Raw genomic sequence first — 57,040 nt, forward strand, 5'->3', positions numbered from 1 at the left:
GTCATGGCGCCAACGTACTGGCAGGCCCGGCGCTGAGCCGCGGCGCAAAGACAAGACTGTTTCTCGGCTGGTCCTGTAGCTACCTTTCCGAGCGTGACCAGCGAAGTGACCATCCTGACCGGCCCACCCGGAGCCGGAAAGACAACCGTGGCCGAGCTACTCGCCACCGACGCCGAAGTCCCCACCGTCCATCTGGTGACCGACATGTTCTACCGCTCGATCCGCACCGGCTTCGTCCTGCCGTTCCTGCCCGCCGCGCAGCGACAGAACGAGGTGGTCATCGAAGCGATCGTCGGCACCGTGGCGACGTTCGCGCGCGGCGGCTACGACGTCGTGGTGGACGGGATCCTCGGGCCATGGTTCCTGCCGCCGTTCCGCGCGCTCACCGGACACGAGCAGCAGACATTGTCCTATGTGGTGCTGAGACCCGACCTGACTACGACCTTGGCCCGCGCCACCGCCCGCGCGGGCCATGAGCTCAAGGACACCGACGCCATCACCGGCCTGCACGCCGCCTTCGCACAGCTCGGCAACCTCGAGGGTCACGCGATCGACACGGGCGGCCTCGACGCCACACAAACGGCCGCAGCAGTCCGGCGTGCCGTCGCCTCCGGCGAGTACAGACTTCGCGCGGATCAGGAGAGCTGACCGGCCAGCGCCCGGCCGAGGATGCGCGCCCCCTCGGCGAAAGCGGCGGGGTTGGGACCCGCATAGTTCAGCCGCACGAACGGGCCGGTCGGTTCCGCCGGGAACCATTCGGTCCCAGGAGCGATGATCAGCCCGGCGGCCTCGCAGTCGGTCGCCAGCCGCCCAAGGTCAGTGCCGTCAGGCAGGCGTAGCCACAGGTTCAGCCCGCCGGCCGGCACGTGCTCGAGATCGGCCTGCGGCACGTGCTCGCGGACGGCCGTGACCAGCAGATCGCGGCGGGCGCCGAGCTGGTGGCGCAACCCGCGCAGGTGGGTCTGCCAGGCCGGCTGCGTCACGATGTCGAGCGCCGCCGCTTGGAGCAGACTGCTGACGTACATCGACTCGGCGCCGCGATCAGCCAGGATGCGGTCGCGGGCCGGGCCGCGCGCGATGACGGCGGCGACACGCACGGCCGGCGACACACTCTTGGTCAGCGACCGCAAATAGACGACGTGGCCGCCGTCGTCGCGGGCGGCCACCGGGGCCGCGGTGCCGGTGATGGCGAGGTCGTGCGCCCAGTCGTCCTCGACCAGGAACGCGCGGTGCTCCCGGACCACCTCCAGCACCCGATCGTGCAACGCCGCCGGCCACTGCCCGCCGGTCGGGTTGGCGTAGTTCGGCTGCGCGTAGAACAGCCGGGCGGAGGTCTCCGCGAAGGCCCGCGCGAGATCGTCCGGGTCCGGTCCGGCCGGACCGCTGGGCACGGGTACGACCCGTACGCCGGCCTGTTGCGCGGCGATGATCGCACCCCAGTAGGTCGGCGACTCCAGCAGCACCGCCTGCCCGGGCCCCACCAGCGCGCGGAACACCGAGCTGAGGCCACTCTGGCTGCCCGGGAGCACAATGACGTCGCTCGGCACCGGCGTTGTGACGCCGGCCGGGGTCGCCGCACCGAGCTCCCGGGCGAACCAGGACTGCAGCTCCGGAAGGCCCGCGACCGGCGGCCGGGAGACGGCGGCGTCCGATCGTGCTGCCCGGGTCAGCGCCGCCCGCACCAGGCGTTCCGGCAGCAGCTCGCGGTCGGGGTAGCCGGCGTGCAGGGCGATGACGTCGTGCGGGGTGCTGCGCAGCGCGCTGGAGATCGCCGGGATCCGCGCCCGCGGTGAACCCAGGGCGGCGGTCTGCCAGCCGTAGTCGGCCGGCCGGGCCGTCCGTACCGCGCGGACGAACGTGCCGGCGCCGGGCCGGCTCTCGATGAGCCCCTGGTCGAGCAGGGTACGCAGCGCGCGCTGCACCGTCACCGGGCCGGCCTGGTGACGGGCCACCAGCGTCCGGGTCGACGGCAGCCGGGAACCCGGCGCCGCCGTGGCGATCCAGTTCCGCAGATCGTCGACGATGCGCGAACTGCTACTGTCATTCATGAGGCAGCATAGTAGCGCTATCGTCCTTGTCCGCTCACCGCTATCGGGACTGTGGTGGGGACTGCTCGGCGTGGTGGCCTTCTCGTTCACCGTCCCGTTCACCCGGGTGGCGGTGGGTGGGCTCTCGCCTCTGTTCATCGGCTCGGGGCGGGCGGTGGTCGCGGCCGCCCTGGCGGCGGTCGCTTTGATCGTCACCCGCCAGCGGCTGCCCCGCGGCGCGCAGTGGTGGCGGCTGGCGGTGGTCGGCGGCGGCGTCGTGGTGGGCTTCCCCCTGCTGACCTCGTACGCCCTCACCACCGCCCCGGCCGGCCACAGCGCTGTGGTCATCGCCGTCCTGCCGGCCGCGACCGCGGCCCTGGCCGTGATCCGCGGCCACGAACGCCCACCGCCCGCCTTCTGGGCCGCCGCCGGCCTCGGCGCGGCCGCCGCGCTCGGCTTCGCCTCCGCGCAGAGCGGACTGGGCCGGCTGCACTGGAGCGACCTGCTCCTGTTCGGCGCGGTGCTGTCCGCTGCCATCGGGTACGCCGAAGGTGGCCTCCTGGCCCGCGACCTGGGCGCCTGGCAGACCGTCTCGTGGGCGCTCGTGGTCTGCGCACCGCTGATGCTCGCGCTGGCCGGGCTCTCCGCCGTACGGCAAACCCCGCACGCGACGCCGGCGCAGTGGGCGGCCTTCGCGTACCTGGCGGTGGTCAGCATGTTCCTCGGCTTCTTCGCCTGGTACCACGGGCTGGCCGTCGGACCGATGGCCCAGGTCAGCCAGGTCCAGCTCATCCAGCCCGTGCTGACCATCGCCTGGGCCGGCCTGCTGCTGCGCGAACACCTCTCCGCGGCCACGCTCGTCGGCGGCCTCGTCGTGGTGCTGTGCGCGGCGAGCGCGGTCCGCGTACGCCTCAGTGGCCCATGACGGGCGGCGCTCTCACGCAACCATGCCTACGCTGGGCGGATGCGGATCAGCTCGCTGCACACGTACCCCGTCAAGGGTTGTCACCGCCTCGACCACGACGCGGCGCGAGTGGAACCGTGGGGTCTCGCCGGCGACCGCCGCTGGATGATCATCGACCCCGACGGGGTCGGCATCACCCAGCGCCAGGCCCCCGCCCTCACCGGCCTGCACGCCGTCCCGCGCCCCGGCGGCCTGCTGCTCAACGGCTTCGACGTCGCCGAACCCGAGGACGGCCCCAAGGAGACCCTGCGCGTCTTCAGCTCCAAACCGCCGCTGACCGCCCGGCTCGCCCCCGCCGCCACCGACTTCATCTCCGACTTCCTCGGCCGCCCGGCCCGCCTCGCCTGGCTCGCCGACACCAGCGTGCGGCCGATCCAGACCCACGCCCAGCCCGGCGACCGGGTCAGCTTCGCCGACGGCTACCCGCTGCTGCTCACCAGCACCGCCTCCCTCGACGCCGTCAACGACTGGCTGCTCGAAGCCGGCGACGAACCCGTGCCGATGACCCGCTTCCGGCCCAACGTCGTCATCACCGGCGCCCGCCCCTGGGCCGAGGACAACTGGCTCGGCCACCGCGTCCAGCTCGGCGGCACCACCTTCCGCGCCGCCAAGTCCTGCAGCCGCTGCGTAGTCACCACCGTCGACCAGGAGACCGGCGAAGTGGGCCGGCAACCGCTGCGCGCCCTCGGCCGGCACCGCCGCTACGACGACGGCCTGCTCTTCGGCATCAACCTCATCCCCGACATCAGCCCAGGTGAGACCGAAGTCATCCGGGTGGGGGAGTCTTCCTTAGCTCTGTCTTAGGAGAGTTGCCCGCGGGTGCCGCACCCGCGAAGGATGCGTCAACGTGACTGCTCACCGTCTCCTCGCCCCCCGCTGGCTCGCCACCGGCGGCGCCGTGCTGCTCGCCGGCGTCCTCGGCGTCGCCCTGCTGCTGCAGCACAGCGACCCCGCGTGCGCGGCGCCACCGAGCAGCGCCAAACACACCGGCAAGGCGACGTTCTACGACCTCGCCGGCACCCAGGGCAACTGCTCGACCAAAACCCCGGCCGACGACCTGTACGTAGCCCTGGGCAAAGGCGAATACTCCGGCGCGGCGGCGTGCGGCAGCTACATCGACGTCACCGGCCCCAAGGGCAAGGTACGGGTCAAGGTCTTCGACTCGTGCCCCGAATGCCCGGTCGGCCACCTCGACCTGAGCCGCACGGCGTTCAAGAAGATCGGCAAGGAGATCGACGGCATCATCCCGATCACCTACAAGACCGTGCCGAACGCCCCCGCTCCCGGCCCGCTGAGCATCACCTTCGTCGAAGGCACGTCGCAGTACTACTGGGCGATCAGCATCGACAACCACTCCAACGCCATCAGGTCGGTGTCGGCCAAGGGGCCGGGCGGCAGCTTCAAAACCGCGGCGCAGGAGGACTACAACGTCTGGATCATCGACGGCCAGATGGGCAACGGCCCGTTCCAGGTCAAGATGACCGACATCTACGGCAAGACCATCACGGCGAAGAACATCAAACTGCTCCCGCAGAAGAAGCAGACCACATCGGTAAGCTTCGCCAACGGCACCAGCACCAACGTCGAAGCAGCGCCGAAGCCGGCCAAGAAGAAGGCAACGCCGTCCCCGAAGCCGAAGAAGCCGTCCCCGTCCCCGAGCGTCACATCCTCGTCGGCGGCGCCGGCCCCGGTGCTCGAAGCAACCGAAGCCGCACCCGATCAGGCCGGCGACGTGGCGCTGGCCGCAGCGGAACCGGCCGTGAAAGCGGCATCCTGCGGCTGACGCAGCTCCAGCCACATGACCAGCTCGTCCCGATCATCACCGGGACCGACCCGCAGCGCGCCCGGAATACGGCCGACCTCCCGGTAGCCGAGACGCCGGTAGAACCCGTCCAGCCCGTGCCCGTCCCGGACGGTCACCTGCAAGGCAGCGAGTTGTAGCTCTGCGGCGACGGCGGCGGCCTCCCGCATGAGGGCGGCGCCGTAGCCACGGCCCTGACTGCCGGGCAGGACCATGACACGCTTGAGGACGCGCCAGTGCGCCTTGAGCGGGAACCGGTTGTCGGCGATGAAGAGCAGGGCGACCAGGCGGCCGTCGTCGACGCCGATCAGCAGCCGGTCGACCCCTTGGGCGACGCCGGCGAGGGTGCTCTCGGCTAGCGGGCGCACCTGATCTTCGGTGACGGGAGCGACGAAGCCGACTGCGCCGCCGGCATTGGTGACATCGGTCCAGAGCGCGACGATGTCGGCCCGCAGGGCGTCGGTCAACGGCGGATCAAGCACGAACGACAGCGGCATGGGGCCATCCTTGCGCCCGCCGATCCGAACGGACCGACGGGCGACCAGGATGGTGCGCGGCACCACACGGTGCGGAAGGCGGGATTCGAACCCGCACGCTCTCTCGAGCACTGGGACCTAAACCCAGCGCGGCTGCCCGGTTACGCCACTTCCGCCCGATTTGCGCCCAAGCGCATTGTCGTGGTGAGTCTAGACGGTGAGGTGCTGTCCGCCATTCCGGGCTGCGGCTGCTCTTGTCTCTCTGTTGCTCAGTCCGGCGCGAGTGAGAACGTTGCCGATTGCCCCCACTGTGACGGCGATGGGATCGGGTCGCCTGTTGCTCAGCTCCGCGGCGATCTGTCGCGGTCCCCAGGTGGGTTGCGCGAGCGCGGTGCGGATAATCGCCTCGCGGGCGGTCGAAGGGATCGGCGGCCGCCGTCTTGAGGTGACGGACCCGCGTTCGATCAGGCGGCGTTGCATCCGGTACACCGTGCCCCTGGTGCATCCGATCAACCGCGCTGCCTGGCCGCCGGAGATTTCCTTCCGGGTGACCAAAGAAAGTACTTCGAGGACCTCATCCTCGCTCAGCGGGTCGCGGGGTGGCTCGTCCTCGATGATGTTGCCCTCGTCGTCCACCGACACGAGAGCGCGCGGGTGTTGCCCACTCTTGCGGCCCGCAAAGGTGGGTGTCTGGCTGTGGCAATTAGGGCACAGAAATCGCACGTTGTGCGGTCTGCAATCCCACAGCCGGCCGTCGACGTGATCGACGTGCAGCACCAAGGGGCTGCCGTTGTAGTTGTCGCCGACGCCGCATGCCGCGCAGAGGTAGGGCCGTCCCATCTCTTGCAGCGCTCGTCGCAACCGCGCCGGCTTTTCTCGATTCTGGCTCGGTGCGCGGAGAACCAGTACCTCGTCGGGTCGTTGCCGCTTCGGATTGGAGACGCCGCGGAAGTGCCCTTGTCCCAGGAAGTGCGATGTGTCGACGTCGAACTTGTCGATCCGTCGGCGGAGGTGCGCATGTGCGCCGCCGTTCTGGGGCAGGCCGAGATGGCGCAGAACCCCGGCCATGGAGGTCGAGGCGACGACCGCCTCGCTCAGCATCTCCCGGGTGTACTTGACGTAAGCCATGTGGAGTTGTCCCTACCTGTTCGTGACGTGCTCACTGATAACAAAGGCAGGTGGTCGACGTCTTGCACTGACCGGTGGGGGCGCGGCATGGTTCTCGGGGTGACACCCGACCACTAGTCACCCGTAAAGATTACTCAGGCTTTCCCTGCGGTGTCCATCCCGCACGCGCACGGCACGGCGGCCGCCTCGCGGATCGAGCCGCATGACGGCCGCCGTGGGATGGCGGTCCCCGCAGGGATCAGTAGCGGAACATCGCCAGGCTCTGCTGGAGGTCGTGGGCCACCCGGGCGAGTTCGTCCGCCGCCGCGGCCGTGTTGGCCGCCGCGCTCGTCGTTTCCGCCGCTGCTTCGGCCACCTCGGCCACGTTCGAGGAGATCTCGGTGGAGCCCGCGGCCACCTCGCCCACGTTGCGGCCCATCTCGTTGGTGGTCGCGGTCTGTTCCTCGACCGCGGCCGCGATCGCTGTCTGGGTCGCGTTGATCTGGTCGATGACCGCGCCGATCTCGGCGATCGCGGCGACGGCCGCGGTCGAGTCGGTCTGGATGGCGTCGACCCGGGTGCGGATGTCCTCTGTGGCCCGGGCGGTTTCCTGGGCCAGTTCCTTGACCTCGCCGGCCACGACGGCGAAGCCCTTGCCCATCTCGCCGGCGCGGGCCGCCTCGATGGTCGCGTTCAGGGCCAGCAGGTTGGTCTGGGCCGCGATGCCGGTGATGATTTTGATGACCGAGACGATCTCGGCCGAGGATTCGCCGAGTTTGCGCAGGATCGCGTCGGCCTCGCCGGAGATCCGGACCGCCTGACCGGCCACGTCGGCCGCGTTGGAGGTGCTGCGGGCGATCTCGGTGATCGAGCTGCCGATCTCGTCGGCGCCGGCGGAGACCGTCGCGATGTTGGCGCTGATCTCCTCGGAGGCGGTGGACACCGCGTGGGCGCGGCCGGCCGAGCGGGCCGCGGACGCGTTCATCCGGCCGGCCACGCCGGTGAGGTCCTCCGAGGAGGAGGCCAGCGTGGTGACGTTGGTGCCGATGTCGCGCAAGGCTGCGGTGAGGCGGTCGAGGGCGGTGTTGAGCGCCTCGCCCATCCGGCCGACCTCGTCGCGGCCCTTGACCTCGAGGCGCTGGTCCAGGCGGCCTTCGGCGAGTGCTTCGAGGACCTTGACCGTCTGGCCGAGCGGACGGGCGATGGCGCGGCTGACCACGACGGCGATGACGGCGGCGAAGGCCATGGCGCCGGCGATCAGCGCCAGGATGAGGATGCGGGCCATGGTGGCGTTGCTGCGGGCGTCCGCCATCTGCTGCTGGGCGGCTTTGTCCTCGATGCCCGCCAGGTTGTTCAGCGCCACGGTGATCTTGCTGGTGAGCGGGTCGATGTAGTTGTTCTGCACGCCCAGGTAGGTGCCGAGGCTGTTGGCCGTGGCCGCCGGGACGAGCTGCTGGTCGCGGATCTTGCGGTATTCGGCCAGGCCGGCCGCGAAGGCGCCGCGGTCGGTGTCGGTGCCGGCGGCCGGGTTGGCCGCGTACGCCGCCCAGGTGGTGTCGATGTCGCTGTCGAGTCGTTCGATCGCCATCCGCACGTTGCTGACGTCGGCCAGCGGGGAACGCAGGATCAGCTTGGCGGACAGCGAGGTGGCCTGCTGGACGTCGGCCCGGACCTCGCCGAGCCGGGCGATGGCCTGCACGTTCTCCTGGTACATGGTTTCGAGCCGGTTGTTGGAGCCGCGCAGCTGGGCCAGGCCGGTCAGCCCGACCGCGATGACGAGCAGGCTGAGCACGCCGAAGGAGGCGAACAGCTTCTGCGACACCCGCAGGTTCCGCAGCGGGCCGCCGCCCTGGCCCTTCTCGCCGGAGGAGGGCCGGGTGCGGGGGCGGCGGGGCTTGGCGAGCGGCATCGGCGGTCTCCGGAGGGGATGGTCAACAGGTGCCGCTCTAATCGGCACCGGCCCTCAGCATCCGCGAAGTTTGCCGCAGAAGTCAGTCGATACCGAGATCCCGGCGCAGCTTGGCGACGTGCCCGGTGGCCTTGACGTTGTAGAAGGCGTGCTCGATGGCGCCGTCCTCGTTGATGACGAAGGTGGAGCGGATGACACCGGTCACCGTCTTGCCGTACATCTGCTTCTCGCCGAAGGCGCCGTACGCGGTCAGCACGCTCTTGTCCTGGTCGCTGACCAGCGGGAAGGTGATCGCGTCGCGCTCGCGGAACTTGGCCAGTTTGGCCGGGACGTCCGGTGAGATGCCGACGACCTCGTAGCCGGCCGCCTGCAGCGAGCCCAGCGAGTCGCGGAAGTCGCAGGCCTGGGTGGTGCAGCCGGGGGTCATCGCCGCCGGGTACACGTACAGGATGACCTTGCGGCCGCGGAGGTCCTTCAGTGTCAGGGTGTCGCCGTTGTCGGTGGGCAGGGTGAACTCGGGGGCCGGGTCTCCCGGGGTGAGGCGCTCAGTCATGGTCCGAAGATAGCGGGGCGGCCCGCAGCCGGAGCACGCCCGTCGCCGCCATCGCCACGCCGGCCCCGATCGCGACCAGCACGGCGGCCCGGGCGGTCCAGGACGGGCCGGGGAACGCGACGACTGCCTGGCGGAAGACTCCCGCGTCGGCGAAGCCGCCGAAGACGGTCAGCAGCGCGCCGGCCAGGGCCAGCAGGAACGGCGTACGGCCGCGCAGGGTCAGCACGCCCGCGGCCACCGTGACCAGCGCCGCCACGATCGCCGGGGTCTGGCCGCCCGCGCCGAGGCTCATGCGCGTCACGGCGTACCCCAGGGTGATCGTGCCCGCGATCAGCGCGACCGGTCCCGGCAGCCAAGCGTGGCGCCGGCCCAGGGCCGTCAGGCCGGCGGCCAGGGCGAGCGCGCCGACCCACCACAGCCAGGCCGGGGGCGGCGGCTCCCAGGTCAGAGTGCCGCGGACCTCGATCGTGCGCACGCCGTCGCGCAGCGGCACCACCCAGTCGTTGATCCTGTGGCTGCGGGACGGGTCGGCCTGCGCCTGCGGCGGCAGTTCGTCGTCGAGCCAGCGGGTGCGCTGGTCGTGCCAGCGCACGGTGGTGCCGGTGGAGACGCGGCGCCACTGCGGGGCCGCGGTGGGGGAGGCGCCGGCGGGCACCGGGGTGTCGCCGTCGAGGGTCCGGTTCGTGTACGTGGCCGGCGAGTTCACGTTCTCGTACGTGCCGTCGGGCCGCACCTCCAGGTAGGGCTCCTCCTGGTAACCGAGCACCTCGACCGTACGCCCGGTGCCGTTGACCAGCTCCAGCCGCGCGCCGGCCTCCACGACCCGGACGCTCAGTCCCGGCTCGGCCGGGCTGAGCCCGGTCACCTCCGTGCGGTACGCGGTCGCGTCCGGGCCCTCACCGCCGTGGGCGGAGGCCGGGCCGGCCGGCACGAGCAACGCACCGGCCAGCACGGCGACGAACAGGGTGGTACGCCTCACGCGCCGGCCGCCCCCACCGCGGCGATCAGGGCCTGTGCCGTGGGCGACTCGAGGGCCTTGCCGCCGACCATGACGGTCGGTGTGCTGTTGACCCCGCGGGCGGCCGCGGTGTCGGTCACCTTGGTGGCCCACGCCTTGTACGTGCCCTTGTCGATGGCGTCGGCGAACGCGGCGTCGGTGAGGCCGACGGACTTGCCCAGCTCGATCAGCTTGGCGTCGTCGAGGCCGGCGCTGCCCTCCGCGGGCTGGTTGGCGAACAGCACCTTGTGGTACTCGGCGAACTTGCCGCCCTGCGCCGCGGCGGCCGAGGCGGCGGCGGCACGGGTCGAATACTCGGTGCTGGAGGCGCGGTCCAGGATCGCGATCGGGTGGTACTGCACGGTCACCTTGTTCGCGGCGACGAGCTGGTCGATCGTGCTCGCCGCGCCGGCCTCGAACTGGCCGCAGGCGGGACAGATGAAGTCCTCGTAGATGTCGATCTTCACCGGGCCGGTGCCGACCGCGAAGGCCGTACCCTCGTCGACCGCCACGCTCGGCGTGGTCAGGCCGGCCGTCTTGTCGCTCTCCTGGTTCGCCGCCACGCCCCAGCCGATCAGGCCGACGACGACCAGCAGGACCACGACGCCGAGGCTGGTCCAGAGGGTGACCCGGCGCCGGCGTTCCTTGGCCAGCTGCTCCTGGACGACCCGCTTGGCCTTGGCCTTGTCTCGGTTGCCGCTCACTGTTCCCCCATCAGGACACCATCGATCGAGTAGCGGGTCCGCGGTCGCCACAGCAGGATCCCGGCGAGCAGCAGGAAACCGGCGTCCCGGACGAGATCCCACGTGTACTGCGGGGTCTGCCCCGCGCCCAGCTCCCCGCCCGTGCTGAAGCAGCCGCAGTCGATCTGCAGGCCGCGCGCCCAGGCGGAGATGATGCCGGCGATGAAGATCACCAGCAGGCCGGCGGAGATGCCGGCGCTGAGCCGCACCGCGAGCCCGGCCAGCAGCAGCAGGCCGAGGGCGATCTCCAGGAACGGCTGGGCCGCCCCGATGACCTTCGCCACCTCGTACGGGAAGAGGTCGTAGGCGTTCACCGCCCGGCCCGACGCGGCCAGGTCACCGACCTTGAGCCCGCCGGCGACCAGCCACACCGCGGCCAGGCCCAGACGGGCGGCCGTGGAGATCCACAGCCAGCCGTTCGTCGTACGGGCGGACTGCCCGATCTCCATGCTCACGCCCCCTTAGTCGGCGCTCGCCGCCGCCTGGTTCCGTCCTACCGCCTGGGGGTTTGCTGGGTGATGGGCCGAAAGTCCCTGATGATCAGCTGGCCTGGGCGGCGGTGACCGCGGCGACCAACTCCTCGCGGGCCCGGGCGACCCGGGAGCGGATGGTGCCCACCGGGACCTCCTCGACCTCCGCGGCCTCGGCGTAGGACATGCCGAGCACCTGGGTGAGCACGAACGCGGTGCGACGTTCCTCACCGAGCCGGCTCAGCAGGTCGGCGGCGCCGAGCCGGTGCGCGGGATCCGGCTGCCGCGGCACGTCGGCCCAGGCCTGCGCGGCCAGCCGGGCGTCGAGCCGGCGCCGGCGCACCACGGCCCGCAGGTGGTCGGCGCAGGTGCGCCGGGCGATGCCGAGCAGCCAGGTGCGGACCATGGCCCGGCCCTCGAAGCCGGGCAGCGCCTTGAAGGCGCGCAGGTAGGTCTCCTGGGTGAGATCGTCGGCGGCGCCGGGATCCACCAGCGCGGCGGTGAACCGCCACACCTCCGCCTGGGTGCCGCGCACGAGCGCGGCCTGCGCGTCCGCGTCGCCGCTCCGGGCGGCGAGGGCGAGGGCGGTGAGGGGGTCGGCCGCTGTCACAACCGGAGATGGTACGCCGGAGGAAAATGTCAGAGGTTCCGGGAACTATCGACCCCGTGCCGACGACAACCTCCTGTCCTCACGTTTCCGCCCGCCGCGGGCCTGTGCCGCGACCTTGGTGCGGGGGCCGCCGAGCCATCGGGGAGCATTGCCCGCATGACCGTTGATCGACCCGGCGCAATCGAACGACTCCGGCGACCCCCGGCAGGGCTCGCGTTGGCGCGTTTCCGGCGAATGCTCGCCGCGGCGGCCGGGCTGCTGATCGGGTTGTTCTGTGTGCTCCTCGGGCCCACAGCGCCGGCCAGCGCGCACGCCGCGCTGGTGGGCAGCGACCCGGCGAACGGCACGATCGTGCCCGACGCGCCCAACAAGGTCACGCTCAGCTTCAGTGAGTCCGTGCAGCTGGTCTCCGGCAAGATCCAGGTGCTGTCCCCGGACGGCAGCCGCGCCGACCAGGGCGAACCGCAGGCCGCGGGCGGCACGGTCACCGTCCCGCTGCGCGCGGGCGGCGGCCGGGGCACCTACCTGGTGAGCTACCGGGTCGTCTCGGCGGACAGCCACCCCGTCGCGGGCAGTCTGACCTTCTCGGTCGGCGCCGCCTCCACCCCGCCGACGGAGTCCGCGGCCGCCGAGTCGGTCGACCCGGTGGTGCGGGCCCTGATCCCGGTGGGCAAATACCTGGGGTACGCCGGCCTGGTGCTGCTCGTCGGCCCGGTGCTGGTGCTGGCCCTGCTGTGGCCGCACCGGCTGTCCCGGCAGGGCGCGTCCCGGCTGGTCTGGACCGGTGTCGGCCTGGTCCTCGGCAGCACGGTGCTGGCCCTGTGGCTGCAAGCGCCGTACACGACGGGCAGCGGGTTGTTCGGGGTCTCCGGTGACGACCTGCAGGACGTGCTGGGCAGCACGTTCGGCGCGGTCATGCTGGTCCGGCTCGGGGTGATCGTGGCGGCCGGCTTCCTGCTGCGCCCGCTGCTGCGCGGTGAGGGCGGCGAGTCGAAGGCCGACCTGGCCCTGCTCGGCGTCCTGGGCGTGGCGGCGCTGGCCACCTGGCCGCTGACCGGGCACCCGACGGCGTCCCCGGTGGCCGGGGTGTCCGTGGTCGTCGACGCGATCCACCTGGCCGCGATGTCGGTCTGGCTGGGCGGGCTGGTCATGCTGGTCGGCTTCCTGCTGCGCCGGGCCAACGAGCGTGAGCTGGGCGCGATCCTGCCGATCTGGTCCCGCTGGGCGGCGACCGCGGTGGCCGCGCTGATCATCGCGGGCTCGGTGCAGGCGCTGATCGAGGTCGCCTCGTTCAAGGGGCTCTTCGGCAGCACGTACGGGCGGCTGATCCTGGTCAAGATCGGGCTGGCCGTGGTGGTGATCGGCATGGCGGCGGTCTCGCGGCGGCTGGTCCGCAGCCGGACTGCCGAGACCGGGCCGGGGCGCCTGCGCAAGATCGTGATGGCCGAGCTGGCGGTCACCGCGGTGGTGCTGGGAGTCACCGCGGCGCTGGTTCAGATCCCGCCGCCGCGGACGGCCAGCGCGGCGGAGAGCGCCTCCACGTCGACGACCATCTCGCAGACGATCACCGACAAATCGGTGTCGTTGCAGGTGGACGTGTTCCCGGCGACCGTGGGCAACAATTCGCTGCACCTGTACGCGTACACGCCGGACAACAAGCCGCTGCCGGTGGTCGAGTGGACCGCCACGGCGGCGCTGCCGGCCAAGGGGATCGAGCCGATCGAGGTGCCGCTGCTGCGGATCACCGACTTCCACGCGATCGGGGACATCGCGCTGCCGGCCGCGGGGGACTGGACGTTGAAGTTCACCGTACGCACGAGCGACATCGACCAGTCCACCCTGACGATGACCGCCAAGATCTCCTGACGCCCGCTCTTCCCGATGGCCCGGTCCGCACCCGCGGACCGGGCCATTGTCATACCTCTCGGGGCCTAAGTAACTGTTTATCCAATTTGGTGTTATTTCGGTCTGTATGGTCTGCGCAGTACCACCGAGAAGGGGGAGATCGAGATGCGGGTGTTCCGCACGATCCTCGGCATGCTGTTGCTGACAGCCGGACTACCGACGCTGCTGGTGGGGTCCGCATTCTGGGCCGCCATGCAGCACCGCGACCCGGGCGGCGCCTTCACCGGCGACCTGCAGCGCGTGGCCACATCCGGGTACGCCCTGGTCGTCGACGACTTCGACGGGCTGCTCCGCAAGGACGCCCCGTTCGTCCGGCTCGGCGACACCCGCCTGCGCCTGACGGCCGAGTCCAGCGGCGCACCGGCGTTCCTGGGCATCGCCCCGGCCGCGGCGGTCGACCGCTACCTGGCCGACGTCCCGCACATCGCGGTCTCCTCGATCGACCTGGGCACCGGCGCGCTGCCGGTGACCGGCAAACTGCGCCCGGGCACCATCGCCCCGGAACAGCTGCCGGGCCGGCAGGGCTTCTGGCTGAAAGCGGGCACGGGCACCCTCGACTGGAACCCCAGCGAGCTGCGCGACACCCGCTACAGCCTGGTGGTGATGAACCCGGCAGCCCAGCCCGGCGTACGCCTGGAGAGCTCGGCGAGCATCCTGCCCGGCTGGCTGAACCAGGCCACGTGGGCCCTGCTGATCCTGGGCAGCCTCCTGGTGATGATCGGCATGATCGTCCTGGGCTGGCCGTCCCGCCGCCGCGAAGTTGTCTACGTGGTCGAACCGAGCCAGGTCCCGGACCTGATGCAGGCGATCGGCGCGCCCCTGCCCCTGAGCCGTACGGGCGGCGGCCGGCACGCGGGCACCCACCGCCCCCGCACCCTGGCAGACTCGCAGCCGCGATCCCGCCCACCGATGACCTGGCCGCCGTCCTCGTCCTCGCGGCCGTCCTCCGGTCGCGGCGCGGCGATCCCGATGCCGGCCGCCGCGACGATGACGTCGCCGGCTCCCGCCCAGGTCGGCGCGTCGGTCTCCGGCGGTTCTCCGGCAGCCCGTCCCGCCGCCGAAATGGTCGAGACCGCCGCGTCCGTCGAGTCGACACCGGCTCCCGGCGAGCCGCTCGACCTCATCGCGAACCGTCCGGCACCGGGCTCGGCGGCGGACCCGTCGCCGCTGAACGACCCGCTGTTCGGCCGCGGAACCGACCGCCAGGGCCGGCGCCGCACAACGACCCCGCAGCCGACCAACCTCCCGATCTTCGAGGCGTCGGCGGTGGGTGCGTGGGTGGCGGAGACGGCGGCGGCCCGGGCTCGGGAGACCGAGGTACGGGCGGCGGCGGCGATCAACGCGGCCCGTAAGCCGACGGCTACGTCGGAGAGCTTGAACACCCCGCAGGGGGTTGTGAAGCCGACCGAGACGTCGCCTTCGGTCGAGCAGGCGGCTGCTGCCTCGCCGGAATCGGCCGGTGCTGCGGTGTCCCAAGCGGCTGTGGCCAGCAGCGCTGCGCTGCGGGCTACTGCTGCGGGTGCTGCGGCTGTTCGGGCTGCTGCTGCGACTTCGGAGGAATCCCCGGCGAAGGCGGCGGTCGGCTCGTCCGAAGCTGCCGCGTCTCCGGCAGCTGGCGGATCCTCCTCGGCTACAGGGTCTCGGGCAGCTGGTGGGTCTTCCCCGGCTGCCGTTTCCCCGGCTGCCGGCGGTCCTTCGTCGGACGCTGCGTCTCGGGCTGCCGGCGGTCCCTCCGCGGGCACTGCCTCTCTGGCGGCTAGTGATTCTCGCGCCGCTGCCGGCCCTCAGGCTGCTGGTGGATCTTCCTCGGCTGCCGCTTCTCCGGCGGCTGGCGCCTCGTCCGCGGCTGCCGCGCCTAAGCCGGCTGGCACCCCTTCGGAGGCTGCCGCTTCCAAGGCGGCTACCGGTTCGTCCGGGTCGTCTCGGAAGGCTGTTGGTTCTTCCCCGGCTGCCGGATCCCAGGTGGCCGGTGCTTCGCCCGCAGCTGCCGCTTCTCGGGCGGCTGGTGGCTCGCCCGCAGCTGCCGCGTCTCAGGCGGCTGGTGGCTCGCCCGCAGCCGCGGCGTCCCAGACGGCGGCTGGGGTGTCCTCGACCACCGGGCCTCGGGTGGCTGGCTCTTCATCTGAAGCTCCGGCGGCCAAGGCGGCTGAGGGTTCGCCCCAGGCTGCTGATTCCGCTGCAGCGGCCGCGTCCAAGGGCGTTGCCGACACGGCGGGCCCGCGTGCTGCTTCGCGCGAGCCCGAGATCGCGGCGACGGACGTCGGCGCCGATGCGGTACCGCCGGCCAAGGCTGCGCGGCCGGCGGATGCCACGCCGCGGAACGCCCTGTTCGGCGGCTCTTCGTCGCCGGGATGGGCGGCCACGGGCCTGACCCGCGCGGACTCCGGACGGGTCGGCCTGACCCGGAACCAGCCCAAGAGCGCTGACCAGGCAGCGACCGCTTCGCGCCGCCCCGAGGACAAGCCCGCCGCCGACCGGCCGGCCGCCTCGGGTGACGGCTCGGCCGCGGCAACGGCTCCGGGCGCCACCAGCCCGGTCGCCAAGGCATCAGCTCCGGACAAGAGCAGCCCGGCGGCGAACGCCCGGACCGCGCCGACGACACCGCGCCCTGCTGTCCCGGCATCGCCGGCGAAGCCGGCAGGACCCGTTTCCACGCCGGCCAAGCCCGGTCGACCGGCGGCCGAGCAAGTCCAGCCCGGGGGCGCGGCGAAGGCCGCCCAGCCCGAGCCGGCAACGGCGGCAGGCAAGTCGATCCGGCCCGAAGCCCCGGCTACCCGGCCCGGCACTCAGGCTCCGGCCCAGCCCGCGGCATCGGGTGCGAACCCGGTCGCGCCGGGCGGAACGACGACCCCGACCCAGCCGACCGGCTCGGCCCGGACGTCGTCGGCCACTACGCCGCAGCCGCACCACGTCGCGCCCACGGCATCCGGCGGAGCTTCGGGGCAGACGAGTCCGGGATCTCAGCCGGTCGCAGCGCAGGCTCAGGCGCAGCCGGGGCCGGGGGGCACCGCGCCGACCCCGACCAGGCCGGTACCGACTCCGGTCCCGCCGACTACTCCCACGAGCCCGCGCCCGTCGGTGCCTGGCCCGTCCCGGCCGGCCGATCCGGACCGCGAGCCGGTGCCGTCCAGCTCGGGCAGCACCACCACTACGGTTCGACCCTCGGCCTCCTCCGCGACCACGGACCAGGCGTCCGCCGGCCGCACGCCGCCGACCTGGCCCGCCACGAGGCAGAACACGCCGAGCAGCCCGGCCCCGCGAACCGAGCCGACTGTGGCTCAGACTGCGCGGACCGAGGCGACGAAACCAGCGACGGCGCGGTCGGAGCCGATGCAGGCGGAGCGGAGCCGGGCCGAGGCGACCCAAGCGGAGACGACTGCGGTGGAGACGGTCAAGGCGGGGAAGTCCGATCCGCACATCACCGAGCAGCGCACTCGCCCGACCGGCGCACAGGCGCAGCCGAACACCGTCACCCGCCCGGCTGACGCCCGCCCGACGGATGCTCGTCCGGCTGACGCACGCCCGGCCGACAGCCGCCCAGCGGATGCCAGCCTGGCTGACACCCGCCCGACCGACAGTCGTCCGGCGGATGCTCGCCTGGCTGACACCCGCCCGGCTGACGCCCGCCCGGCGGATGCTCGTCCGGCTGACGCACGTCCGGCTGACGCACGCCCTGCCGATGGCACGGAAGCGACCGATAAGGCCAAGTCGACCGGGGTTGACGCTGACAAGGCCGGAGCGCACCAGGCCGACGCGGACAAGGCCGAGCGGGACAAGGCTGAGCGGGAAAAGGTCGACCGGGACAAGGTTGACCGGGACAAGGCTGAGGCGGGCAAGGCTGAGGCGGGCAAGGCTGAGGTCGGCCAGGGCGAGGCGGACAAGGGCGACAAGGGCAAGCGCAAGCCGGACGGTTCGCTTTCGCGGCTGGCGGCGTACAAGGCCGAGGTTGCGGAGTTGCTCGGGGGTGACTCGGCCGCTCGGCGGCGGCGGAAGAATGTCACTGCTTCCGGGCTTCCCGCGCCTGATCCGGCCACCCAGGAGCCGCCGATCAAGGTCACCCGGCCGCCGCGTAAGGGTGGCTCGCGTTCGAAGGACTGACCGGGCGTAAGCCGGGGCGGCCGTGACCCTTGAAGGGTTGCGGCCGCCCAGTGGGTCGGTGCACAACTTCAGATATCCGAAAAGGGCCCTCCGCGCTGCCGACGCGGAGGGCCCTTTTACCGGGGGAACGGAGTAACCGAAGGGGGGCTTCGTCCGTTAAGCACACTTTAACCCCTGGACGGCAGAACTGGGTAGTCCTGGGGCTAATACGGACAATCCAGGGTGAACGTGCCCGGTGCGGGTGTGGTGTCCCCGGCGGGTGGGTACGGCGGACGCGGCGACACGGTTTCCGCCCGGCGCGTAGGCTGAGCGGGTGGCGGATCTTCTGGTGTGGATCGACTGTGAGATGACGGGTCTCGACCTGGGCAAAGATGCCCTGATCGAGGTGGCCGCGTTGGTGACCGGTCCCGATCTCGACGTTCTCGGCGACGGCATCGACCTCGTCATCCATGCCGACGACGCGGCCCTGGACGCGATGCCGGAGGTCGTGCGCGACATGCACGCCAAGTCCGGCCTCACCGACGAGGTGCGCCGTTCCACGGTCACCATGGCGGAGGCCGAAGAGGCCGTCCTCGCGTACATCAAGCAGTTTGTGCCCAATCCCCGCTCGGCGCCGCTGTGTGGCAATTCCATCGCCACCGACCGGGGTTTCCTGGCCCGCGACATGCCGGCGCTGGACGACTTCCTGCACTACCGCATGATCGACGTCTCCTCGATCAAGGAGCTGGCCCGCCGCTGGTACCCGCGGGTGTACTTCGGCCAGCCGCAGAAGGGCTTGGCGCACCGGGCCCTGGCCGACATCCGCGAGAGCATCCGCGAGCTCGAGTACTACCGCCGCACGGTGTTCGTGCCGCTGCCGGGCCCGGACGTCGACCAGGCCCGGGCGATCGCGGCGGAGCTGTGAGCCACGCCGAGCGGTAACCCGGTCGACGACTCGGTGGGTGCTGCCGCTATGCTTGTCCGGCACGCGCCGCGGGGTTCCGCGGCAAGGCGGCATGGTGGTCGTAGCTCAGCTGGTAGAGCACCGGGTTGTGGTCCCGGGGGTCGCGGGTTCAAGTCCCGTCGGTCACCCCAGAGCAGTCAGGTCGGAAGGGTCAGTCGCGTGATGCGGCTGGCCCTTCCGCCGTTTGGCGTGAGCGGGGACGCTCGGCAGGCTGAAATGCGCGACGGGCGCCGATCAGCAAATGATCGACGCCCGCGGGAAACGCAGCGGCTACTGGCCCGCGCGATCCCGGAAAGTCCAAGCAGCCCCACCCGTCGGCATCCGCCGCCCGTTGGGTCCCTGCTGCGGCGCCGGCTCGTACAGGTCGTCGTCGTTCTCGCGCTCCAGCCGCGCGGCCAGGTACGCGGCCGCCGCCCGGTCTTCCTCGGTCGGCGCCGCCATCAGGGCGTACACCAGGCCCAGGACGCCGAAGATGACCGTCAGGCCGATCGGGATGAGCAGCGTGCTCGCGTTCGCCCCCGTCACCGACGCGCCGGTCGCCGCGGGGTCCGGATGGACCGACATCGCGGACATGCCCGTGAAGTGCATGCCGTTGACCGCGATCCCCATGACCAGTGCCGACGCCAGGATCGCCAGGGGGCGCTGGACCGTCATGGCCAGCCACAGCGCCACGGTCGCCGCCACCACCGCGATCGCTACCGCCGCCACGACGCGGCTGGTCATGTAGTCGATGGTGCCGTCGAGGTGCATCGCGTACATGCCGGTGAAGTGCATTGCTGCCACGCCCAGGCCGGCGAAGAGGCCGCCGATGATCAGGCGGGCGCCCTGGACCTTTGTGCCGCGGGCGGCGATCGACAGGCCGATGGCGACGGCACCGATGGCGATCAGGGCGCTCAGGGCGGTCACCGGTACGTCGTACCGGATCGGCATGCCCACCACGCTGAAGCCCAGCATCGCCACGAAGTGCATGGTCCAGATGCCGGTGCCGCCGATCGCGACCGCCGCGAGGGTGAGCCACCAGGCGCGCCAGCCGGCGCTCGGCGCCGTGCGCAGCCGGACAGCGCACACCAGCCCGAGCAATGAGCCCAGCACGGACAGCGTGTAGCTGAACGTCGGCGTCAGCCAGCCGTGCTCGAAGTGGTGGATCTGCGCCATGCCTGGTCACTCCCTTGATCGACCTACCGATGCATCCTCCCTGGCTTATTCGCGTTCGGCATCGCGATGAAGGGCGCCCGGGCCGGAAATCGACGTTGGTAGGGGGCATTCCTGACTGTTCGGAGGCCCGGGGTGACCGTCGACCGGAACGATCGGTCAGGATGGACGAGGGGGTTGTTGCCCCAGGTAATCGGTGACTGGACCGAGGGTGATCACGCCGCTGCCGGCTCCGGCGAGTTCTCCGGCGGCTGGGCGGAGTTCCGCGCGGACCCGGGCGAGCGTGTCCTGATCGTCGAGGACCTGGGCGGCGACGGCCACCAGACACAGTCGCGCTTCCCACAACAGGTCGTGCGGCGACTCGGGGACCGCGCGCAGAACAGCCGCCGCCCGCTCCCGACCACCGCCGGCGAGCAGCACCAAGGGCCGAGCCCAAGGCTCGTACGGGCCGAAGTCACCCTCCGGCGCACCGTCCAGATCCAGGCTGAGCAGCGCCAGCGCAAGCAGCCCGTCCGCCATCCCCGGCATGCCGCTGCCGTTCAACCTGGCCTGAGCCGCCCGGTACGCGACCGCCGCCTCGCCGGTCCGGCCGTCCAGAGCCAGCCGCAGCGCGCGATACCACTGGGTCAGCACCCCGACGAGCGGCAGGTCGTAACGTTCGGCGAGCTGGTCGGCCGCCTGCGCGTGGGCATCGGCGACAGCAGGCTCACCGAGCGCGCTGTGTGCCTGGACCAGGATGAGATGCCCGAGGACCTCGAACGTGACCAGCTCGTGCCGGGCGGCTACCGCGACCAGTTCAGCGCCGATGCCGGCCCGCTCCCCAGCCAGCCCGGTCCGGCCGAACGTGTGCATGAACCGCGCGTTGAGCGCGAACGCCAGCAGCCCCGGATCCCCGGTCCGCCGGGCGATGGCCTCGGCCTCCCGCGCCGCCCGTTCCCCGCGGTCGGTGGTGGTGCCGCGCAGCTCCAGCGCGATCGTGCTGAGCAGCCGGCTGCGCTGCTCCGGCCGGTCCGGGCCGAGGGCGGCCAGGGTGCGTTCGGCCAGCTCGACGATCTGCGCGGAGAGCCGGTCGTCGTCGTTGCGGGTCCAGACCGCCGGCACGTCGAAGGCGGCGAGGACGCTCGCGGCCAGGTCCGGATCGTCGACCTGCCGGACGGCGGCGACGGCCTCGGCCCGGTGCCGGCGCGCCTCATCCAGATGCCCCGTCACGGCCAAGGCCCGCCCCAACCCCATAACAGCCGCCAACCGCCCCCGGCCGTCAGCCATCCGCCCCGGACCGCCGTCAGCGGGCCGGGCGGGGCCGCCGTCCGCCTGCGCACTGCGGTCATACGCATCCAAGGCCTGCCGCCACAACCGAACCGCCTCATGCGGCCGAGAACCACGTTCCGCCAGCTCAGCCGCCACCCCGCTGTAGTGCGCAGCTCGCGCCGCAGTGCCCAGCGTCCCCGCACGGGCAAAGTGATGGGCAAGCGCAGCGACGTCCGAAGGATGCAGCCGTTCCAACACCGCACCCGCAGCGGCATGCCAATGAGCGCGACGCAACGCGGACAGGTCCCCATAAACCGTGTCCCGAACCAGCACATGAGTGAACCTGAGCTGCCCACCAGGCCCGTCCTCAGCGAGCAGACCAGCCCGCAGACCGGCGTCGAGGCCATCCAAAGCGTCGTCGGCCAGCCCGGGGAGCGCAGCCAGCACATCCGCGTCAACGTCACGGCCGAGCACCGAAGCCTGCCGCAACACGGTCTGCGCCGGCTCAGGCAGCCGAGCAAGGCGGTGCCGGATGACGTCGCGAACCCCAGCCGGCACCTGCTCCAGGGCCGCTTCACCCTCGGCGACGACCAGCCGCGCCAGCTCGCGCACAAAGAACGGATTACCGCCGCTCCGGCGATGGATCAACCGCGCAGCCGGCGCGTCCAGGCCGGCCCCCACGACGGTACGGGCCAGCGCCGCCGTCCCCACCTCGTCAAGCCCGCTCAGATACACCCGCACCGGCTCAGTACGAGCGAACCGGGCCAACGCCGCCGTCAGCTCCGCCGTGATCTCGGTCGCCCGGAACGTCCCCACCACGAGCACCGGCATCGGCTCCACCGCCAGCGCGGCGACCAGGTCCAGGGTCGCCTCATCCGCCAAATGCAGGTCGTCGGCGACCAGCAGCACCGGACCGTGCTCCGCGGGTGCGGTCAGCTGGGCCACCGCAGCCTGCCGCCGCCGGAGCCGGGCCACAGCGGGATCCCCGGCCGGCTCCGGCACGTCGAGCGTGCCCGGCCAGGTCACCGGCGCGCCCTCGTAGTCGGGGCTGCGTCCCCAGGTGGCCGTCCAGCCGAGCTTGGCCAGCCGGTGGGTCAGGGCCTCGGCCAGGGCGGTCTTGCCGGCACCGGCCTCGCCGGAGATCAGCGCGAGCCCGGACCGGCCCCGCGCGGCGACGCCCTCGGCCGCCCGCATCAGCTCGGCCAGCTCGTCCTCACGACCTACGAGCGCCGGTTCAGGCGAGCGACGCGACGCGACGGGCTCGGGCGACGCGACGGGCTCGCGCGACGCGACGGGCTCGCGCGACGCGACGGGCTCGCGCGACGCGACGGGTTCAGGCGGCGCGGCGGGCTCGGGCGGGCTCAGGTGCGGCGCCTGGGCCAGGATGTCGGTCTCGAGTTTGCGCAGGCGCGGGCCAGGATCCACGCCCAGGTCGGTCGCCAGCGTCGCACGGATCCGGCGGAGGGCGGCCAGCGCCTCGCCCTGGCGTCCGGCCCGGTAGAGGGCGGTGGCCAACAGCTGCCAGACGTCCTCGCGTAACGGCTGGGCGGTGGCGTGGGCCTGCAGGTCCGAGGCGGCGTCGGCGGGCCGGCCCAGGGCGAGCAGGGCCTCGGCGCGGCGTTCGGTCGCCAGCATGCGGAGCTCGTCGAGGCGGTCGGTCTCGGCGCGGGCCCAGTGCTGGTCGGCGTACTCCGCGTACGCGGGTCCTTGCCAGAGCGCGAGCGCCGCGTCCAGCTCGGCCAGCGCCCGGGCCGCGTCCCCGGCGGCGAGCAGATCGCCCGACGCGAGCACCGCCGCCTCGAACCGCCAGGCGTCCACCGCGTCCGGGGCCGCCGTCAGCGCGTACCCCGGCGGTGCCGTGACCAGCAGCCGGGCCGGCTGCCGCGGTGGGCGGTCGGGCTCCAGGGCCCGGCGCAGATCCGACACGAAGGTGCGCAGCGCCGGGACCGCCCCCGGCGGGGGCTGCTCCCACAGGTCGTCGACCAGCAGGTCGACCGGCACGACCCGGCCGCGCGCGATCAGCAGGCGGGCCAGCACGGCCCGGTGCCGGCGACCCTTCAGCGGTACGGGGCCCAGCGCGGTGCTCGCCCGCACGGGTCCGAGCACGCCGAAGGCCACCATGACCCCATCTAAGCAGCGCGTTGATCCGCTGCTCATCCACTGCTGATCCCGCCCGGGCAGCCTGGCCGGCATGAACCCTTCGATCACCGGATTCGACTACCAACGGGTCACCGTCGCCGAGGACGTGGCGCTCAACGTCGCGGTCGGCGGCTCGGGCAGCCCGATCGTGCTGCTGCACGGCTTCCCGCAGACCCACCTGATGTGGCGGCACGTCGCCGCCGACCTCGCCGCCGACCACACCGTCATCTGTCCCGACCTGCGTGGCTACGGCGCGAGCGACAAGCCCGCCGGCGACGCGTACGCGAAGCGGACCATGGCCGCCGACATCGTGGCGCTGGCCCGCGCGCTGGGCCACGACCGTTTCGCCCTGGCCGGGCACGACCGTGGCGCGCTGGTCGCCATCCGGGCCGGGCTGGACCACCCGGAAGCGGTCACCCACCTCGCCTCGCTGGACGTGCTCCCGACGCTGGACATGTGGGACGTCATGCACGGCGTCAGCGCCGCGGTGGGCTTCCACCTGTACCTGATGGCGCAGCCGCCCGGGCTGCCCGAGGAGCTGATCGGTGCCGCCCCGGACGCCTTCTTCGGCCACTTCCTCGACATCTGGACCCAGGACCCGCAGGCGATTCCGGCCGAGGTGCGCGCCGCGTACCTGCGGGCCTGCCGCGAGGCGGTCCCGTCGATCGTTGCCGACTACCGCGCCTCGGCCGGCATCGACGTGGAGCACGACCGCGCCGACCGGGCGGCGGGCAGGCAGCTGCGGATGCCGGTCACGGTGCTGCAGCAGGACTGGGGTGCGGCGCTGGGCTTCGACGCGGCGGGCATCTGGCGGGCCTGGGCGCCGGACCTGGAGCACCGTACGGTCTCGTGCGGCCACTACATGGCGGAGGAGGCCCCGGCCGAGGTGGTCAAGGCGTTGCGCGGTCTGCTGAGCCGGTAGCGGAACGGGCGGCCAGGTGGTCCTGCAGCAGGTTGTGGCGGAACTGGTGGACGCCGCCGGCCTGCCGCAGGACCCCACGGTCGTGCGCCTCACCGAGAAAGCCCATCAGCCGCAGGGGAGCCCGTCCGCAGAGGAACAGCACCGCACGGACGACACAGAACTGACCCCAGGCGCTGGAGATCACCACGGCGACCGGCAGGAAAAGCCAGAGGACGCCGAAGAACAGGGCGTCGAGCACCGGCTCACCGCTCGACGCCCCCAGGGTGGACCAGACGGTGGCGGCGAGCAGGAGGCTGGTCGCCAGGGCCACGAAAGCGGAATTGCGGTCGTCGGCCAGCAGCGCGGCAGGACTCAGACCGCGTTGATCGTTGCCGCCCGCGTGGATGCTTCCGGACACCAGGGGTGTGCACAGCCCGGCGGTCAGGGTGCCCAGGATTCCCGCCACGGGCTCCCCGGCGAGGACGGCCACCAGGCCGATCGGGCAGGCGATGAAGAGCCATGCGGCGCGGCCCAGGGTGACCTGGATGCGCCGGGGAGCGCGCGGACTCTCGAACACCCGGCGGATCAGACCCGTGGTGAGGGCGACGGCGAGCCCGGCGTTGAGCCCGCCCCACAGCCAGCCCAGGTGGGGGTACAGCGCCTGCAGGTCCACCATGCCGACGATGCCGAAGATGCAGAGGGTCAGGCCGGCGAGAATGGCAACACCGGTGGCGAGGACTGTCATGGCCTCCACGGCTGGGCCGGGGGGAACCTCGTTCAGCTGCCACCAGGCCAGGTCGTAGGTCTGCTCGCGGCCCAGGTGGCGGGCGAGCGTGGTGAGGCGGCGCCGGGCCCGGTCGGCCTCGGCGACGGTACGGCCCGGACGACCGCCGACCGCCGCCGTGTACGCCGCCGGGACCAGCTGTTGCAGCAGGTGCTTCTCGATGCCGGCCCGCGATGTCGCCCAGCCGGCGGTGACGAGCTCGCCGGGATCGCTGTCGCGGTGCTGGTAGACCACGCGAGCGAGCCAGATCATCAGCGGCGTGGACAGGGTCTGCGCCAGCGGCGAGTCGTCACCGGCGGCCAGCCGGGCCAGCACCGGGTTCCATCGGGGGATCGGCTGGTCGGTGCCGTCCGTCAGGTAGCGGGCCGCGTCGTCGGGGGTCATCGGTTGCAGTTCGACGACCGGCGTACGGGCCAGCGGCGTCGAGTCGTGCACCGCCCGCTCGTACGCCCTGGTCCGGCTGGTCAGCACGAACCTGGCGCCGGATCCGGCGGCCGCGGAGATCGCGGTCAGCGCGCGGCTGTGGTGGCTCGGGCCGATCTCGTCGAGGCCGTCCAGGATCGGCAGGATCATGCCGCGGGCCACCAGTTCGCGGGCCAGCGTGCGCCGGGTGCCGCCGGGGGCCTCCACCGCCGTGGACAGCAGCCGGTGGTCGGTGGCCAGCCGGGCGGCGATCCACTCGTCCAGCGGCTGCGCCGGGTCCCAGCCCGCCACCGGCAGCAGCACCGGCACCGGATCGTGCTCGCCGCGGCGGTGCAGCAGTTGCAGCGTCAGGTGCAGCACCAGCATGGACTTGCCGGCCCCGGGCTCGCCGAGCACGACCAGGCGGCGGGGCGAGTCCGGGTGGTCGAAGACGTCGGCGATCCGGTCATAGGTGCCTTCGAGCGGAAGCTCGCCGGCGTCCGGTGCGCCCCGGACCGCTGCCCAGCTGGCCATGACCAGCCGGGCCCGGCGGCTCACCTGCCATCGCACGCGCAGCGGCCACGGGTCCTGGATCTGACGCGCGACTTCCTCAGCCGTCCACTGCTCGATCTGGGCACGGGCCAGCACGGCCTGGGCGGCCGCGAGCCGTTCCGGCGTCACCGTTCCGGTCGGGCCGGTGTCCTGCAGCCACAGCCAGCGCAGCGCTGTCACCAGCACGGCGGCGGCCGCGGTACCGCCGAAGATGATGCTCGACCACTGGTCGGCGTGCTGGCGGCCCTCCTCGGTGAGGAACCAGGACAGCGCCGCCGCGGCGGAAACGGCGATGATCAAAAGGACGAAGAACCACACCCGGGGACGTTTCCACCACATCGGCACCCCGACATGATGGCCAAGAGGCTCGCGCGGGCGTACCGGCCGTACGGCCAGTCTCAGGAGTCGAAGCCGAGGCCGACCTTGTCCAAAGTGCGCAGCCACACGTTACGGCGACCCTCGTGGGCGTCGGCCCGGGCGATCGACCAGCGGGTCAGCTCGATCACCCCGGACCGCACCGGTTCCGGCGGGAACGGCACCGGCTTGCGGCGCACCATCTTCAGCCGGGTCAGCTCCGTCCGCTCGCCGGTGAGCAGGTCCAGCATCACGTTGGCGCCGAAGCGGGTGGCTCCCACGCCCAGCCCGGTGTAGCCCACCGCGTACGCGAGCCGGCCGCTGTGCGCCGTACCGAAGAACCCGCTGAACCGGCTGCACGTGTCGATGACGCCGCCCCACTTGTGCGTGAAACGCACGCCGTCGAGCTGGGGGAAGGTCTGCGCGAAATGCTCGGCCAGCACCGCGAAGGTGGCCTCGCGCTGGTCGCGTTCCGGGCTGATCCGCCCGCCCCGGTAATAGATCGCGTCGTAGCCGCCCCACAGGATCCGGTTGTCCGCGGTGAGCCGGTAGTAGTGGAACTGGTTGCCCGCGTCGCCCACGCCTTGGCGCTGCTGCCAGCCCACCGAGGCGAGTTGCGCGGCGGTCAGCGGTTCGGTCATCAGCACGTAGTCGTAGATCGGGACGACGTAGTGGTGCAGGCGGCGCAGCAGGTTGCCGTGCGCCCCGGTGGCCAGTGCGATCTTCGCCGCGTCCAGCCGGCCCCGCCAGGTGTGCAGGCTGAGCCCGGCGCGGGTGGTGCTGATCCGCTCGACCGGGGAGTTCTCGTAGATCCGGACGCCCAGCTCCAGGCAGGCCCGGCGCAGTCCCCAGACCAGACGGGCCGGGTCGACCATCGCGCAGCCGGTGCGGTCCCAGACCCCGCCGAGGTAGGTGGGGGAGTTGACCTCGGCGCGGACCTGGTCGCAGTCCAGCAGCGTGACGTCCAGCCCGCGGGCGGTCGCCTCGGCGTGGTACGCGGCCAGCTCCCGTACCTGCCAGTCCGCGGTCGCCACGTTGAGCTCCCCGGTACGGGCGAAGTCGCACTCGATCCCGTACCGGTGGACGGTCTGCTCGATGCCGTCCAGGTTCGCCCGGCCGAGCCGCTCGAGGGTGTCCATCTCGTCGGGGAAACGGCTCAGTCCGTTGTCGAAGCCGTGGGTGAGGCTGGCCGCGCAGAACCCGCCGTTGCGCCCGGAGGCCGCCCAGCCCGCCGTACCGGCCTCGATCACCACGACGTCGCGGCCGGGGTCGCGTTCCTTGGCCAGCAGCGCCGTCCACAGCCCGCTGTAGCCGGCGCCGACCACCGCCAGGTCCGCCGCGCCGATCCCGTCCAGCGGGTCGGCGGCCGGCGGCGCGCCCGCCTGCCCGAGCCAGTACGGCTCCGGCACTGCGTCGGCGAGCGCGCGCGCCACCATACTCAGGAGTTCTTCCGGGGCCGCGACCGTACGCTGCTCACCACCGCGATCAGCACCCCGCCCACGAAGATCAGCGTGCCCATCACGTTGACCTGCGGCGGCAGGCCGACCCGGGTCGCACCCCAGATCCACAGCGGGAACGTCGTGGTGGTGCCCGCGGTGAAGTTGGTGACCACGAAGTCGTCGATGCTCAGGGCGAAGGCCAGCAGCATGCCGGACATCACCGCGGGCATGATGATCGGGAAGGTGATCCGCCAGAACGTGGTCCACGGGTTGGCGCCCAGGTCCGCCGCGGCCTCCTCGACCGAGCGGTCCAGGGTCAGCACCCGGGCCCGCACCACCACCGCGACGAACGAGATCGAGAACATGATGTGCGCGATCGTGATCGTCGTGGCGCCCAGTCCGACCCCCAGCGAGACGAAGAGCGTCAGCAGCGAGGCGCCCATCACCAGCTCGGGTGAGGACATGGTGGCGAACATGATCAGGTTGACCGTGCCCGAGCCGCGGAACCGGTAGCGGCCCAGCGCGTAGCCGATGCCGGTGCCCAGCGCGCCGGCGACGACCGCGGTGAGCACCGCGACGACCAGCGAGATCACCAGGGCCTTGGTCAGTTCGTCGAGGGCGAAGACCCGGCCGTACCACTTGAGGGTGAAGCCCTCCCAGGTCTGGTTGTAGCGGCCCGGGGTGTCGTTGAAGCCGAACAGGATCATGATGAGCACCGGCAGCGTCAGCCACGCGATGATCACCCAGGTGTAGATGTACAGGGCCCGCCCGCCGGTCAGCCGGGACCGGCGCGGGGTGACCGCGGGGGCTTGCTCGACCATGGTCATCGCGCGGCCACCTTCATCACGTCCTCCGTGCCCAGCGCCCGGGCGTAGGCGAAGACCCCGATCAGCAGCACCGCCATCAGCGTGAAGGACAGGGCCGAGGCGGTCGGATAGTTGGAGCTGGTCAGGTACTGCGACTGGATGACCTGGCCGATCATCGTGGTCGACGAACTGCCCAGCACCGCGGAGTTGACGTAGTCGGAGCTGGCCGGCACGAAGGTCATCAGCACACCGGCGAACACCCCGGGCAGGGCCAGCGGCAGGATCACCTTGCGGAAGGCGGTCGCCGGGTCCGCGTACAGGTCCCGGGCGGCCTCGACCACCCGCGGGTCGATGCGTTCCAGGGCCACGTAGACCGGCAGGATCATGAACGGCAGGAAGTTGTAGACCAGCCCGCCGATCACCGCCACCGGGGTGCCGAGGATGTGGAAGCTGTCCGGCAGCAGCCCGGCGCTCTTCAACGGGCCGAGCAGCATGCCCTCGTCGGTCAGGATGTAGCGCCACGAGATGGTGCGCAGCACGAACGACACGAAGAACGGCAGCAGCAGCAGGAACAGGTAGGTCGGCTTGCGCCGGCCACCGTAGAAGGCGATCCAGTACGCCACCGGGAACGCCAGCACGATCAGGATGATCGTGGTGATCGCCCCGTAGATCAGCGAGCGGACCAGTTGCGTGCGGTAGTTGCCGATCGCGTCCACGTAGGTCTGCCAGTGGCCGGTGAACACGTACCCGGAGACGACGTCACCCTCTTGCAGCGACAGCGACAGCATCGTCACCATCGGGATCACGAAGAACAGCAGCAGCCACAGGCCACCCGGCAGGATCAGCAGGTAGGGCGCGAGCACCCGGCGTGAACGCGACACGGCTCAGGCCAGCACGATCGGTTCGAAGATGCTCTGGAACTGCTGCTGCTCGGCGGTCGACTTGAAATCGACGTAGTAGTGCAGCTTCGCGTAGTCGCTCTGCGCCGGGAAGACGAGCGGGCTGGTGGCGACCGCCTCCATGGCCGCCTTGTCGTCGCCGGACAGCTTGGCCGCGTCCTTCTTGATCTGCTCCTGCGCGGCCGGCACCGGGCAGACGTAGTTGATGTACTCGGCCAGCGTGGCCGCGTTCTCCACCTCGTAGAAGAAGTCCATCAGCTTGATCGCGTCCAGCGGGTTCTGCGCGGTGATCGGGATGGCGAAGTTGTCCGTCCAGATCGTGCCGCCCTCCTCCGGGATCACGAACTTGAAGTCGGTGCCGTCGGAGACGTTCTTCTGGAAGATGTCGCCGGACCACGCCTGGGTGATCCACACCTCGCCCTTGCCGAGGGCGTCCACGTAGCTCTGGTCGTAGTAGTTGCGCACCAGGCCCGCGCTCTTCTGCTCCTTGAGCTTCTCGGCGGCCTTCTTCCAGTCCTCCGGGGTGGACTCGTCCGGGTTCAAGCCGAGCGCCATCAGGCCGAAGTTGGCCAGCTCCTGGGTGTCGGAGTACATGCCGACCTTGCCCTTGAACGCCGGGTCCCACAGGTCGGCCAGCTTGGTGATGGGCCGGGTGATCTTCTTCGGGTCGTACGCGATGCCGGTGATCCCGGAGGTCCACGGCACGGAGTAGACGTTGCCCTTGTCGTAGGCGGTGTTCGCGTACGACGGGTCGGCGTTGGCCACGTAGTTCGGCAGCTTGGAGTGGTCCAGCGGGGCCAGGAAGCCGGAGTCCACGAACTGCTTGAACTGGATGCCGTTGGTGATCACCATGAGGTCGTAGCCGATCGACTGACCGGCCGCGAGCTGCGGCTGGACCTTGGCGAACCAGGGTCCCATCTCCTGGATGACCTCCTGGTACTTCACCGTGACGCCGGTGGCCTTGGTGAACTTCTTCAGCTCCGGCTGCTTCGGGTCCATGTAGAGCGGCCAGTTGGCGAAGTTCACGTTGCCGTTGCTGGTCTTGCCGGCCCAGTACTTGGCCACCGCGTCGGGGGCGGGGGCGCTCGGCGCGGTCGATCCGGTGCCCTTGACGCCGCAGGCGGCCAGCGCCATGGCGAACGCCGACAGGCCGGACACCCGCAACGCGTCGCGGCGGCCGAGCCGCCGCTGGGTCAGGCCGCGGATCAGGGAGGGGTCGGGGATGTTCGACTGCACGATCAGACTCCGATCGGGTAAGAGTGCTGAGGGCTCCAGCTGAGGTACACGCGGTCGCCGGGCCCGGCGAGGTCCTCGGCGGAGTAGGCGTTCTGATCGAAGATCACCAGGTCGGGGCCGGCCGAGGTCTTGACCGTGTAGTTGGTCGAGGTGCCGTGGTAGACGACCTCGGTCACCACACCGGTGAGCACGCTGGTGCCGGTCCCGGCGGGGGCTTCCTGGGACAGGTCGATCTTCTCCGGTCGCACCGACACCTCGAGGTCGTCGCCGACCTTCATGGCCCCGCTCACCGGGACCAGCACCCGCTCGCCCTCGCCGTAGCTCAGCAGGGCGACGTCGCCGGTGATGCTCTCGACCGTGCCGTCGAGCAGGTTCGAGGTGCCGATGAAGCCGGCCACGAAGCGGGTCGCCGGCCGTTCGTAGATCTCGCGCGGTGAGCCGAGCTGGTCGATGCGGCCCGCGTCCATGACCGCGATGCGGTCCGACATGGTCAGCGCCTCGCCCTGGTCGTGCGTCACGTAGACGAAGGTGATGCCGACCTCGCGCTGGATGCGCTTGAGCTCGACCTGCATCTGCTGGCGCAGCTTGAGGTCCAGGGCGCCCAGCGGCTCGTCGAGCAGCAGCGCCCGCGGCCGGTTGACCAGCGCCCGGGCCAGCGCCACCCGCTGTTGCTGCCCGCCGGACATCTCCCGCGGGGCCCGCTTCTCCATGCCGGTCAACGAGACGATCTCCATGATCTCGCCGCACCGGCGGCGGATCTCGGCCTTGTCGACCTTCTTGCGCTCCAACCCGAAAGCCACGTTCTGGTACGCGTTCAGGTGCGGGAACAACGCGTACGACTGGAACACCATGTTGACGTCGCGTTTGTTGGGCGAGACGCGGGTGACGTCCCGGCCGTCCAGGAACACCGTGCCGCCGGTGGGCTCCTCGAAGCCGGCGATCATCCGCATCGTGGTGGTCTTGCCGCAGCCCGACGGGCCCAGCAGGGAGAAGAACTCGCTCGGCGCGATCCTCAGGTCCAGCCGGCGTACGGCCTGCACGGTCTCGCCGTGCGACAGGTAGTCCTTGTGCACGCCGGCGAGCTCGATGGCCGGTTGGCCGGGGTCCTCGTCAATAGCAGTGGTCATGCGTACCTCTTCGCGCGCGGGGGGACGGGCGGGCCGGGTCAGCCCAGATGGCTCATCACGTGTTTGATGCGGGTGTACTCCTCGAACCCGTACATCGAGAGGTCCTTGCCGTAGCCCGAGTGGCCGTAGCCGCCGTGCGGCATCTCCGACACGAACGGCAGATGGGTGTTGATCCACACCGCGCCGAAGTTCAGCCGGCGCGACACCCGCATCGCCCGGCCGTGGTCGCGGGTCCAGACGCTCGCGCTCAGGCCGAAGCGCACGTCGTTGGCCCAGCGCACGGCGCCGTCCTCGGTGTCGAACTCCTGCACCGTGATGACCGGGCCGAAGATCTCGTCCTGGATCATCTCGTCGCGCTGGCGCAGGCCGGCCACGACGGTCGGCTCGACGAAGTAGCCGCGGTCACCGATGCGCCGCCCGCCGGTGACCACCCGGGCGTGGTCGGGTGTGCGGTCCAGGAAGCCGCGCACCCGGTCCAGCTGGGCGACGTTGTTGACCGGCCCGAAGTAGGCGCTGGTGTCGGCCGGGCCACCGACCTTGGTGTCCTTGGCCGCGGCGGCCAGGGCGTCGGTGAAGTCGGCCGCGACCCGGGCGTGCACCAGCACGCGGGTGGCGGCGGTGCAGTCCTGCCCGGCGTTGAAGTAGCCCGCGCCGGCCACGGCGGCGGCGGTCGCTTCCAGATCGACGTCGTCGAAGACGATGACCGGGGCCTTGCCGCCCAGCTCCAGATGGACCTTCTTGAGGTCGGCGGCGGCCGCGGCGGCGACCTCCATGCCGGCCCGGGTGGAGCCGGTGATCGAGACGAGCTGCGGGGTGGGGTGCACCACCAGCGCGCGGCCGGTGTCCCGGTCACCGCAGACGACATTCAGTACGCCCGGTGGCAGGAACTCGGCGGCGATCTCGGCGAGCAGCAGGGTGCTGACCGGCGTGGTGTCGGAGGGCTTGAGCACCACCGAATTGCCGGCCGCGATCGCCGGGGCGAACTTCCACACCGCCATGACCATCGGATAGTTCCACGGCGTCACCTGGGCGCAGACGCCGATCGGCTCGCGCCGGACCCAGGAGGTGTGGTCGCGCAGGTACTCCCCGGCAGACTTGCCCTCCAGCATCCGGGCGGCGCCGGCGAAGAAGCGCAGCTCGTCCAGCAGCGGCGCCATCTCCTCCTGCCGGGTGGCCTCGACCGGTTTGCCGGTGTTGCGACATTCAGCGGCGATGATCTCGTCGGACCGGGCCTCGACGGCGTCGGCGATGCGCAACAGGGCGCGTTGCCGTTCGGCCGGTGTGCTGTCCCGCCACACCTCGAAGCCGTCCTCCGCGGCCTGCATCGCCACAGCGACGTCACCGGCGGAGGAGACCGGGGCGTACGCGTACGCGTCACCGGTGCACGGGTCGACGACCGCTGACGTCACGCCGTCGGCGGTGTCCGTGCCGGACCCGCCGATGAAGTTGCGCAGGACCGGTAGGTCGGTGCTCACGGAAATCGGACCTCCCGCCCCGGGGCCTGTGACAGCCCCCACACGAAGAGGTGGACCTTGACATAGCCGCGGACCTAAAGACAAGGGAATCCGAGGGATTTTGCAAGACCGAAACGGAATCAGGAGCGCTCACCCGCGCGCAACTACGCAATCCGGCGCGGGTGAGCGCCGCTGAGCCCGTTTCCGCAGCGTGATCCGGGTGTCCGCGCCGGCCCGACAATCCGGTGCATCTTGCTCCCTTGCCAGGCCGATGTACCGTCTGCGAGCGCCGTTCGGATCGGAGATCATCTCTGGACGGTCATCGATGTGCCGAGGATCGGCTCGAACAGCTAAGGGGAACCGGTGGACGGACGCAGGCTCCTGCCCCGCGCGCTCGTGGGAATGTCGGTCGTGGCGGCGCTGGCCGGCTGCTCCGGATCGTCCGACGAGGCCGAGACCCCCGGACTGGAGCCCCGCGGCACCGTGCTGACCACGGTCCAGCCGAGCCGTCAGGACCTCACCAACAAGATCAGCCTCAACGGCAAGGTCGCGATCAACCCGGTCTACGGCATCGTCGCGCCGGTCGACGGGGAGCTGCGCTACGTGCAGCGGCAGCCCTCGACCACGGCCAGCACCCAGGCGACCTGGGTGGCCACGGTCTGGGACCACGGCACGCCCCACAAGGTGCTCATGCCGAAGAACTCCATCCTGGCCGGCCGGCTGCTCGACGACCGGACCACGGTCACCGCGGGGATGCCGGTGATCTCGGCCAAGCGCGCCGGGTATGCGGTCGTCGCGGACATCGACAGTGCGCTGGCGTACCGGATCTCCGGCTCGGCGAAATCCGTCCAGGGCCAGATCAAGAACGGGCCGGGACCGTTCCCCTGCAAGCCGCTCGGCACCATCGCCGCCCTGCCGGCCGGCACCATCCCCGAGCCGCCGCCGGTCACGCCGTCCCCGGGCGCCACCGGCGACCCCGCCGCACAGCCCGAGCAGCCGCCCGCGGGCGGCGGCGAGGGTTCCGAGCCGACCGGCCTGCGGCTGGTCTGCACCGCCAGCAAGGGCATCAAGCTCATCAACGGCGCCGCGGTGACCCTGGAGATGGTCACCGGCAAGGCCAGCGACGTGCTGGTGCTGCCGGTCGAGGCGGTCGCCGGCACCCAGGGCAAGGGCAAGGTCGACGTGGTCGGGGCGGATCGCGTCCGCAAGACCGTCGACGTGGTGCTGGGCCTCACCGACGGCAAGGTCGTGGAGATCAAGAAGGGCCTCAAGGGCGACGAGACCGTGGCGATCCCCGGCCCCAACCTGCCCGCCGCCCCCGAGAACCCGGCTCCCGGCGACCAGCCCTCCGGAGCCGTGGGATGACCGCGCTGATCGAGCTCACCGGCATCACCAAGGTCCTCAAGGGCCAGCAGCAGCCGCGCACCATCCTCGACGGCGTCGACCTGACCGTGCAGGCCGGCGAGAGCGTGGCCATCGTCGGCCGGTCCGGCTCCGGCAAGAGCACCCTGCTCAGCGTCCTGGGCCTGTTCGACCGCCCGGACGAGGGCAGCTACCTGCTCGCCGGCCAGGACATCAGCCGGCTGCCCGAGCGCAAGGCCGCGAAGCTGCGCAGCTCCCACTTCGGCTTCGTCTTCCAGCGCTTCTTCCTGCTCAAGCACCTGACCGCGGCCCAGAACGTGTCCATGGCGCTGGTCAACGGCCAGGGCTGGCTGCCCCGGCGGGAACGCCGGGCCCGCGTCCTGCAGGCCCTCGACCAGGTCGGCATCGCCCACCTGGCCAAGAACCGCCCGGCCCGGATGTCCGGCGGTGAGCAGCAGCGGGTGGCGATCGCCCGGGCCCTGGTCCGCGACCCGGTGGTGCTGCTGGCCGACGAGCCGACCGGCGCGCTGGACACCGAGACCGGCACCGCGGTGATCGACGCCCTGCTGGCGGCGACCACGCGCGGCTGCGGTCTGGTGCTGGTCACCCACGACCGGGACCACGCCGCCCGGATGGGCCGCACGCTCGACCTGGTCGACGGCATCCTCACCGAGCGGGTGAACGCGTGAGGCGGCTGTCCGGCCGGCTGCGGTCGGCGCTGATCATCGGCCTGCAGGGCATCCGCGCCCGCAAGATGCGCACCCTGCTGTCCATGGTGAGCCTGTTCCTCGGCGTCCTCGCGGTGGTGGTCGTGCAGGCCGGCGCCAGCATCGCGGACAAGGCGCTGCTGTCGGACATCGAGCTCACCTCGGCCGTCGACGGCACCACCATCATCAACCTGCCGATGCAGCCCAAGGCCACCGAAATCGTGCTCGACACGGTGGACGGCCGCACCGACGCGGTGGCCATGCTCGGCCTCCAGGCGATCATCGGCGAGCCGAACGTCGCGCCGGTCAATCCGGGCGCCTCGCCGTTCGACGAGGACTGGGGCGGTGGCATGGTCTGCTACGGCAACGGGCCCTGCGAACCGGCCGACGCCCAGCCCAAGGGCCAGGCGGTCGAGGTCCGGCTGACCGCCATGACCGGTGACGTGCGCCCGTTCCGGCCACTGCGCCCGCGCACCGGCGAGTGGCTCGAGTTCGGCTCGGTGCCGTCGATGGCGCCGCGGATCATCGTCAACCGGGAGGCCGCCAAGGGCTTCGAGCGGTACAAGGTGCCCGCCGAGATGCGGATCCCCGGCGCGTCCGCGAACATCACCCCGCAGTTCGTCGGCGTGGTCGACGACGGTGACATCCAGCCGCGCGCCTACGTCCGCCTCGACGAGCTGACCACCTGGCTGCCGGGCGGCACCGCGGCCGACCCGAACGCCGGCGGCGAGATGCAGGTGCTGGTGTCGCCGGGCAGCCCGGTCGAGCAGGTGCTCAGCACCAAGCTCAAGGCCATCGGCTCGGAGACCTGGGTCGAGACCGTCGACGCCAAGAAGCAGATGGAGAGCCAGCTCAAGCTGCTGCGCCTGGTCTTCCTGGCGATGGCGAGCCTGGTGCTGCTCATCGGCGTGGCCGGCATCCTCAACGTCGGCCTGGCCACCGTGGGGGAGCGGGTGGAGGAGTTCGCCCTGCGCCGGGCGGTCGGCACCCCGCGGATGCTGCTGGCCGGCATCGTGCTGGCTGAGACGTTGCTCACCGGTCTGTTCACCGCGGCCGTGGCGATCGGGCTCAGCGCGGCCGGCCTGCGGGCCGTCTCGATGCTGTTCGGCGACTCCGAGCCGTTCCTGCAGGACCTGCAGTTCCCGTGGGAGGCCGGCATAGCGGGCATCATCGCGGGTCTGGTCGCCGGCATCCTCGGCGGTTTCATCCCGGCGCTGCGGGCCGCCGGCATCCCGATCGCCACCGTCATGCGTGCTTGACCCGGCGGCCGATCACCGGAGAATGCACCAGTGGACTACGTGAACTTCGGCTCGACCGGCCTGCGGGTCTCCCGCCTCTGCCTCGGCGCGATGAGCTACGGCACCCCCGACCGCGGCAGCCACCTGTGGTCGCTGCCCGAGGAGCAGGCCCGGCCGTTCATCCGGCAGGCGCTCGACCTGGGTGTCACGTTCTTCGACACGGCCAACGTCTACTCCGACGGCACCAGCGAGGAGATCCTCGGGCGCGCGCTGAAGGACTTCGCCGACCGGGACGACGTGGTGATCGCGACCAAGGTCCACGGCCGGATGCGCCCGGGCCCGAACGGTGCCGGCCTGTCCCGCAAGCACATCATGGCCGAGATCGACAACAGCCTGCGCCGGCTCGGCACCGACTACGTCGACCTCTACCAGATCCACCGCCTGGACCCCGGCACCCCGATCGAGGAGACTCTCGAGGCGCTGCACGACCTGGTCAAGGCGGGCAAGGTCCGCTACCTCGGCGCCTCGTCGATGTGGGCCTGGCAGTTCGCCCAGGCGCTGTACCTGGCCGACCGGCACGGCTGGACCAGGTTCGCGTCCATGCAGAACCACTACAACCTGCTCTACCGCGAGGAGGAACGGGAGATGCTCCCGCTCTGCCTGGACCAGGGCATCGCGGTGATCCCGTGGAGCCCGCTGGCCCGCGGCAGGCTGACCCGGCCCTGGCAGCAGGACACCACCCGCTCCGGCACGGACGAATTCGGCAAGACCCTGTACGCGGGCGCCGAGGACAACGACCGGCAGATCATCGACGCGGTGACCACGGTCGCGGAGAAGCGCGGCGTCCCGCGGGCCCAGGTGGCCCTGGCCTGGGTGGCCCGCAACCCGGCTGTGACGGCACCGATCGTGGGCGCGACCAAGCCCCACCACCTCGACGACGCGGTCGCCGCCCTGGAGCTGACCCTCACCGACGACGAGGTGGCGCTGCTCGAAAGCGGTTACGCGCCCCGGCCCGTCGCCGGCTTCTGAGGCCCGCGATGACCCTCACCATCGGCCTGGTCACCACCGACACCGAGCTGGTCCGGCAGCACGACCCGGACACCGCCGTGCTGCTGCGCGGCCTGACCGGGGCGGGCTTCCGGGCCACCGCCCCGGTCTGGCACGACCCGGCGGTCGACTGGACGGCCTTCGACCTGCTGGTCATCCGCTCACCGTGGGACTACCCCGAGCGGTACGCGGAGTTCACCGGCTGGCTGGACCGTACGGCGGGGCGTACCCGCATCCTCAACGCGCCCGAGCTGATCCGCTGGAACATCGACAAGCGCTACCTCGACGACTTCCGCGCGCTGGACGTGCCGTGCGTGCCGTACACCTTCGCCACGACGCCCGCCGAGGCCGAGGCCGCGATCGCCGCCCTGGCCGACAGCCGGGTGGTGGTCAAGCCGTCGGTCTCGGCCGGCGCTCGCGACACCGGTCTGTTCCAGCCGGACGATCCCCGCGCGGCGAAGCTGGCGGCTCACATCATCGCCTCGGGCAAGACCGCGATGATCCAGCCGGCCATGGAATCGGTGATCGAGCACGGCGAGAACGCCCTGTTCTTCCTGAACGGCGAGTTCGCCTACGCCTGCCACAAGGGCCCTCTCCTGGCGCCGGGCGGCGGGTATCTGGGCGGCGAATACACCGAGGTCATCACCCGCGCGGACCCGTCCGCCGAGGAGATCGACCTGGGCCGCCGGACGGTCGCGGCGATCGCCGGCATCGCGGCCCGCAAGGGCTACGGCGAGGACGCCGGACTGCCGCTCTACGCCCGCGTCGACATCGCCTCGGAGCAGGGCCGCAACCCGCTGATCCTCGAGGTCGAAGTGTTCGAGCCGTCCTACTTCACCGGTGTGATCCCCGAAGCAACCGGCCTCTTCGTGCAAGCCGTCGAGCGCCGCTGCCGATCGTGAGCCCGATCGTGCCGCCGCGCCGAAGTCGCTTCCCGGACGAGCGACGCGGTGGTACGGTCCCCGGCGATGAATACCTCGTGTGTGCGATTGGGGGTCCTGTCCGCCAAAGGTGAGTGCTGATGCCCTCACAGAACGCGGACGGTGATTCCCGTCTTTCCCTCTGGCTGCGCGTGCGCGAGTTCGCCGTGCCGCCTTCGATGATCGAGGCGGCGACTGCCCGCCGGGCCGAGCACGACTGGGCGGCGGCGTGCGCGGTGGCCCGGATCGATGTCGAGTTCAATCTGCGGTCGCTGGCCCGTACCCGGGGCGCGGAGCTGGCCGCCCGGATCCGGGCCGATCTGCGGAATCTCGCTCCTGACCTGCTGCGCTGGCATCTGCCGAGGATCGCTCCGGACGGGTTGCTGCGGCCCGGTCTGACGATCTCCCTGGCCTGCTACGACGGCCTGCACCTCGTCGTGCGTACCCCGCCGGCCTGGGCGAACGCCGGGCAGCGGTGCAGCCTCGCGCTGTGGGACCGGGCCGGTCCCGGCGGTTCGCGTCCTGACCGGCGGTTCCGGCTGGATCTGCACCGTCACCTGTGGGACGCGAGCCGGGCCGGTGAGCTGCGCGGTCGGTCCATCGTGGATCGGGAGGCCCGCTGGGCGGCCGAGGCGGCGGTTCTGCTGCGCTCGGAGGGGCGGAGCAGCGGTGCGGTGGCCGTACGGTTCGGCGGCCGGCGCCGGCTGCTGCTGGAGCTCGCCGAGACAGGTGCGCTCGCCGTGTCGCCGTTTCCGGGGTCGGGCTGGGCGGCCGCGTTGCCGGTGCTGCCGGACGCGGCGACCTGGGAGCTGCCTGATCGGGTGTTGCTGCGGCACGGGCTGATCGAGCCGGACCGGTTGCATCCACTGGTCGCCGCCGCGCTCGCTCCGGACCAGGCCCGGGGTACGGCCCCAGCACCGCAACCCGGAGCTGGTCCCCGCCTGGTGGAGTGCCGTGGCGCCACGCACCGGATCGCTCTCGTGGACGGGGTGCTGGCGCCGCTGGACCACAGCCCGGACGAGATTCGCCGGGAGGAGCTGCTGGCCGCCCTGACCGGCACCCCGGTGGCCTGCCTGCAGGCAATCGACGAGGCGCACCGCGGCCCGGCGGAGCTCACCGACGTCCGCGCCCGCCTCGATCACGGCGACGCAGCCGGGGCTCTGGCCGTCGTCGAGTCGTTGCTGGGGCCGGAGGCGGTCCTGCGTGGCGGTGGCCTGCGCGACGAACTCGAGACCGCCGTCCTGCGGCGGATCACCCACGGACTGTTCCGGGCCGGGCTGACCGGGCGCGGACCGCTGTCGACCTGTCGCGAGCAGCGCAGCCGGCATCGCGGTCACCCGCGTCTTGCCGGCGCCCGCTGACCTCACCCCGTTCCTTCTCTCTCCCAAGGTGATCACCATGTCTTTCGCTGCCCCGAACTCCGCTCTGGACACCGCCGCCGACCTGCTGGCGTTGCTGCGCGACACGACCACCGAGCCCCGCCGCGACCCGCAGTTGGAGGCGCTGACCCTGGCCGTGGCCGCCGATCTGCCCGTACTGCTGTGGGGTGAGCCCGGGATCGGCAAGACCGCGGCCCTGCAGCAGCTCGCCACCTCCCTCGATCTGCCGTTGACCACGGTGATCGCCAGCGTGCACGAGCCGTCCGACTTCTCCGGGCTGCCCGTGGTCGGTGACGATCCGGCCGTGCAGGGCGTCCCGATGGCCCCGCCGGACTGGGCCGTGCGCTTGGTGCGCGAGGGCCGTGGCCTGCTGTTTCTGGACGAGCTCTCGACCGCGCCGCCGGCGGTGCAGGCGGCGCTGTTGCGGCTGGTGCTGGAGCGCCGGGTCGGCGCCCTGAAACTGCCGCCGGGGGTACGGATCGTCGCCGCCGCCAATCCGCGGTCCTCGGCGGCCGACGGCTGGGAGCTGAGTCCGCCGCTGGCCAACCGTTTTGTGCATCTCCAGTGGCTGCACGACCACGACGTCGTCGTCCGGGGCCTCGGCGGGACGTGGCCGCGGGCCGCCCTGCCGGAGCTCGACTCGCGGCGGCTGGCCGAGGCCGTGACGTTCGCCCGCCGGGCGGTGTGCGGGTTCCTCGCCGTCCGGCCCGCCCTCGTGCACCAGTTGCCGGCCGTCGAACCCCGGCGCGGCGGCCCGTGGCCATCGCCGCGGAGCTGGGAGATGGCCCTGTCTCTCACCGCCTTCGCCACCGCCGCCGGCACCTCCCGGGAGGTGCTCTCCATGCTGGTCCGCGGCACGGTCGGGGACGGTCCCGGGCTGGAACTGCTGGCCTTCCTGGACCGGATGGACCTGCCCGACCCCGAGACGCTGCTGGCCGACCCGGCGGCGGCCCCGCTGCCCGAGCGCGGTGACCTGCGCCAGATCGTCCTCGACGGGGTGGTCGAGGCGCTGCGCAAGCGGCCGGACGAGCAGCGCTGGGACGCGGCCTGGGCCGTCATGGTCCGGGCCCTGGAGACCGGACCGCCGGACCTGGTGGTCGTGCCCGCGAGTGCGCTGGCCGCCCTGCGCCAGGCCGACTGGGAGGTGCCGGCGGCGATCGACCGCCTGGCCGGAGCGGTCTCGTTGTCCCGGCGGGCGGACCGGGCCGGTGCGCGCGTCGTGGCCGCGGCGGGGAGCGGCCGATGAAGCTGGACCGCGACAAGCTGTTCGCCGCCCGGCTCCAGGCCGTCCGGGCCCGGCCGTACCTGGCCACCGCGTTGTTCGCCCTGCACGCGGTGGAGTCGCCGCGGGTGCCCACGATGGCCGTCGACCGGTACTGGCGGTGCTACGTCTCGCCGACGTTCGTCGCCCGGACCCCGGTCGAGGAACTGGCCGGGGTTTGGGTGCACGAGGTCGCCCACCTGCTGCGCGACCATCACGGCCGCAGCGACCGGTACGCCGCTAAGCACGGCCTGAGCGGGCCGGGGGAGCGGCTGCGGATGAACATCGCCGCCGACTTCGAGATCAACGACGACGTGTACGGCGACGGGCTGGCCCGGCCCGCCGGCGTTGTCCTGCCCCGGATGCTGCACCTGCCCGAGGACGAGCTGATGGAGGACTACCTGCACAGCGTGCAGCTGCGGTCGTACAGCCGGGACCTGATGTGGCTCGACTGCGGCAGTGGTGCCGACGGGCTGGACCGGGAGTGGGAGCTGGGACCCGACGGTGCCGACGGTCTCACCGAGCAGGAGCAGGACGCGGTGCGTTTCCGGGTGGCGCAGGGCATCAACGGCCGGCCGGGTGACGTCTCGAAGGGCTGGCGGCGGTGGGCCCAGGAGGCGTTCCATCCCCCGCAGCCGTGGCGGGACCTGCTGGGGGCGGCCATCCGGTCGGCCGCCGCGAGCTCCGGGGCAGGTGACGACTACTCGTACGGGCGTCCGTCCCGCCGCTCCGCCGGCCTGCCCGGCGTCGTCCTGCCCAGCCTGCGCCGCCGGCCGCCGCGGGTGTCCGTGGTCATCGACACGTCCGGCTCGGTCAGCGACGCCGAACTGGGCAGCGCCGTCCTCGAGGTCGCGGCGATCGGTCAGGCCGTGGGTGGCCGGCGCGACCTGGTCACAGTGCTGCCGTGCGACGCGGCGCCCCGGGTCGTGCACACCCTGTGCCGGGCCGAGGGCATCCCGCTGCTGGGTGGCGGCGGTACGGACATGCGCGCCGGCTTCTCCCGGGCGTTGCGCACGACGCCGAGGCCGGACGTCGTCGTGATCCTGACCGACGGGCAGACCCCGTGGCCGGTGGCACAGCCGGCGTGCCGGACGGTGGTGGGCCTGTTCCGCCGGGCGAAGTCGTGGGACGAGGACTCCGAGTACGTGCCGTCCCGCCCTCCGGCCTGGGCGCGGGTGGTCACCATCGCCTCGTGACCGGGACCTCCGTCTCGGTCGGCTGGTCCATGTCGTACCAGGGGCGCTGCCGGGGCGCGGCGGGCTCCGCGGGGCGCGCCGGGACAGCGTCGCCGTCGGGCCGCTGCGGCTGGGTCCAGATCGGCGCGACCCGCGGTGGCGGGTGCCAGCCCAGCTGGGCCATCGGCTGCGTGGCCAGCGCCGCCTGGGCCCGCTGCGGCGGCTTCCAGATCGGTGGTGCTCCCCACCAGATGACCCGTTCGGCGTGCGGCTTCGGAGCGGACTGCGCGGCGGCGGCGATCGCGAGCGGCACCGGGGCGGCCTCGATGGCCTCCGGCTGCGCGGTCTCCTCGTGTCCCGAGGCGCCGGCCAGCAGCACGGCGGCCCCGACGGTGACGAGGCCGGCCAGCAGGGCCGGCAGCTCCCAGCCCGGGCGTACGGCGTCACCCATGAGCAGCAGCGCGACGGCGGAGGGCGCGATCACCTCGGCGATCCACAGCACCGCCGTGACCGGCCCGACCGCGCCGTGCTGCAACGCGTGGGTGTAGAGCAGCATGCCGCCGATCGCGAACACCAGCAGCGCCCAGATCAGCGGTTCGGTGGCGATGCCCAGGGCCATCCCGCCCGGGTTCTCCATCCCGTGCTCGGGCATCGGCAGCGCCCGGCCGGCCAGCGCCGCCCCGCCCAGCGACAGCCCGGCCAGGGCCGCGACGGCGCCGGGTGAGCCGCTGATCCGGGCCGTGCCCCAGCCGATCACGGCGATGCCGACGGCGGCCGAGCACAGCGCCCACCGCAGGCCGTTCGACGCGGCGACCTCCTCCTGCGGCCCGGCCGACATGGCCAGCACGGTCAGCGCGCCGACCGAGACGATGACGGCCACGACGTCGCGGGTGCGCAGCCGGGCCTTGAGGAAGATCCGGGCGGCCACCACGGTGATCGCCAGAGAGCTGGCCAGCACCGATTCGACCAGGTAGACCGCGAGTTCGCGCAGCGCGACCATCGACCCGACGAAGGACAGGATGTCCAGGCCGACGCCGATCAGATACAGCGGGTGGCCGAGGGCGCGCACGGTGGTGGTGCTGCGCCGGGCCCCGACGGCCTGCAGGATCGAGCCGGCGGCGTAACAGATGGCACCGAAGACGGCGATGGCCAGGGCGACCCAGCCGGCGCCCGTCACGACGAGGTCCGGAGCACGGAGATGGTGTCGTCGTCGCCGTTGGACACGTACGCCATCCGGCCGTCGGGTGACACCGCGATCGTCCGCGGGCTGCGCCCGACCGGGACGGTGGCGGTGACCGCGCCGGTGTGACCGTCCAGCACGGACACCGAGTTCCCGCCCTCGTTGACCACGTACGCGTGCTCGCCGTCGGTGGCGAAGGCCACGCTCTGCGGCTGCTTGCCGACCTTGAACGGCCCGATCCGCCGCAGAGTGGCGGCGTCGATGAGGTCAGCGGAATCCGCCTCGTACCCGGCGACCAGCACGGTCTTGCCGTCCGGTGAGACGGCGATGCTGTGCGGGGCCTTGCTGACCGGCACCGACTTGACCAGCCGGTCGGTGCGCATGTCGATGATCGCGACGGCGTTCGACTCGTGGTTCGGCGTGAACGCGCGCTTGAGCGGCCCGGAGAAGGCGACGGCGTGCGGGTTGGGCGGCACCAGGACCTTGCCCCGGGCCCGCATCCCGTCGGCGCCGTAGATCTCCACCCGCCGCTCACTGTGGATCGGCACCCAGACGCGCCCGTCGGGACCGACCGCCAACGTGTACGGCTGCACGCCGGTGCTCATGTACCGCAGGACCTTGCGGCTGGCGGCGTCCACCACGGCGACCCCGCTGCCGGTCTTGTCGTCCTCGTACATCGAGACGAAGACGAGGCGCCCGTCGCGGGAGGTGGCGACGAATCGAGGGGTGTTGCGCAGCCGTACTGAGGTCACCCGTTCGCTGGCCACGTCCAGCACGGACAGGATGCGGGAGCTCTGGTTGGCGATGTAGACCGTACGGTTGTCGGGCGAGACCACGACGCCTTCCGGCTCGTCGCCCACCCGGATCGTGCCCACCATCGTCGGCTTGGCCAGGCTGGAAACGCTCAGCGCCAGCGGCACCCGGGCCACCCCGGTCGGCCCGGGCGCGGCAGCCGTCTCAGCGGCCGGCGCTGTCGCCGGTGCGGTGGTCGGCGCCAGCGCGAGCGCCGGAGTGGGAACGGGCTCCTCACCCCGGCTCAGCGCCACAGCGACGCCCGCGCCACCGAGCAGCACTCCGGCGGCCAGCGCGGCGAGCAGGACCGGTGCTCGCCGCTGCCGGCGGGCCGGCGGCGTGGACAGCACGGTCACGCGTGTCGCGCCGGGATCCTCGGCGGGCTCGAACTGCTCCTCGATCTCGCCCCGCGACATCGGTGCGGGTGCGGTGACCTGTCCGGTGACCTGGACGTCGGCCCAACCGGCGGGACCACGCACCGTGACGGTGCCGTCGAGCCAGTCGGACGCGGGCAGCCAGCCGATCCGCAACCGGCGGCCGTTCAGCACGGCTCGCAACCCCGGTCCCGAAACGGTGACGGCGGCCGCGGCAGCCAGCGGCGGTCCTTCGATGAGGACCTCCGCGACCAGCCGGGGTGTTCCCGGTGCGACCTGGCCGAAGTGGACCTGATCCGGGTTGAGCCGCAGGGCGGTCCGCTCCAGGGCGGCGGCAGCGGCAGCGGCGATGCTGCGACTGTCCTCCTGGGTCAGCCGCATCAGCGTGCGCCGGGCGGCAGCTGCCATGGCGAGATCGGAACCGTTCGCGAGCCGCTCCAGCTCGCCCACACCTTTCAAGCGAGTCTCACGGACCGAACTGTCGATCTCGGTCAGCACCTGCGTCGGCAAGACTTTTTCACTCATAGTGTCCCCGGAGTCATTCTGCGTGACGATCGCCATCGACGGAACCCTCAGCCCGAAATTGGCACCTGACGATCAATCGACTCCACGGCGGCGCTCCGGCTATATTCAGTAGAGCTTCACTCTATTCAACTAGCGGGACGGGAACCGAACACGTGACCAGACTCCAGCGCACGTCAGCGCTCGCCGCCCTGATCCTCGGCGGCGTCACCGTCCTGTCCGGCTGCGGCGGCGCTGCGGAGGAGACCGCCGACAAGGTCCCGCCTCCGGCGCAGGCGACGACAGCACCGGCCGAGGAGGACTGCGGCGACGTCGCGGCCACGGTCCGGAAGCACCTGAGCAGCTCCGACGTCTCCGACGTGATCGTGGAAGGGCAGTGCACGACCGTGGTGATCGCGACCGAGCTGGACGACGAGGACACCGCGACCGGCCGGGAACTGTGCGAGGCGGCCGGGAAGGTGGCGTACACCGGCGACATCAACTCGGTCAACGTGGTGAGCAAGGCCGGCACCGAGCTCTCCACCGGCATCCCCGGCGCGAGCTGCCTGCCGTAGCCACGCTGGGGCAGACTGGGCGCGTGGTGATCTACGTCCGCTCGTACTGGCCCGAGCGCCGGCCGCAACGACAGCGCCGCCGGGCCGACCGGGATGCGGCCCGGTGGACGTACGACGAAGTGGGCGCCGACCGGGAAGTGCTGCGGCGCATCGAGATGCGCGCCGACGACGGGACGTACCTCGCGGCGGTCGACCACGCCGAGGAGCGCAGCGTGGGGGCGAATCCGCAGGAGATGGCGGCCGACGCCTTCGAGGAGTTGTGGCGGCTGGCCCGCTGCCAGCTCAACGGCGAGCCCGTGACCATCACCGGGGCCCGGATCCTGCGCTACGACCGCTACGTCGACGAGCTGACCCCGTTGCACACCGGAGTGCTCATCCTGTCGACGACCGGCGCCCCACGTATACGAGCGGGCCACCACCTCGAGGGCCGTACAGTCTGATCGACGTCGGCCTATTGACACGGATGCCGCCCCGGCGCAGAGTTCGCTGCACTGTGTGACGTGCTTGTTACGTGATCAGGGGGTCGGCCATGTCCCGGCATGTCGGTGGCACCCGTTTCGCGGGCGTTCTCGCCTTCCTGTTGCTTTTGGTGGCCACTCCCGGCACCGCGCTCGCCGCGCCCCGGGCGCCGGAGGTCCACGGGCAGACCGTCCGGGCCGGCCACCTACGCGTGCAGGTGCTCACCTCGACCCTGCTACGGCTGGAGTACGCGGCCGACGACGCCTTCGAGAACCGTCCCACCTTCAACGCCGTCAACCGCGATCCCGGGCGTACCTGGTTCACCGCCTCGACGCGGGGCGGTGAGCTGCGCGTGCGTACCGCCGCGGTGACCTTGCGCTATCGGCTCGACAGCGGCCCGGTGTCAGCGGCCAACACCACGTTGGAGTTGCGGGTCGGCCGGCGGACGACCAGCGTGCATCCGGAGTTCGGCTCGCCCGCGCGGGACGACGCGCTCGGTGGCTGGTACCGGGGCATGGACTACTACGAGGGGCAGGCCGGGCCGGTCGACCAGCTGACCCTGCATCCGGGCATGCTCAACCGCAGCGGCTGGTATCTGCTCGACGACACCCGCACCGCGGTGCGTACCGGTCAGAACTGGGTCGCAGCGCGGCCGGCGCGCACCGGCAGCTACCAGGACGGCTACCTGTTCGGCTACGGCCACGACTACCGGCGCGGCCTGGCCGACCTCCGGACGCTCACCGGGCCGTCGCTGCTCCCGCCGAAGTGGGCGTTCGGCACCTGGTTCTCCAAGTACCAGGCCTACAGCGCCGAGGACTACGAGGACCGGCTGCTGCCCGCCTTCCGCGAGCACGATGTGCCGCTCGACTCGCTGGTGCTCGACACCGACTGGAAGGCGCCGAACCAGTGGGCCGGCTGGAACTGGAACACCGAGCTGTTCCCGAAACCCGACGAGTTCCTCGACGGCCTGGAGCGCCGGGGCATCGCCGCGACCCTGAACGTGCACGCCGCCATCTCCGGCGACGACCCGCGTTTCGCCGAGGCGCAGGCCACCGCGAAGGGCAAGCTCACGCCCGCGGCGAGCAGCTTCGCGCCGAACCCGTACCGCTTCGACTGGACCGATCCGGACCAGGCCGCCGCCTGGACCCAGCTGCACAAACCCTTCGAGAACCAAGGTGTACGCCAGTGGTGGCTGGACTACTGCTGCGATGACAGCACGGTGAGCACGCCCGGTGTCACCGCTGACAGCTGGGTCAACGAGCTGTACCGGCGGGACGGCGAGGCACGCGGGCTGCGGGGCTTCTCGCTGTCGCGGATCGGGGCCTCCTTCCCGGCGTACACGACGCCCGGCCCGTCCGGCCCGTGGGCCGAGCACCGCAGCACCGTGCACTTCACCGGCGACACCCGGCCGGACTGGGAGACGCTGCGGTTCGCCGCGGCGATGACCCCGGCCGAGGCCAGCATCGGCGTGTCGTACGTCAGCCACGACATCGGCAGCTTCGCCGGCAAGCACCTGCCCGACGACCTCTACCTGCGGTGGGTGCAGCTGGGCGCGTTCCAGCCGATCCTGCGGCTGCACTCCGACCACGGCGACCGGCTGCCCTGGGAGTACGCGGACACGGTCGGCGAGCCGGCGGCGGACTTCCTGCGCCTGCGCGAGTCGCTGGTGCCGTACCTGTACACGGCGGCGCGGCAGACCTACGACACCGGAATGCCGATGGCCCGGGCGCTGTACCTCGACTGGCCCGAGCTCGACGAGGCGTACCGGCACGACACGCAGTATCTGCTCGGCGATTCGCTGCTGGTCGCGCCGGTGACCGCGCCGGGGCTCAGCACCACCACGCCGGTGTGGTTCCCGCCGGGCACGTGGACCGACTTCTTCACCGGGGAGACGTTCCGCGGGCCGGCCACCCGTACGGTCGCCGCGACCCCGGACCACATGCCGGTGTACGCCCGCGCCGGCGGCATCGTGGCCGGAGCGCATCCGGCCGCCAACGTGGCCGGGCAGGCCCGCGACCGCCTCCGGCTCACCGTCTACCCGCACGCGTCAGGCCGCACCACCGTGTACGACGACGCGGGCGAGGGCCTCGGCTACCGCAGCGGGCAGCACGCCCGGATCCCGGTGCGCTACGACGAAGGCCGCCGCTCGGCGCTCACCGTCGGCCCGGTCGCCGGCACCTACCCGGGCGCTCCGGCCACCCGCCGGTACACGGTCGAGTTCGCCGGCGTCTCGCGCCCGCACGTCGTCACCGTCGCCGGGCGTCCCGCACGGTTCACCTACGACAGCGGCAAGCGTCTGCTCACCGTGGAGGTGCCGGCCACGGCGGGCACCCGGTCGGTGACCGTCACCCACGACGGCCGCCCGCTGACCGTGGCGCAGCAGCCCGCTGTCGACCTGACCTTCACCGCGCCGGACGGGCTGCAGTCGGGGGCGACCAGCCGTCTGGTGACGACCGCGCGCAACCTGGGCCCGGGTGCGATCAGCGCGCTCGCGGCCACGGTGACCGCCCCCGAGGGCTGGGTGATCACCCCGCGGACGCCGGTCACTGCGGCGTCGCTGGCGCCCGGGGCCACTTTCACCGTCACGTACGACGTCACGCCGGTGGGCCCGTCACCGCGTACCGCGAATGTCATCGCCCGGCTCGCGTACCGGAATCCCGACGGCAGCAGCGCGAGCCTGCCCGCCTCCCTGAGCGTCCCGGTACGGCCGGTCGATGTCACGTTCCGCGTGCGCGCCCCGGCGGGCACGCCGGCGGACGCGACGCTGTACGTGCCCGGCAACATCGCCCAGCTGGGCCCATGGGATCCCGCCAAGCAGGCGATGACCAACCGCGGCGGCGGGATCTGGGAGGCCACCATCACCGTGCTGGACGGGACCGACATCCAGTACAAGTACACCCGCGGCAGCTGGGAGACCGTGGAGGAGTGGGGATCGATCACCGGCACCAACAACCGCAACGTCACAGTGGACGGTGGCATCACCCGGACCATGCTGGTCGACGACACCTCCACCGCGTGGGGCGAGCCCGGCGTGCCGGACACCCATCTGGCCGTCCAGTACTGGCGCGACCCGCTGGTCGTGACCACCACCACGACCCCGACCGCGGCGACGATCGTGTTCCAGCGCGACATCCAGCCGGCCGGCGCCGACTACAGCGGCTCGGTGACGGTCACCGGCCCGGGCGGCGCGGTGCCGGGCACGGTGGCCGAGACCACGCCGGGAACGCTGGTGTGGACGCCGTCGACCCCGCTGGCGGCCGGGTCGTACACGCTCACGGTTGCGCAGGTGAGCAGCACCGGCGCCGCGGGCGTGCCGATCCGCGAGCCGTACACGACAACCTTCACGGTGGGCTGAGCGGCGTGGTCAGTTCGGTGACGGCGTCGATGAGCTGCTGCCCGTCGAGCAGCGAAGCATCGTTGTGGTCCGCGCCCTCGACCACGACAACCCGTACCGGTCCCGCCGCGTTGTCGGCGACGGCCCTGCTCTGCGCCGGCGGGACGACCGAGTCGGCCGTTCCGTAGACGACGAGCGTCGGTGCCGTGATCCCACCGATGTGGTCCCGCACCGGGAACCGGTCGCGCGCGAGCAGCCGTACCGGAAGGAACGGGTAGTGCTCCTGACCAGCCGCCGGCAGGTCGATGAACGGTGACCGCAGGATCAGCCCGGCCGGCGGCTGCCGGGCCGCCAGGGCCGTCACCACGGCCGCACCCAGGCTCTCGCCGAAGTAGTACAGCCGCTCGGCCGGGATGCCGGCCCGGTCGACGAGGTAGGCCCGGGCCGCGTCGACGTCGTGGGCCAGGCCCTCCTCGGTCGGACTGCCGGGGTTGCCGCCGTAGCCGCGGTAGTCGACGAGCAGCACGGTGAGACCGCGCCCGGCCAGCGCCGCGGCGAGCGGCACGCGGGCGAGCCTGTTCCCGGCATTGCCGGGAGCCACCAGCACGCCCACCCGCCGGTCGGTCGTCCCCGGCGGGGGCCGGACCAGCCAGGCGCCCAGGTCCAACCCGTCACCGGTACGCAGGGAGACGTCCTGACCTCCGGCCAGCACCTGAGCCGCGGGCGGCGGCGCGGACCGGTCCGGGAAGTAGATCAGCCGCCGTTGCAGCAGCCACGCCAGTGCTACGAGCAGGGCCAGGACCAGCAGCACGACGAGTGCGACGCGTACCACGACGGAAACTCTGACCACCATCCTATTCTCGCCGGGCACCATGGGGTCCGTGGATATCCGGGGACCCGCACGTTACCTCTGGTGGCTCGCCAGACAACTGAAAGGCCGGGTTCTGCTCGGCGCCATGTTCGGCTCGCTCTGGTTCGCCAGCCTCGCGTTCACGCCCTTCCTGCTGTCCCAGGCCATCGACCGCGGTCTCGGCCCGCGCCGGCCCGGCACCCTGCTCGCCTGGACAGCTGCGGTCCTGCTCGTCGGTCTGTCCAGTGCGGGGCTGGGCATCATGCGGCACCGGTCCATGACCAAGCTGCGGCTGGCCGCCGCGCTGCGGACCGCCGATGCGGTGCTGACCCACGCGACCCGGCTCGGCGCCGCCCTGCCCCGCCGGGTCACCTCCGGCGAGGTGGTCACCATCGGGATCGCCGACGTGTGGACGATCGGGCGGGCGATGAACGTCGGTGGCGTCGGGGTGGCCAGCGTGCTCGCGTACGCGGTGGTGGCGGTCCTGTTGTTCCGCACGTCGCCGCTGCTGGCGGTCGTCGTGCTGGCCGGCGTGCCGGTCCTCGCCCTGGCCGTGGGCCCGTTGCTGATCCGGGTCCAGGCGGCCGGGGCCCGGTACCGGCGGCGGCAGGGCGCGCTGGCCACCCAGCTCGTCGACGTGCTCTCCGGGCTGCGGATCCTCAACGGCCTCGGTGGCAAGGAGGGTCACCTGGCGCGGTACCGGAGCAACTCCGCCGGCCTGCGCGACCTCGGTTACCGGGTGGGCCGGGCGAGCAGCTGGGTCGGCGCGTTCGGTGAGGGCCTGCCCGGGGTCTTCCTCGCGGTGGTGGTCTGGCTGGCGGCGCGGCAGGCGGCCGCGGGTGAGCTCACGGCCGGCGAGCTGATCGCGGTGTACGGCTACACGGCCATGCTGGTCATCCCGGTCAACGTCATGATCTTCTGCGGGTTCGACATCACCCGCGGGCTGGTCGCCGCCCGGCACGTGGTCACGTACCTGCGTCTGCCGCCGGACGAGACCACCGGCCGGCCCGCGCCGGACCGGCCCGCCGTCCTGCACGACCCGGTGTCCGGGGTGTCGGCCGATCCGGGCCGGCTGACCGCGCTCGCGGCGGACCGGCCGGCCGACGCGGCCGCGGTGCTGGAACGGCTGGGACGGTACGGCCCGACCGACGCGACCTGGGGCGGCGTCCGGCTCGACAGCATCGCGCGCGACGAGGTGCGCGCGCGGATCCTGCTCGCCGAGCACGAGGCCGACCTGTTCGCCGATCCGCTGCGCGACGTGGTCGCCGGCCGCGAAACCCCCGAGCAGGAACGCTTCCGAGCGGCGATCGAGGCCGCGGCGGCCCGTGACGTCGGCGAGCCGGACCACCCCGTCGAGTGGGGCGGCCGCAACCTCTCCGGCGGCCAGCGGCAGCGGGTGCGGCTCGCCCGGGCGCTCTACCAGCAGCCGGAGATGCTGCTGGCCGCCGACCCGACCTCGGCGGTGGACGCGCACACCGAGGCGGCAATCGCCGAACGGCTCCGGGGCGCCCGGGCGGGCCGCGGCACAGTCCTCGCCACCACCTCACCGGCGCTGCTGGACCGGGCCGACGTCGTGCACTACCTGGTCGAGGGCCGGGTGGCGGCCAGCGGGTCGCACCGGGAACTGCTGCACTCCGCGCCCGGCTACGTCCGGCTGGTCGCCCGGGTCTTCGGGGAGGAAGAGGCATGAGCGAGCTTGCGAGCGAATCATCAACTCTGCGCCCGACGAATGTCATCCCCGGAGCGCCAGCGGAGGGGATGGCATGAGCGCCGCACTGCCGATCGCGGACCAGCGGCTGGTCACGCAGGCGGCCCGGCGGCTGCTGGCCGCCGACCGCCGCACCGTCGTGCTGATGCTCGTCCTCAACGCCCTGGCCGCGCTGGCCGGCTTGGGCGGTCCCTGGCTGCTCGGCCGGATCATCGACACGGTGACCGCCGGGTCCGGCGCCGGCCAGGTCGACCGGCTGGCCCTGGCGGTGCTGGCCTGCGCTGTCGCGCAGATGCTGCTTTCCCGGTACGCCCTGACGGTCGGCTACCGCTTCGGGGAACGCACCGCCGCCCGGGTCCGCGAGGAGTTCCTGCAACGGTCGCTGGACCTGCCGCCGGCGGTGGTCGAACGGGTACCGGCCGGCGACCTGACCGCCCGCGGCACGACCGATGTGGACGCCGTCGCCACAACCCTGCGGGACTCGCTGCCGCAGGTGTTCATCGCCGTCGTACAGCTGCTGCTGATCGTCACCGTGGTGGTGGTGGTCAGCCCGCCGCTCGGACTGGCGGGTCTGCTGGGCTTCTCCGGCATCTGGTTCGTGACCCGCTGGTACCTGCGCCGGGCCCGGGACGCGTACCTGCGTGAAGGCGCGGCCAACTCGGTGATGGCCGACGAGCTCGCGGCCACGACGACCGGCGCCCGCACGATCGAGGCCTTCGACCTGCGCGAGCGCCGGCTGGCCAAGGGACACGCGGCGATCGCCGAGACCCGGCGCACCCGGCTGGCCACGCTGGGCCTGCGGACGGTGTTCTTCCCGGTGGTGGAGATGTCGTACGTGGTGCCGGTCGTGCTGGTGCTCCTGATCGGCGGCCCGCTGTACTTCGCCGGCTCGGTCACCCTCGGCACGGTCGCCGCGGCGGTGCTGTACCTGCGCCAGCTCGTCGGGCCGATCGACAGCATCACGCTCTGGATCGAGCAGTTGCAGAGCAGTGCGGCGTCGTTCGCCCGCGTCGAAGGACTCGCCGCGGTGCCCGCGGACCGCACCCGCGCGATCCGGGCGCCGGACGGCGACCGGATCGAGGTACGGGCGGTGCGCTACGCGTACGAGTCCGGCCAGGACGTCCTGCACGACGTGGACCTGACCGTACGGCCGGGGGAGCGGCTGGCGATCGTCGGCCTCTCCGGCGCCGGCAAATCGACATTGGCCCGCCTGATCGCCGGCGTGGACCGCCCGGACGCCGGATCGGTGACCGTGGGCGGCGTGCCCATCGCCGACCTGCCCCCGGACGAGCTGCGCAGGCAGGTGGTGCTGGTGACGCAGGAACACCACGTCTTCCGCGAGTCCCTGCGGCAGAACCTGATGGTGCCGGCCCCGGACGACGTGCTGCGCCGGGCGCTGAAGACGGTCGGCGCCGACTGGGCCGATGACCTCGACCGCGACCTCGGCGAGGACCCGCCCAGCGGCGGCCAGGCCCAGCAGCTCGCCCTGGCCCGGGTGGTGCTGGCCGACCCGCACACAGTGATCCTGGACGAGGCGACCGCCCTGCTGGACCCGACGGCTGCCCGCAGCGCGGAACGCGCCCTGGCGGCGGTGCTGCACGACCGTACGGTCATCGCGATCGCCCACCGCCTCCAGACGTCGCACGACGCGGACCGGGTGGCGGTCATGGACGGCGGCCGGATCATCGAGCTGGGCAGCCACGACGAGCTCCTCGAGGCGGGCGGCCCGTACGCGTCCCTGTGGCGCACCTGGCACGGCACGTGAGTCTGCGCGGGGCACCGCGGCCGGCCCGGAGTTGTTAGCGTGCTGCCCATGGCCGATGAGGTGCGAGCCGATCCCGACGCGATCGTCCGGTTGGCGAAGGCCACCCTGGCGGGCGCCGACGCGATGACCGACGGCTGGTCGGCGGCCCAGGGCGGGGTGACGCCGCCGGGTGCCGCGTTCGGCAACGCGCTCGCCGGGCCCGCCTGCGCCGCGTCGGCCGCCGGGGCCGAGGCGGCCATGGACGCCACGTGGCGCCGCATCACCGGTGTCTACGAGGGCGACGTCGACCGGCTCTACCGGGTGGCGTTCGCCTACCAGCAGGCCGACTCCGAGGCCGCCGAACGGCAGCGCCGGGCCGGCGGCGGACGGCAGCCGATCTGATGACGTCGCCGCAGATCCCGCCGCCCGACCCGGTGACCCTCGACAACGTCTGGGAGCTCGAGGCCGACCCCGGCGCCCTGGACCGTGCCGCTGAGCAATGGCGTGGCTTCGCCCGGGCCGCCTCCACCGCACGCGACTCGGTCGACGACGCGGCCGCACCGCTGCGGGGCGAGGCCTGGTCCGGCGACGCCGCGGACACGTACCACGACCACCGCGAGAAGCTCGGCCGCGCCGTGGACGAGGTGGTGGAGGCGGCCGACAGTTTCGCGGTGGCGCTCGGCAACGTCTCGGGCCTGCTCCGGACGGCCCAGAGCGCCCTGGCCGATGCCCTGGCCCGTGCCACGGCAGCCGTGCCCGCCACGGTGACCAGCGTCGGTGTCACGTTCCGGCCGCGTACCGCCGAGGACATCGCGCCGATCAACACCGCCATCACCGAGGCCCAGCGGATCCGCGCCGACCTCGACAGCGACCTCGTCGTCCAGAACGGCAAGCTCGACACCGCCCGCCAGGAGGTGCAGAGCCTGGCCGGCGCGTGGGAGACCATCGCCGCCGGCCGGGACGAAAGCTGGACCCTGCCACCCGAGGCGCGCGCCACCAGCTGGATCTACGACGGCGAGTCCGTGGTGCTCAACACCGGGCCCGGCAACGACTCCGTCCAGGTGCGGGTCGATCCCCGTACGGGTGAACAGATCGTCACCGTGAACGGCGTCAGCACCACCTTCCCGCCGAACTACCAGCTCACCATCCGGGCCGGGGAGGGCAACGACAGTGTGGACGTCGCCCCCGGCACCCGGGTCCGGCTGACCCTGCTCGGCGGTGAGGGCGACGACGTGCTCAAGGGCGGCGACGGCAACGACCGCATCCTGGGCCTCGACGGCCGCGACCACATCGAGGGCCGCGGCGGCGACGATCGCCTCACCACCGGCGCGAGCCGCGATCGGCTGCCCCACGAGACCGGCCCGGAGTGGAACGGCGTCGAGATCGTCGAGCACGTGCACGGCGGTGACGGCAACGACCGCATCTACGGCGGTATCGGCCGTGACAACGTGACGGGCGGCGCCGGCGACGACCTGCTGGAGGGCGGCGACAGCGACGACACCCTGGACGGCCAGGACGGCACGGACACCGTCCGCGGCAACGCCGGCACCGACAACCTGTACGGGCGAGGCGGAACGGACACCCTCGACGGCGGCGACGGGCGCGACTACCTCGACGGCGGCGACGGCGACGATCGCCTGCGCGGCGGCCTGGGCGACGACACCGCGTACGGCATGGGTGGCAACGACTCGGTCGACGGCGGCGCGGGCCAGGACTACCTCGAGGGCGGGGCCGGCAACGACGAGCTGACCGGCGGCGCGGGCAACGACATGATCTCCGGCGGCCGCGGCGACGACGTCCTGCGCGGCGGCACCGGCGACGACAAGTTCTACTCCGGCTGGGGCCGCGACACGGTCGTCGCGGGAGCGGGCAACGACCAGGTGTTCGGCCAGAACGATGACACCGTCAGCGGGGCCGAGCGGGTGGTCAACGTCGAGGTCTCCGACGACGTCGACTTCATCAAGGTGACCGGCTCGCCGGACTTCGTGGCCCGGGTCGAGGCCGACCTGGACCTGCTGCGGGCGTCACCGACCGGTCAGCAGATGCTGGCCAACCTGCAGAAGGCCAGCGACGACAGCGCCAACTGGTTCTACGACGGCAACGGCCTGACGATCTCCGAGCTGACCGAGGAGAACGGCAAGGCGCCGTGGCCGGACGACAACCTGCTGTTCGGCGAGAATTGGGCCATCGAATACAACCCGTCGTTCGACACCGTGCACAACAGCCCTCCGGTGACGGTCCTCTACCACGAGATGGCCCACGTCTACGACTACGCCAACGACACTTTGGACGAGGACACGTACCAGGGCCCGACCAACCAGGGCGTCCCCAACTACGAACGGGTGGCGGCGGGCCTGCCCATCGACCACGACGACGACCCGTCCACCCCGGAACAGATCGACCCGGACCACCCGCTGCAGTTCACGGAGAACGGCCTCCGCGAGGAACTGGGCGCGCCCCGGCGGCCGTCGTACTGACATGCGCCTCCGCTCCCGCGTCGCCTCTGCCGTGCTCGCCGCTGCCGTCCTGCTGGGCGCGGCCGCCTGCACCGAAGAAGCTCCCACGCTGCCCGACCGCCCCGGCCCGACGGTGGCGGCCACCCTCACCACGACATTCGCCCGCACGCCGACGGCGCTGACCTGGACCTACACGCTGCGCAACGACGAGCCGGCCGAGATCGCCGTCTTCAACGGCAGCTCCGCCGACACGGACGGCGGAGTGTCGAACTCGCCCGGCGCCTGGGTCGTGCCCCGCGACGAGGACACGATCGAGGTGTCGCAGCGGCTCTTCGCGCAGCCGCCGAAGGTGGGGCTGGCCCGGCCGTACACCCAGTTCGGGACGGTGCTTCCGGCCGGGGCTGAGCTGACCGGGTCGGTCACGGTGCGGCTGCCGCTCAAGGTCGCTCATCCGTACGGGTTCGCCTTCAAGCCCGCGTTGCAGCTCCCGGAGGATGCCACGAAGGTCGTCTTCTGCGTGGGTGTGGCCCGGGCGAAGGACATCTCGCCGACGCCCTTCGAGACATCCGCCAGCCCGCAGCCATCCCTCTACGCCTCACCCGACGGCCCGGCGCCGGCGGGGGCGCGCAAGGCCCGGTACGTGCACGCGGGCGGCGACCGCCAGCACCTGGCCTGCGCACCACCCGAAGACCTGCCCTGACCGCTGCGACCCTGCTCATCGGCACGTACCTCCCGATGTATCGCCCTGAGTGACAATGGTCGATGTGGCGGAGCCCCAGATGACCTTTCGGGTCCCCGGCGGATGTGCCTTCGTGCCGCTGGCGATCGCCGGCGCGGTGGTCGTCGGCGCTTTGGGGGGTCCGTGGTGGCTTCCGCTGTGCT

The 57,040-nt window shown here is 72.1% G+C and carries 49 protein-coding genes and 2 tRNA genes (2 of these 51 only partly in view); 26 read left to right on the forward strand and 25 right to left on the reverse strand.

Annotated elements, in window-relative coordinates; translation table 11 throughout:
• Positions 1-5 carry the start of a hypothetical protein gene (locus tag ACQP2Y_RS06560; protein WP_433725502.1) on the reverse strand. It extends 232 nt beyond the left edge of the window, so 5 of the gene's 237 nt are visible here — the first part of the coding sequence; its start codon is at positions 3-5; its stop codon lies beyond the left edge, outside the window.
• A 100-nt stretch (positions 6-105) separates the two neighbouring features.
• Here ACQP2Y_RS06560 and ACQP2Y_RS06565 point away from each other — a divergent pair, with 100 nt between their 5' ends.
• Entirely contained in the window at positions 106-648 is a 543-nt protein-coding gene (locus ACQP2Y_RS06565; RefSeq protein WP_433725504.1) for an AAA family ATPase, read from the forward strand.
• Here ACQP2Y_RS06565 and ACQP2Y_RS06570 read toward each other — a convergent pair.
• On the reverse strand, positions 636-2,048 hold the full coding sequence (locus ACQP2Y_RS06570) for a PLP-dependent aminotransferase family protein (protein WP_433725506.1): 1,413 nt from the start codon (positions 2,046-2,048) through the stop codon (positions 636-638). The two genes, ACQP2Y_RS06565 and ACQP2Y_RS06570, sit on opposite strands and share 13 nt — an antisense overlap.
• Here ACQP2Y_RS06570 and ACQP2Y_RS06575 point away from each other — a divergent pair.
• From ACQP2Y_RS06575 to ACQP2Y_RS06585, 3 genes are read left to right on the forward strand one after another with little or no spacing between them, the layout of a single operon-like run.
• Positions 2,047-2,952, forward strand: coding sequence for a DMT family transporter (locus ACQP2Y_RS06575; RefSeq protein WP_433725508.1), 906 nt, complete (start codon positions 2,047-2,049; stop codon positions 2,950-2,952). The two genes, ACQP2Y_RS06570 and ACQP2Y_RS06575, sit on opposite strands and share 2 nt — an antisense overlap.
• Before the next feature lie 39 nt (positions 2,953-2,991).
• Complete coding sequence (locus ACQP2Y_RS06580) at positions 2,992-3,795, forward strand: MOSC domain-containing protein (RefSeq protein WP_433725510.1); 804 nt, start codon at positions 2,992-2,994, stop codon at positions 3,793-3,795.
• A 43-nt stretch (positions 3,796-3,838) separates the two neighbouring features.
• A complete protein-coding gene (locus ACQP2Y_RS06585; RefSeq protein ID WP_433725512.1) occupies positions 3,839-4,774 on the forward strand; it encodes an expansin EXLX1 family cellulose-binding protein in 936 nt (311 codons plus the stop codon).
• Here ACQP2Y_RS06585 and ACQP2Y_RS06590 read toward each other — a convergent pair.
• From ACQP2Y_RS06590 to ACQP2Y_RS06630, 9 genes are all read right to left on the reverse strand, one after another.
• The gene (locus ACQP2Y_RS06590; protein WP_433725514.1) at positions 4,711-5,289 is read right to left on the reverse strand and encodes an N-acetyltransferase family protein; all 579 of its coding nucleotides are present in this window, start codon (positions 5,287-5,289) and stop codon (positions 4,711-4,713) included. The two genes, ACQP2Y_RS06585 and ACQP2Y_RS06590, sit on opposite strands and share 64 nt — an antisense overlap.
• Positions 5,290-5,359: 70 nt before the next feature.
• Positions 5,360-5,444 (reverse strand) — tRNA-Leu (locus ACQP2Y_RS06595).
• Between the two features lie 34 nt (positions 5,445-5,478).
• Complete coding sequence (locus ACQP2Y_RS06600) at positions 5,479-6,396, reverse strand: hypothetical protein (protein ID WP_433725516.1); 918 nt, start codon at positions 6,394-6,396, stop codon at positions 5,479-5,481.
• Positions 6,397-6,634: 238 nt separating this feature from the next.
• Positions 6,635-8,284: a methyl-accepting chemotaxis protein gene (locus ACQP2Y_RS06605; protein ID WP_433725518.1), complete on the reverse strand. Its 1,650-nt coding sequence runs from the start codon at positions 8,282-8,284 to the stop codon at positions 6,635-6,637.
• A gap of 82 nt (positions 8,285-8,366) precedes the next feature.
• Complete coding sequence (bcp, locus tag ACQP2Y_RS06610) at positions 8,367-8,837, reverse strand: thioredoxin-dependent thiol peroxidase (protein WP_360822339.1); 471 nt, start codon at positions 8,835-8,837, stop codon at positions 8,367-8,369.
• Complete coding sequence (locus ACQP2Y_RS06615) at positions 8,830-9,816, reverse strand: hypothetical protein (RefSeq protein WP_433725520.1); 987 nt, start codon at positions 9,814-9,816, stop codon at positions 8,830-8,832. The genes bcp and ACQP2Y_RS06615 overlap by 8 nt, the downstream gene beginning before the upstream one ends.
• Positions 9,813-10,538, reverse strand: coding sequence for a DsbA family protein (locus ACQP2Y_RS06620; protein ID WP_433725522.1), 726 nt, complete (start codon positions 10,536-10,538; stop codon positions 9,813-9,815). Before ACQP2Y_RS06620 ends, ACQP2Y_RS06615 begins: the two co-directional genes overlap by 4 nt.
• Positions 10,535-11,026, reverse strand: coding sequence for a MauE/DoxX family redox-associated membrane protein (locus tag ACQP2Y_RS06625; protein ID WP_360822345.1), 492 nt, complete (start codon positions 11,024-11,026; stop codon positions 10,535-10,537). Before ACQP2Y_RS06625 ends, ACQP2Y_RS06620 begins: the two co-directional genes overlap by 4 nt.
• A 91-nt stretch (positions 11,027-11,117) precedes the next feature.
• A complete protein-coding gene (locus ACQP2Y_RS06630; protein ID WP_433725524.1) occupies positions 11,118-11,657 on the reverse strand; it encodes a sigma-70 family RNA polymerase sigma factor in 540 nt (179 codons plus the stop codon).
• Between the two features lie 234 nt (positions 11,658-11,891).
• Between ACQP2Y_RS06630 and ACQP2Y_RS06635 the strand changes: the two genes are divergently transcribed.
• Complete coding sequence (locus ACQP2Y_RS06635) at positions 11,892-13,523, forward strand: copper resistance CopC/CopD family protein (protein WP_433731789.1); 1,632 nt, start codon at positions 11,892-11,894, stop codon at positions 13,521-13,523.
• Positions 13,524-13,715: 192 nt separating this feature from the next.
• On the opposite strand, the gene ACQP2Y_RS06640 is transcribed toward ACQP2Y_RS06635, so the two are convergent.
• Together ACQP2Y_RS06640 and ACQP2Y_RS06645 are read right to left on the reverse strand one after the other, a co-directional pair.
• A complete protein-coding gene (locus ACQP2Y_RS06640) occupies positions 13,716-14,426 on the reverse strand; it encodes a hypothetical protein (RefSeq protein WP_433725526.1) in 711 nt (236 codons plus the stop codon).
• 2,117 nt (positions 14,427-16,543) lie between these two features.
• Positions 16,544-16,801 carry a hypothetical protein gene (locus ACQP2Y_RS06645; RefSeq protein ID WP_433725528.1) on the reverse strand — a complete coding sequence of 86 codons (258 nt, stop codon included), beginning with the start codon at positions 16,799-16,801 and terminating at the stop codon, positions 16,544-16,546.
• Positions 16,802-17,241: 440 nt separating this feature from the next.
• Here ACQP2Y_RS06645 and ACQP2Y_RS06650 point away from each other — a divergent pair, with 440 nt between their 5' ends.
• The 3 genes from ACQP2Y_RS06650 to ACQP2Y_RS06660 all read left to right on the forward strand — a co-directional run bounded on the left by ACQP2Y_RS06650 (position 17,242) and on the right by ACQP2Y_RS06660 (position 18,734).
• A complete protein-coding gene (locus ACQP2Y_RS06650; protein WP_433731791.1) occupies positions 17,242-17,670 on the forward strand; it encodes a pentapeptide repeat-containing protein in 429 nt (142 codons plus the stop codon).
• A 336-nt stretch (positions 17,671-18,006) separates the two neighbouring features.
• Positions 18,007-18,564, forward strand: coding sequence for an oligoribonuclease (gene orn / locus ACQP2Y_RS06655; protein WP_433731793.1), 558 nt, complete (start codon positions 18,007-18,009; stop codon positions 18,562-18,564).
• 94 nt (positions 18,565-18,658) lie between these two features.
• Positions 18,659-18,734 (forward strand) — tRNA-His (locus ACQP2Y_RS06660).
• A gap of 139 nt (positions 18,735-18,873) precedes the next feature.
• Here ACQP2Y_RS06660 and ACQP2Y_RS06665 read toward each other — a convergent pair.
• Both ACQP2Y_RS06665 and ACQP2Y_RS06670 read right to left on the reverse strand, forming a co-directional pair.
• A complete protein-coding gene (locus tag ACQP2Y_RS06665; RefSeq protein WP_433725530.1) occupies positions 18,874-19,758 on the reverse strand; it encodes an MHYT domain-containing protein in 885 nt (294 codons plus the stop codon).
• 156 nt (positions 19,759-19,914) lie between these two features.
• On the reverse strand, positions 19,915-23,124 hold the full coding sequence (locus ACQP2Y_RS06670; protein ID WP_433725532.1) for a BTAD domain-containing putative transcriptional regulator: 3,210 nt from the start codon (positions 23,122-23,124) through the stop codon (positions 19,915-19,917).
• Positions 23,125-23,194: 70 nt separating this feature from the next.
• Between ACQP2Y_RS06670 and ACQP2Y_RS06675 the strand changes: the two genes are divergently transcribed.
• Complete coding sequence (locus ACQP2Y_RS06675) at positions 23,195-24,064, forward strand: alpha/beta fold hydrolase (protein WP_433725534.1); 870 nt, start codon at positions 23,195-23,197, stop codon at positions 24,062-24,064.
• Here the strand turns inward: ACQP2Y_RS06675 and ACQP2Y_RS06680 are convergent.
• The 7 genes from ACQP2Y_RS06680 to ACQP2Y_RS06710 are packed head-to-tail and all read right to left on the reverse strand — an operon-like array spanning position 24,033 to position 33,117.
• Complete coding sequence (locus ACQP2Y_RS06680) at positions 24,033-26,120, reverse strand: NACHT domain-containing protein (protein ID WP_433731795.1); 2,088 nt, start codon at positions 26,118-26,120, stop codon at positions 24,033-24,035. The genes ACQP2Y_RS06675 and ACQP2Y_RS06680 overlap by 32 nt on opposite strands.
• Positions 26,121-26,179: 59 nt before the next feature.
• The gene (locus ACQP2Y_RS06685) at positions 26,180-27,571 is read right to left on the reverse strand and encodes an NAD(P)/FAD-dependent oxidoreductase (protein ID WP_433725536.1); all 1,392 of its coding nucleotides are present in this window, start codon (positions 27,569-27,571) and stop codon (positions 26,180-26,182) included.
• 2 nt (positions 27,572-27,573) lie between these two features.
• Complete coding sequence (locus ACQP2Y_RS06690; RefSeq protein WP_433725538.1) at positions 27,574-28,401, reverse strand: ABC transporter permease; 828 nt, start codon at positions 28,399-28,401, stop codon at positions 27,574-27,576.
• Positions 28,398-29,261, reverse strand: coding sequence for an ABC transporter permease (locus ACQP2Y_RS06695; RefSeq protein WP_433725540.1), 864 nt, complete (start codon positions 29,259-29,261; stop codon positions 28,398-28,400). The genes ACQP2Y_RS06690 and ACQP2Y_RS06695 overlap by 4 nt, the downstream gene beginning before the upstream one ends.
• Positions 29,262-29,264: 3 nt before the next feature.
• A complete protein-coding gene (locus ACQP2Y_RS06700; protein ID WP_433731797.1) occupies positions 29,265-30,476 on the reverse strand; it encodes a polyamine ABC transporter substrate-binding protein in 1,212 nt (403 codons plus the stop codon).
• Positions 30,477-30,517: 41 nt separating this feature from the next.
• The gene (locus tag ACQP2Y_RS06705; protein WP_433725542.1) at positions 30,518-31,642 is read right to left on the reverse strand and encodes an ABC transporter ATP-binding protein; all 1,125 of its coding nucleotides are present in this window, start codon (positions 31,640-31,642) and stop codon (positions 30,518-30,520) included.
• Between the two features lie 38 nt (positions 31,643-31,680).
• Entirely contained in the window at positions 31,681-33,117 is a 1,437-nt protein-coding gene (locus ACQP2Y_RS06710) for a gamma-aminobutyraldehyde dehydrogenase (protein ID WP_433725544.1), read from the reverse strand.
• A gap of 342 nt (positions 33,118-33,459) precedes the next feature.
• Here ACQP2Y_RS06710 and ACQP2Y_RS06715 point away from each other — a divergent pair, with 342 nt between their 5' ends.
• The 8 genes from ACQP2Y_RS06715 (at position 33,460) to ACQP2Y_RS06750 (ending at position 42,206) form a co-directional block, all read left to right on the forward strand.
• On the forward strand, positions 33,460-34,461 hold the full coding sequence (locus ACQP2Y_RS06715; RefSeq protein ID WP_433725546.1) for an efflux RND transporter periplasmic adaptor subunit: 1,002 nt from the start codon (positions 33,460-33,462) through the stop codon (positions 34,459-34,461).
• On the forward strand, positions 34,458-35,147 hold the full coding sequence (locus ACQP2Y_RS06720; RefSeq protein WP_433725548.1) for an ABC transporter ATP-binding protein: 690 nt from the start codon (positions 34,458-34,460) through the stop codon (positions 35,145-35,147). The genes ACQP2Y_RS06715 and ACQP2Y_RS06720 overlap by 4 nt, the downstream gene beginning before the upstream one ends.
• On the forward strand, positions 35,144-36,424 hold the full coding sequence (locus ACQP2Y_RS06725) for an ABC transporter permease (RefSeq protein WP_433725550.1): 1,281 nt from the start codon (positions 35,144-35,146) through the stop codon (positions 36,422-36,424). The genes ACQP2Y_RS06720 and ACQP2Y_RS06725 overlap by 4 nt, the downstream gene beginning before the upstream one ends.
• Before the next feature lie 30 nt (positions 36,425-36,454).
• Positions 36,455-37,432 carry an aldo/keto reductase gene (locus ACQP2Y_RS06730; RefSeq protein ID WP_433725552.1) on the forward strand — a complete coding sequence of 326 codons (978 nt, stop codon included), beginning with the start codon at positions 36,455-36,457 and terminating at the stop codon, positions 37,430-37,432.
• An 8-nt stretch (positions 37,433-37,440) separates the two neighbouring features.
• Entirely contained in the window at positions 37,441-38,352 is a 912-nt protein-coding gene (locus ACQP2Y_RS06735) for an ATP-grasp domain-containing protein (protein ID WP_433725554.1), read from the forward strand.
• Between the two features lie 119 nt (positions 38,353-38,471).
• A complete protein-coding gene (locus ACQP2Y_RS06740) occupies positions 38,472-39,731 on the forward strand; it encodes a hypothetical protein (RefSeq protein ID WP_433725556.1) in 1,260 nt (419 codons plus the stop codon).
• A 37-nt stretch (positions 39,732-39,768) separates the two neighbouring features.
• Complete coding sequence (locus tag ACQP2Y_RS06745) at positions 39,769-40,995, forward strand: AAA family ATPase (protein ID WP_433725558.1); 1,227 nt, start codon at positions 39,769-39,771, stop codon at positions 40,993-40,995.
• A complete protein-coding gene (locus ACQP2Y_RS06750) occupies positions 40,992-42,206 on the forward strand; it encodes a vWA domain-containing protein (protein WP_433725560.1) in 1,215 nt (404 codons plus the stop codon). Before ACQP2Y_RS06745 ends, ACQP2Y_RS06750 begins: the two co-directional genes overlap by 4 nt.
• Here ACQP2Y_RS06750 and ACQP2Y_RS06755 read toward each other — a convergent pair.
• Both ACQP2Y_RS06755 and ACQP2Y_RS06760 read right to left on the reverse strand, forming a co-directional pair.
• Complete coding sequence (locus ACQP2Y_RS06755; protein WP_433725562.1) at positions 42,190-43,362, reverse strand: hypothetical protein; 1,173 nt, start codon at positions 43,360-43,362, stop codon at positions 42,190-42,192. The genes ACQP2Y_RS06750 and ACQP2Y_RS06755 overlap by 17 nt on opposite strands.
• The gene (locus tag ACQP2Y_RS06760) at positions 43,359-44,939 is read right to left on the reverse strand and encodes a beta-propeller fold lactonase family protein (protein WP_433725564.1); all 1,581 of its coding nucleotides are present in this window, start codon (positions 44,937-44,939) and stop codon (positions 43,359-43,361) included. Before ACQP2Y_RS06760 ends, ACQP2Y_RS06755 begins: the two co-directional genes overlap by 4 nt.
• Before the next feature lie 269 nt (positions 44,940-45,208).
• Between ACQP2Y_RS06760 and ACQP2Y_RS06765 the strand changes: the two genes are divergently transcribed.
• From ACQP2Y_RS06765 to ACQP2Y_RS06775, 3 genes are all read left to right on the forward strand, one after another.
• Positions 45,209-45,607, forward strand: a complete 399-nt coding sequence (locus ACQP2Y_RS06765) for a hypothetical protein (RefSeq protein ID WP_433725566.1) — start codon at positions 45,209-45,211, stop codon at positions 45,605-45,607.
• Positions 45,608-45,630: 23 nt separating this feature from the next.
• Positions 45,631-46,047: a hypothetical protein gene (locus ACQP2Y_RS06770; protein ID WP_433725568.1), complete on the forward strand. Its 417-nt coding sequence runs from the start codon at positions 45,631-45,633 to the stop codon at positions 46,045-46,047.
• 89 nt (positions 46,048-46,136) lie between these two features.
• Complete coding sequence (locus ACQP2Y_RS06775; protein WP_433725570.1) at positions 46,137-49,421, forward strand: TIM-barrel domain-containing protein; 3,285 nt, start codon at positions 46,137-46,139, stop codon at positions 49,419-49,421.
• Here ACQP2Y_RS06775 and ACQP2Y_RS06780 read toward each other — a convergent pair.
• Entirely contained in the window at positions 49,408-50,253 is an 846-nt protein-coding gene (locus tag ACQP2Y_RS06780) for an alpha/beta hydrolase (protein WP_433725572.1), read from the reverse strand. The genes ACQP2Y_RS06775 and ACQP2Y_RS06780 overlap by 14 nt on opposite strands.
• Before the next feature lie 103 nt (positions 50,254-50,356).
• Here ACQP2Y_RS06780 and ACQP2Y_RS06785 point away from each other — a divergent pair, with 103 nt between their 5' ends.
• The 6 genes from ACQP2Y_RS06785 to ACQP2Y_RS06810 form a co-directional block, all read left to right on the forward strand.
• A complete protein-coding gene (locus ACQP2Y_RS06785) occupies positions 50,357-51,940 on the forward strand; it encodes an ABC transporter transmembrane domain-containing protein (RefSeq protein WP_433731799.1) in 1,584 nt (527 codons plus the stop codon).
• A gap of 73 nt (positions 51,941-52,013) precedes the next feature.
• Complete coding sequence (locus tag ACQP2Y_RS06790) at positions 52,014-53,723, forward strand: ABC transporter ATP-binding protein (RefSeq protein WP_433725574.1); 1,710 nt, start codon at positions 52,014-52,016, stop codon at positions 53,721-53,723.
• Between the two features lie 48 nt (positions 53,724-53,771).
• Positions 53,772-54,104, forward strand: a complete 333-nt coding sequence (locus ACQP2Y_RS06795) for a hypothetical protein (RefSeq protein ID WP_433725576.1) — start codon at positions 53,772-53,774, stop codon at positions 54,102-54,104.
• The gene (locus tag ACQP2Y_RS06800; protein ID WP_433725578.1) at positions 54,104-56,179 is read left to right on the forward strand and encodes a M91 family zinc metallopeptidase; all 2,076 of its coding nucleotides are present in this window, start codon (positions 54,104-54,106) and stop codon (positions 56,177-56,179) included. The genes ACQP2Y_RS06795 and ACQP2Y_RS06800 overlap by 1 nt, the downstream gene beginning before the upstream one ends.
• 1 nt (position 56,180) lies before the next feature.
• Positions 56,181-56,858 (forward strand): hypothetical protein, encoded by a 678-nt coding sequence (locus ACQP2Y_RS06805; RefSeq protein WP_433725580.1) that lies wholly within the window; start codon positions 56,181-56,183, stop codon positions 56,856-56,858.
• Positions 56,859-56,970: 112 nt separating this feature from the next.
• A protein-coding gene (locus ACQP2Y_RS06810) for a CHAT domain-containing protein (RefSeq protein WP_433725582.1) crosses the window boundary here: on the forward strand, positions 56,971-57,040 show its 5' end (the start). It continues 2,183 nt past the right edge of the window; only the first 70 of its 2,253 coding nucleotides appear in the window; its start codon is at positions 56,971-56,973; its stop codon lies beyond the right edge, outside the window.

The sequence above is a fragment of the Actinoplanes sp. CA-051413 genome (assembly GCF_050955795.1).
Taxonomy (GTDB): Bacteria; Actinomycetota; Actinomycetes; order Mycobacteriales; family Micromonosporaceae; genus Actinoplanes.

Bases quoted from the DNA above. Each gene is read 5' to 3' on its own strand.
- ACQP2Y_RS06575 (WP_433725508.1), top strand. From the start codon at position 2,047: ATGAGGCAGCATAGTAGCGCTATCGTCCTTGTCCGCTCACCGCTATCG.
- ACQP2Y_RS06570 (WP_433725506.1), bottom strand. From the start codon at position 2,048: ATGAATGACAGTAGCAGTTCGCGCATCGTCGACGATCTGCGGAACTGG.
- ACQP2Y_RS06580 (WP_433725510.1), top strand. From the start codon at position 2,992: ATGCGGATCAGCTCGCTGCACACGTACCCCGTCAAGGGTTGTCACCGC.
- ACQP2Y_RS06590 (WP_433725514.1), bottom strand. From the start codon at position 5,289: ATGCCGCTGTCGTTCGTGCTTGATCCGCCGTTGACCGACGCCCTGCGG.
- ACQP2Y_RS06600 (WP_433725516.1), bottom strand. From the start codon at position 6,396: ATGGCTTACGTCAAGTACACCCGGGAGATGCTGAGCGAGGCGGTCGTC.
- ACQP2Y_RS06605 (WP_433725518.1), bottom strand. From the start codon at position 8,284: ATGCCGCTCGCCAAGCCCCGCCGCCCCCGCACCCGGCCCTCCTCCGGC.
- bcp (WP_360822339.1), bottom strand. From the start codon at position 8,837: ATGACTGAGCGCCTCACCCCGGGAGACCCGGCCCCCGAGTTCACCCTG.
- ACQP2Y_RS06625 (WP_360822345.1), bottom strand. From the start codon at position 11,026: ATGGAGATCGGGCAGTCCGCCCGTACGACGAACGGCTGGCTGTGGATC.
- ACQP2Y_RS06635 (WP_433731789.1), top strand. From the start codon at position 11,892: ATGCTCGCCGCGGCGGCCGGGCTGCTGATCGGGTTGTTCTGTGTGCTC.
- ACQP2Y_RS06650 (WP_433731791.1), top strand. From the start codon at position 17,242: ATGGCACGGAAGCGACCGATAAGGCCAAGTCGACCGGGGTTGACGCTG.
- orn (WP_433731793.1), top strand. From the start codon at position 18,007: ATGACGGGTCTCGACCTGGGCAAAGATGCCCTGATCGAGGTGGCCGCG.
- ACQP2Y_RS06665 (WP_433725530.1), bottom strand. From the start codon at position 19,758: ATGGCGCAGATCCACCACTTCGAGCACGGCTGGCTGACGCCGACGTTC.
- ACQP2Y_RS06670 (WP_433725532.1), bottom strand. From the start codon at position 23,124: ATGGTGGCCTTCGGCGTGCTCGGACCCGTGCGGGCGAGCACCGCGCTG.
- ACQP2Y_RS06675 (WP_433725534.1), top strand. From the start codon at position 23,195: ATGAACCCTTCGATCACCGGATTCGACTACCAACGGGTCACCGTCGCC.
- ACQP2Y_RS06680 (WP_433731795.1), bottom strand. From the start codon at position 26,120: ATGTGGTGGAAACGTCCCCGGGTGTGGTTCTTCGTCCTTTTGATCATC.
- ACQP2Y_RS06685 (WP_433725536.1), bottom strand. From the start codon at position 27,571: ATGGTGGCGCGCGCGCTCGCCGACGCAGTGCCGGAGCCGTACTGGCTC.
- ACQP2Y_RS06690 (WP_433725538.1), bottom strand. From the start codon at position 28,401: ATGACCATGGTCGAGCAAGCCCCCGCGGTCACCCCGCGCCGGTCCCGG.
- ACQP2Y_RS06705 (WP_433725542.1), bottom strand. From the start codon at position 31,642: ATGACCACTGCTATTGACGAGGACCCCGGCCAACCGGCCATCGAGCTC.
- ACQP2Y_RS06720 (WP_433725548.1), top strand. From the start codon at position 34,458: ATGACCGCGCTGATCGAGCTCACCGGCATCACCAAGGTCCTCAAGGGC.
- ACQP2Y_RS06735 (WP_433725554.1), top strand. From the start codon at position 37,441: ATGACCCTCACCATCGGCCTGGTCACCACCGACACCGAGCTGGTCCGG.
- ACQP2Y_RS06740 (WP_433725556.1), top strand. From the start codon at position 38,472: ATGCCCTCACAGAACGCGGACGGTGATTCCCGTCTTTCCCTCTGGCTG.
- ACQP2Y_RS06745 (WP_433725558.1), top strand. From the start codon at position 39,769: ATGTCTTTCGCTGCCCCGAACTCCGCTCTGGACACCGCCGCCGACCTG.
- ACQP2Y_RS06750 (WP_433725560.1), top strand. From the start codon at position 40,992: ATGAAGCTGGACCGCGACAAGCTGTTCGCCGCCCGGCTCCAGGCCGTC.
- ACQP2Y_RS06760 (WP_433725564.1), bottom strand. From the start codon at position 44,939: ATGGCAGCTGCCGCCCGGCGCACGCTGATGCGGCTGACCCAGGAGGAC.
- ACQP2Y_RS06775 (WP_433725570.1), top strand. From the start codon at position 46,137: ATGTCCCGGCATGTCGGTGGCACCCGTTTCGCGGGCGTTCTCGCCTTC.
- ACQP2Y_RS06780 (WP_433725572.1), bottom strand. From the start codon at position 50,253: ATGGTGGTCAGAGTTTCCGTCGTGGTACGCGTCGCACTCGTCGTGCTG.
- ACQP2Y_RS06785 (WP_433731799.1), top strand. From the start codon at position 50,357: ATGTTCGGCTCGCTCTGGTTCGCCAGCCTCGCGTTCACGCCCTTCCTG.
- ACQP2Y_RS06790 (WP_433725574.1), top strand. From the start codon at position 52,014: ATGAGCGCCGCACTGCCGATCGCGGACCAGCGGCTGGTCACGCAGGCG.
- ACQP2Y_RS06795 (WP_433725576.1), top strand. From the start codon at position 53,772: ATGGCCGATGAGGTGCGAGCCGATCCCGACGCGATCGTCCGGTTGGCG.
- ACQP2Y_RS06800 (WP_433725578.1), top strand. From the start codon at position 54,104: ATGACGTCGCCGCAGATCCCGCCGCCCGACCCGGTGACCCTCGACAAC.
- ACQP2Y_RS06805 (WP_433725580.1), top strand. From the start codon at position 56,181: ATGCGCCTCCGCTCCCGCGTCGCCTCTGCCGTGCTCGCCGCTGCCGTC.